Origin of the sequence: Paenibacillus mangrovi, from assembly GCF_022898935.1 — a bacterium.
In the GTDB taxonomy this organism is placed as follows: Bacteria; Bacillota; Bacilli; order Paenibacillales; family Paenibacillaceae; genus Paenibacillus_AQ; species Paenibacillus_AQ mangrovi.
In genome coordinates this window covers 747089-788203 of record NZ_JALIRP010000002.1, presented here as the reverse complement: position 1 = coordinate 788203, position 41115 = coordinate 747089, and the positions used below count along the sequence as shown (strand labels likewise).

General features: G+C 49.4%; 35 protein-coding genes, 10 tRNA genes and 2 rRNA genes (1 of these 47 running past the window's edge). 40 read left to right on the top strand and 7 right to left on the bottom strand.

The features are described 5' to 3' along the window. The 14 genes from MUG84_RS08205 to MUG84_RS08140 all read left to right on the top strand — a co-directional run. Positions 1–225 (top strand): 23S ribosomal RNA (locus tag MUG84_RS08205); the annotation flags it as partial. Between the two features lie 216 nt (positions 226–441). Further along, positions 442–558 (top strand): 5S ribosomal RNA (gene rrf / locus MUG84_RS08200). A gap of 8 nt (positions 559–566) precedes the next feature. Further along, positions 567–642, top strand: a tRNA-Asn gene (locus MUG84_RS08195). Positions 643–646: 4 nt separating this feature from the next. After that, positions 647–721, top strand: a tRNA-Glu gene (locus MUG84_RS08190). 143 nt (positions 722–864) lie between these two features. Then, positions 865–940, top strand: a tRNA-Val gene (locus MUG84_RS08185). Positions 941–1027: 87 nt separating this feature from the next. Then, a tRNA-Met gene (locus MUG84_RS08180) sits at positions 1028–1101 on the top strand. Between the two features lie 71 nt (positions 1102–1172). After that, positions 1173–1249, top strand: a tRNA-Asp gene (locus MUG84_RS08175). 142 nt (positions 1250–1391) lie between these two features. After that, positions 1392–1467: transfer RNA gene (locus MUG84_RS08170), tRNA-Lys, on the top strand. Between the two features lie 14 nt (positions 1468–1481). After that, positions 1482–1556: transfer RNA gene (locus MUG84_RS08165), tRNA-Gly, on the top strand. A gap of 6 nt (positions 1557–1562) precedes the next feature. Beyond that, a tRNA-Arg gene (locus MUG84_RS08160) sits at positions 1563–1636 on the top strand. A gap of 12 nt (positions 1637–1648) precedes the next feature. After that, positions 1649–1728: transfer RNA gene (locus MUG84_RS08155), tRNA-Leu, on the top strand. Between the two features lie 12 nt (positions 1729–1740). Continuing rightward, positions 1741–1814: transfer RNA gene (locus tag MUG84_RS08150), tRNA-Pro, on the top strand. A 99-nt stretch (positions 1815–1913) separates the two neighbouring features. After that, positions 1914–2579, top strand: coding sequence for a BofC C-terminal domain-containing protein (locus MUG84_RS08145; RefSeq protein ID WP_244723190.1), 666 nt, complete (start codon positions 1914–1916; stop codon positions 2577–2579). Positions 2580–2919: 340 nt separating this feature from the next. After that, entirely contained in the window at positions 2920–3996 is a 1077-nt protein-coding gene (locus MUG84_RS08140; protein ID WP_244723186.1) for a Gfo/Idh/MocA family protein, read from the top strand. Between the two features lie 91 nt (positions 3997–4087). Here the strand turns inward: MUG84_RS08140 and MUG84_RS08135 are convergent, their stop codons facing one another. Then, the gene (locus MUG84_RS08135; RefSeq protein WP_244723403.1) at positions 4088–5158 is read right to left on the bottom strand and encodes a branched-chain amino acid aminotransferase; all 1071 of its coding nucleotides are present in this window, start codon (positions 5156–5158) and stop codon (positions 4088–4090) included. A gap of 115 nt (positions 5159–5273) precedes the next feature. Here MUG84_RS08135 and MUG84_RS08130 point away from each other — a divergent pair, with 115 nt between their 5' ends. From MUG84_RS08130 to yajC, 8 genes are all read left to right on the top strand, one after another. Continuing rightward, positions 5274–6170, top strand: coding sequence for a LysR family transcriptional regulator (locus tag MUG84_RS08130; protein ID WP_244723182.1), 897 nt, complete (start codon positions 5274–5276; stop codon positions 6168–6170). Positions 6171–6300: 130 nt separating this feature from the next. Next, positions 6301–6804 (top strand): crossover junction endodeoxyribonuclease RuvC, encoded by a 504-nt coding sequence (gene ruvC, locus MUG84_RS08125; RefSeq protein ID WP_244723178.1) that lies wholly within the window; start codon positions 6301–6303, stop codon positions 6802–6804. Next, positions 6801–7415, top strand: coding sequence for a Holliday junction branch migration protein RuvA (gene ruvA / locus MUG84_RS08120; RefSeq protein WP_244723166.1), 615 nt, complete (start codon positions 6801–6803; stop codon positions 7413–7415). Before ruvC ends, ruvA begins: the two co-directional genes overlap by 4 nt. Positions 7416–7452: 37 nt before the next feature. Beyond that, a complete protein-coding gene (gene ruvB, locus MUG84_RS08115) occupies positions 7453–8457 on the top strand; it encodes a Holliday junction branch migration DNA helicase RuvB (protein WP_244723163.1) in 1005 nt (334 codons plus the stop codon). Positions 8458–8639: 182 nt separating this feature from the next. Further along, positions 8640–10730 (top strand): SpoIID/LytB domain-containing protein, encoded by a 2091-nt coding sequence (locus tag MUG84_RS08110; protein ID WP_244723401.1) that lies wholly within the window; start codon positions 8640–8642, stop codon positions 10728–10730. A gap of 6 nt (positions 10731–10736) precedes the next feature. Beyond that, the gene (gene queA / locus MUG84_RS08105) at positions 10737–11765 is read left to right on the top strand and encodes a tRNA preQ1(34) S-adenosylmethionine ribosyltransferase-isomerase QueA (RefSeq protein ID WP_244723160.1); all 1029 of its coding nucleotides are present in this window, start codon (positions 10737–10739) and stop codon (positions 11763–11765) included. A 36-nt stretch (positions 11766–11801) separates the two neighbouring features. Further along, the gene (gene tgt / locus MUG84_RS08100) at positions 11802–12941 is read left to right on the top strand and encodes a tRNA guanosine(34) transglycosylase Tgt (protein ID WP_244723157.1); all 1140 of its coding nucleotides are present in this window, start codon (positions 11802–11804) and stop codon (positions 12939–12941) included. Between the two features lie 67 nt (positions 12942–13008). Beyond that, the gene (yajC, locus tag MUG84_RS08095) at positions 13009–13332 is read left to right on the top strand and encodes a preprotein translocase subunit YajC (RefSeq protein WP_244723155.1); all 324 of its coding nucleotides are present in this window, start codon (positions 13009–13011) and stop codon (positions 13330–13332) included. 116 nt (positions 13333–13448) lie between these two features. Here yajC and MUG84_RS08090 read toward each other — a convergent pair whose 3' ends face one another. Together MUG84_RS08090 and MUG84_RS08085 are read right to left on the bottom strand one after the other, a co-directional pair. After that, complete coding sequence (locus MUG84_RS08090) at positions 13449–14291, bottom strand: phosphatase PAP2 family protein (RefSeq protein ID WP_244723153.1); 843 nt, start codon at positions 14289–14291, stop codon at positions 13449–13451. Between the two features lie 66 nt (positions 14292–14357). After that, positions 14358–14753, bottom strand: coding sequence for a TIGR04086 family membrane protein (locus MUG84_RS08085; RefSeq protein ID WP_244723151.1), 396 nt, complete (start codon positions 14751–14753; stop codon positions 14358–14360). A gap of 177 nt (positions 14754–14930) precedes the next feature. Between MUG84_RS08085 and MUG84_RS08080 the strand changes: the two genes are divergently transcribed. Continuing rightward, positions 14931–15743 (top strand): DUF421 domain-containing protein, encoded by an 813-nt coding sequence (locus MUG84_RS08080; protein WP_244723149.1) that lies wholly within the window; start codon positions 14931–14933, stop codon positions 15741–15743. A gap of 11 nt (positions 15744–15754) precedes the next feature. Here MUG84_RS08080 and spoVB read toward each other — a convergent pair whose 3' ends face one another. Then, positions 15755–17371, bottom strand: a complete 1617-nt coding sequence (gene spoVB, locus MUG84_RS08075) for a stage V sporulation protein B (RefSeq protein WP_280521210.1) — start codon at positions 17369–17371, stop codon at positions 15755–15757. Positions 17372–17593: 222 nt separating this feature from the next. Here spoVB and MUG84_RS08070 point away from each other — a divergent pair, with 222 nt between their 5' ends. The 6 genes from MUG84_RS08070 (at position 17594) to MUG84_RS08045 (ending at position 24207) form a co-directional block, all read left to right on the top strand. Next, on the top strand, positions 17594–17836 hold the full coding sequence (locus MUG84_RS08070; RefSeq protein WP_244723397.1) for a post-transcriptional regulator: 243 nt from the start codon (positions 17594–17596) through the stop codon (positions 17834–17836). A gap of 142 nt (positions 17837–17978) precedes the next feature. Further along, entirely contained in the window at positions 17979–19253 is a 1275-nt protein-coding gene (gene secD, locus MUG84_RS08065; RefSeq protein ID WP_244723146.1) for a protein translocase subunit SecD, read from the top strand. Then, positions 19243–20148: a protein translocase subunit SecF gene (gene secF, locus MUG84_RS08060; protein ID WP_244723144.1), complete on the top strand. Its 906-nt coding sequence runs from the start codon at positions 19243–19245 to the stop codon at positions 20146–20148. The genes secD and secF overlap by 11 nt, the downstream gene beginning before the upstream one ends. Before the next feature lie 88 nt (positions 20149–20236). Beyond that, positions 20237–21193, top strand: coding sequence for a cation diffusion facilitator family transporter (locus tag MUG84_RS08055; protein WP_244723142.1), 957 nt, complete (start codon positions 20237–20239; stop codon positions 21191–21193). Positions 21194–21244: 51 nt separating this feature from the next. After that, positions 21245–23647 (top strand): single-stranded-DNA-specific exonuclease RecJ, encoded by a 2403-nt coding sequence (recJ, locus tag MUG84_RS08050; protein WP_244723139.1) that lies wholly within the window; start codon positions 21245–21247, stop codon positions 23645–23647. Between the two features lie 41 nt (positions 23648–23688). After that, on the top strand, positions 23689–24207 hold the full coding sequence (locus tag MUG84_RS08045) for an adenine phosphoribosyltransferase (protein WP_244723137.1): 519 nt from the start codon (positions 23689–23691) through the stop codon (positions 24205–24207). Between the two features lie 199 nt (positions 24208–24406). Here the strand turns inward: MUG84_RS08045 and uraA are convergent, their stop codons facing one another. After that, on the bottom strand, positions 24407–25702 hold the full coding sequence (uraA, locus tag MUG84_RS08040; RefSeq protein ID WP_244723135.1) for a uracil permease: 1296 nt from the start codon (positions 25700–25702) through the stop codon (positions 24407–24409). 280 nt (positions 25703–25982) lie between these two features. On the opposite strand from uraA, the gene MUG84_RS08035 reads away from it, so the two are divergent. The 11 genes from MUG84_RS08035 (at position 25983) to MUG84_RS07985 (ending at position 38722) form a co-directional block, all read left to right on the top strand. Further along, complete coding sequence (locus MUG84_RS08035) at positions 25983–28157, top strand: RelA/SpoT family protein (protein WP_244723133.1); 2175 nt, start codon at positions 25983–25985, stop codon at positions 28155–28157. Positions 28158–28198: 41 nt separating this feature from the next. Next, positions 28199–28648, top strand: a complete 450-nt coding sequence (gene dtd, locus MUG84_RS08030; protein ID WP_244723131.1) for a D-aminoacyl-tRNA deacylase — start codon at positions 28199–28201, stop codon at positions 28646–28648. A gap of 64 nt (positions 28649–28712) precedes the next feature. Further along, on the top strand, positions 28713–28871 hold the full coding sequence (locus MUG84_RS08025; RefSeq protein WP_244723115.1) for a hypothetical protein: 159 nt from the start codon (positions 28713–28715) through the stop codon (positions 28869–28871). Positions 28872–28976: 105 nt separating this feature from the next. Continuing rightward, positions 28977–29456, top strand: a complete 480-nt coding sequence (locus MUG84_RS08020) for a hypothetical protein (RefSeq protein ID WP_244723112.1) — start codon at positions 28977–28979, stop codon at positions 29454–29456. Between the two features lie 596 nt (positions 29457–30052). Continuing rightward, a complete protein-coding gene (gene hisS / locus MUG84_RS08015) occupies positions 30053–31315 on the top strand; it encodes a histidine--tRNA ligase (RefSeq protein ID WP_244723109.1) in 1263 nt (420 codons plus the stop codon). Between the two features lie 26 nt (positions 31316–31341). Continuing rightward, a complete protein-coding gene (gene aspS, locus MUG84_RS08010) occupies positions 31342–33126 on the top strand; it encodes an aspartate--tRNA ligase (RefSeq protein ID WP_244723106.1) in 1785 nt (594 codons plus the stop codon). 24 nt (positions 33127–33150) lie between these two features. Further along, on the top strand, positions 33151–33906 hold the full coding sequence (locus MUG84_RS08005; protein WP_244723103.1) for a tRNA threonylcarbamoyladenosine dehydratase: 756 nt from the start codon (positions 33151–33153) through the stop codon (positions 33904–33906). 151 nt (positions 33907–34057) lie between these two features. After that, positions 34058–35356, top strand: coding sequence for an NCS2 family permease (locus MUG84_RS08000; RefSeq protein WP_244723099.1), 1299 nt, complete (start codon positions 34058–34060; stop codon positions 35354–35356). Between the two features lie 63 nt (positions 35357–35419). After that, the gene (locus MUG84_RS07995; RefSeq protein ID WP_244723096.1) at positions 35420–36379 is read left to right on the top strand and encodes a 3'-5' exoribonuclease YhaM family protein; all 960 of its coding nucleotides are present in this window, start codon (positions 35420–35422) and stop codon (positions 36377–36379) included. 32 nt (positions 36380–36411) lie between these two features. After that, positions 36412–36816 (top strand): hypothetical protein, encoded by a 405-nt coding sequence (locus tag MUG84_RS07990; RefSeq protein WP_244723093.1) that lies wholly within the window; start codon positions 36412–36414, stop codon positions 36814–36816. Between the two features lie 370 nt (positions 36817–37186). Beyond that, entirely contained in the window at positions 37187–38722 is a 1536-nt protein-coding gene (locus tag MUG84_RS07985) for an ABC-F family ATP-binding cassette domain-containing protein (RefSeq protein WP_244723090.1), read from the top strand. 119 nt (positions 38723–38841) lie between these two features. Here the strand turns inward: MUG84_RS07985 and MUG84_RS07980 are convergent, their stop codons facing one another. Both MUG84_RS07980 and MUG84_RS07975 read right to left on the bottom strand, forming a co-directional pair. Further along, positions 38842–39681, bottom strand: coding sequence for an energy-coupling factor transporter transmembrane component T family protein (locus MUG84_RS07980; RefSeq protein ID WP_244723086.1), 840 nt, complete (start codon positions 39679–39681; stop codon positions 38842–38844). Further along, positions 39662–41115 carry the 3' portion of an ABC transporter ATP-binding protein gene (locus MUG84_RS07975; RefSeq protein ID WP_244723083.1) on the bottom strand. The gene runs 340 nt beyond the window's last position, so only the last 1454 of its 1794 coding nucleotides appear in the window; its start codon lies off the right edge, out of view; its stop codon occupies positions 39662–39664. The genes MUG84_RS07980 and MUG84_RS07975 overlap by 20 nt, the downstream gene beginning before the upstream one ends.

Here is a 41115-nt window from a genome sequence, read left to right as displayed (position 1 = left end):
CGGGATGGACGTACCGCTGGTGCACCAGTTGTTCCGCCAGGAGCATGGCTGGGTAGCTACGTACGGAAGGGATAAGCGCTGAAAGCATCTAAGCGTGAAGCCCCCCTCAAGATGAGATTTCCCAATTAGTAAGACCCCTTGAAGACGACGAGGTAGATAGGTTGGAGGTGGAAGTGCAGCAATGCATGGAGCTGACCAATACTAATCGGTCGAGGGCTTATCCTAGAATAACCCCAAAAAGTGACGTGAAGCTTTGTAGCAACACCGATTACTTTTCGGGGACCCCAAGAGAACGGGGCTAAAATGCAAATCGTTTCGTATCTAGTTTTCAGGGAGTCAATAAAGATTTTCGAAGCTCTAGTAGCTTTGGAATGAAAAAGTGGCTTTCAGCATTTGGCGATGCTGAATCCTGAATATAAGCATTTTGCAAAGAATGCTCCGTTTGGTGGCGATGGCGGAGGGGTTCCACGCGTACCCATCCCGAACACGACCGTTAAGCCCTCCAGCGCCGATGGTACTTGGACCGAAGGGTCCTGGGAGAGTAGGACGCCGCCAAGCATACATATTCCCTGATAGCTCAGTTGGTAGAGCACTCGACTGTTAATCGAGTTGTCACAGGTTCGAGTCCTGTTCGGGGAGCCATTATGGCCCGTTGGTCAAGGGGTTAAGACACCTCCCTTTCACGGAGGTAACAGGGGTTCGAATCCCCTACGGGTCACCATTAAGTTTTTAGCTTCGATTGGGGATGAGAACCCAAAAGGGTTCGTCGGAGCATGAACTTCGGTAGCACTGCTTCGCAGTCTCGAACGAAGTGAGAGTATCCCCTACGGGTCACCATTATTACTTGGGTTTATTTAGTCCCATGGAGGCTTAGCTCAGCTGGGAGAGCATCTGCCTTACAAGCAGAGGGTCGGGGGTTCGATCCCCTCAGCCTCCACCATTTTACCCCAAAAAGTGAAGATAAAGCTTTGTAGCTTATTCCGATTACTTTCCGGGGACCCCATATAATTGAATAGCTTTTTACTGACGCGGGGTGGAGCAGCCCGGTAGCTCGTCGGGCTCATAACCCGAAGGCCGCAGGTTCAAATCCTGCCCCCGCAATTTATCCCCAAAAAGTGAGGAAATGCTTCGTAGCATATTCCGAATACTTTCCGGGGACCCCATAAGGCCGTGGAACCGTGGTGTAGAGGCCTAACATGCCTGCCTGTCACGCAGGAGATCGCGGGTTCGAATCCCGTCGGTTCCGCCATTTATATTAGCTTCAGGGATGAGAATCCGGTTATCGGGTTCGTCGGAGCATCAGCTTCGTTAGCACTGCTTCGCAGTCTCGAACGAAGTGAGAGTATCCCGTCGGTTCCGCCATTATTTCAATTAAGTATTATACTAATTGAGAGCCATTAGCTCAGTTGGTAGAGCACCTGACTTTTAATCAGGGTGTCGAAGGTTCGAGTCCTTCATGGCTCACCAGTTTCATTTTATATGCGGACGTGGCTCAGCGGTAGAGCATCGCCTTGCCAAGGCGAGGGTCGCGGGTTCGATTCCCGTCGTCCGCTCCAATATTTGCGCCCTTAGCTCAGCTGGATAGAGCGTTTGACTACGAATCAAAAGGTCAGGAGTTCGAATCTCTTAGGGCGCGTTTTATTCTCAAGCCGGTGTGGCGGAATTGGCAGACGCGCGCGACTCAAAATCGTGAGGGAAACCGTGGGGGTTCGAGTCCCTTCACCGGCATACATATTTCTACGGGATGTAGCTCAGCTTGGTAGAGCACCTGGTTTGGGACCAGGGGGTCGCATGTTCAAATCGTGTCATCCCGATTCAAAAACCATCGAATCACTTCGATGGTTTTTTTGCTGTATAAATATGTAATCCGCAGGTCACAATAAAAGAAAAGACAGGGATAGAAGGGGATTATTGTGAATGCAACTCGGATTAAAAAAAAGCTGCAAAAGCAGTGGCGGTGGTGGAAACGTCGGTCGTTAGCGCTCGGTTTATCTTCACTGGTGATCGTAATGGTATGGGGTAGCATGTATCTGCCGGATAAGGTCCAAAGCCTGATGAGCACCAAGCCTCCAGTGGCCATTGAAACGCTTCAGTTTTACCAACAAAACGAAGCGATGGACGGCACGTTAGAGGACGTGAACTTTAGGAAAGAACTGAACAAGACCAAGGTGAATGAGGTCATTGTCCGTCACAGTTATGTTTGCGGAGAAGAGGAACGGGCTCTCGGCAAATTAAATACGGATGAAATCTACAACCTGCTTAATGAACATCCATCCTGGAAAGGACAATTCTCCGGACAGGGTAAGGTCGTTTTAAATGAAACGATTTTGGACCTTTCCCCGACCTGCAAACAGCGGGCATATATGAGCCTGGACAAGGACGGCAACCTGTCTTTGTTCGATGGACCTCCGGAACAGGATAAAGTCATCAAGACGTTTTTCCAATTGGACATTAGCTCTATGGAATCCTCTTTGCCTGAAGACGCGCTGAGACATTTGTACGATGGCATCCGCATTCAGGATATGGACGAATATAATAGCGTGTTGTCCACATTCAGCGATTACGCTCGTGAAGGATAAGCAGAATGTAAAAGTCTTCTCGATAAGGCTGCCCTCAGCCCAAGAAGAAATAATAGTAAAACTGGTTACAGCGACTTTTTCAGGGTACTCCCAAGAAAGGGTCGCTTTTTTAAGATTATCAGAATGTATAAGAATAAAAAATGACCGGATTGTTCATGTTTCTATCATATTATTCATTTTAAATTCCGCCGATATCCTTTACGATAGAACCGTATTAAAAAATAGCGTATGCGGACTGGTTAAGGCTGAAAGTATTTTTCAGGGGGCGGCATCTTTTCTCTGTAAGGATTTACGCCCGGATGGACCAGGTGCCGCTTAGTCAAAAGGGAGAAGAAATGACATGAGCTTAAAAACACATTCTGTAGTTATTGTAGGCTATGGCGGTATGGGCAGCTATCATGGCAAGCTGATTTTGGACAATACCCGTCTTAAAGTTACGGGGACTTATGATGTACTAGCTTCACGCCGGGAAGCATCGAAGGAAGACGGGTACCCTGCATATGAGAGCTACGAGGCCGTATTAGAAGATCCTAGTGTAGATGTTGTCCTGATCGCTACACCTAACGATGTTCATAAAGAACTGGTGATTTCGGCTATGCAGCATGGCAAGCATGTCATATGCGAGAAGCCGGTTACGATGAATGTAAAGGACTTTGAAGAAATGATGACGGTTGCAAAAGAAACAGGCCGCGTTCTCATGGTCCATCAAAACCGTCGCTGGGATGAGGATTTTCGGATTATTAAAGAAATGTATGATAAGAAGACGATCGGGGATCTGTTCCAGATTGAATCCAGAGTGCACGGTGCCAATGGTATTCCGGGGGACTGGCGTCACCTTGAAGCTTATGGTGGTGGTATGCTGCTGGATTGGGGCGTTCATCTTCTCGACCAATTCGTCGTTATGATTGACAGTAAAATTACAAGTGTGACCAGCCGCCTCAGTTTTATTTTGGGAGACGAAGTGGATGACGGATTTGATGCCGTTCTTGAATTTGAAAATGGTGTGACTGCCATAGTTGAAGTTGGAACCACCAATTTTATCACTCTTCCGCGCTGGTATGTAAAAGGTACTGAAGGAACAGCTGTAATTGAGGATTGGTCGCTTACTGGTCGTTCTGTCATGCAAAACCGTGAGGTCGGTAAAATTGAACCGAAGCCGATCAAAGCAGGTGTTGGATTAACGAAAACCATGGCTCCGCCATCTGAAGAGGCGACAGTGACAGAAGCTCTGCCGAAGGCATTCGAGCATGAGAGCAGCTTTTACGATAACTTTGCCAATGTTGTGGAGGGCACCGCTGAACCGATCGTTAAAAACAGCGAAGTGCTTCGCGTTCTGAATCTGATTGAGAATGTATTCAAGGCAGCCCGTACCCGCGAAGTGGTCAAAGACTTTGATATATACGAGCCTAAAAACTAGATATTAAGAAAGTTATGCAAAAACGAAGGGGTATCCCATAGGTCTTTCAGGACCTTTTGGGATACCCCGTTTTCATGCAGTGATTGTTATATTAAAACGTAACTGTCCAGTTCCGTGTATCCGGCAGGCTTCCGGACTGCAAACCTGTGATGGTGTCATACAGCTTTTGCGACAATTCGCCAATCTTGCCGTTATTGACATCCATGGTATGCTCGTTCCAATGGAGCTCGCCCACTGGTGAAATAACCGCTGCCGTACCGGTACCGAATACCTCTTCCAACCGGCCGTCTTTGTATGCATCGTAAATTTCCTCAATGGAGAGCTTGCGCTCTTCCACAGGAACTCCCCAGTCCTGAAGCAAGGAAATAACGGAGCTGCGTGTTACACCCTCCAGGATGCTGCCATTAATGGCTGGCGTAATCACGGTGCCGCCGATTTTGAAGAAGATGTTCATGCTGCCGACTTCCTCGATATATTTCTTTTCGATCGCGTCGAGCCAAAGAACTTGAGAGTATCCTTCTAATTTGGCATTCTCTTGAGCCTTGATGCTTGCCGCATAGTTGCCTGCAGCTTTGGCGAATCCGATACCGCCACGAACCGCACGGGTGTAGGAGCTTTCTACATTGATTTTAACAGGCTCCAGACCGCTGGAGTAGTAAGGACCAACTGGCGAAAGAATGACGAGCAGCTGGTAAGTATAAGACGAGCGCACGCCAAGGCATGCTTCTGTAGCAATAATAAACGGACGGACATACAACGAGTTGCCTTTTTCCGTTGGAATCCAGCTTTTATCAATTTCGATCAGTTTTTTGATCGCTTCGATAACGAAGTCCCCATCAATTTCAGGAATGCCCAGACGGTCGTTGGAACGGTTCAGGCGCTTCATGTTCTGGTCGGGTCTGAAGAGCAGCACCTTGCCGGTTTCCGTCAAATAGGCTTTCATGCCTTCAAATACAGCTTGACCATAATGGAATACCATCGCCGCAGGGTCCAGAACAATTGGTGCGTAAGGGACGATTCTAGGATCATACCAGCCTTTGTCCTTATGGTAATCCATAATGAACATATGGTCTGTAAAATACTTGCCGAAGCTAAGATTGCGGCTGTCCGGCTTTTCGGCCGGCTGTGTGGTTAACTGAACTTTGATTTCCTCGTTCATGATCTCGCGCTCCCATCGTACGTATATAATATGTCTACTATAGTTAACAAAAAATGATTGGTCAATTCAATGTTATCAATTAAAATAATAGTTATCAACTATAATGGGGGATGAGGCCATGGACTTTCGTTTGCTTGAATATTTTCTGGCTGTCTGTGAGGAACTTCATTTTACCAAAGCCGCCGTTAAGCTTGGCATCAGTCAGCCCACACTTAGCCAGCAAATCCGGTTGTTAGAGGAAAGAGTGGGAACGCCGCTGTTCCACCGTATTGGCAAACGCAATGATCTTACGGAAGCCGGTCAGACGTTAAAGGAGCATGCGTTAAATATTTTCCATGAGCTTGAGCAGGCCCAAATCGAGATCAATGAGCTAAAAGGATTAGCACGCGGCAAACTGAGAATCGGATGCTCCGGCAATCATCTGCTGACCCAGACCTTGATTTCTTTTCACCAAAAGGTACCTGGAATCTCCATATCGGTACATGAGCTCGCCACCGAAGAAACTAAGAACGGTCTGCTTGATAACAAGCTCGATCTTGGCGTTGTTTTTTTGCCGCTGCACGATGAGCAGTTGATCAGTATGGAGCTGTACACGGAGGAGCTTTGTCTTGCTGTTTCCAATACGCACATGCTCGCATGGAATGAGTCCGTTATGCTGGAAGAGCTCGTTCAGGAACCGCTTGTACTGTTTCCGGAAAAGTTTCTGGTACGCCAAATGATCGACAGCTACAGCAAAGAGGCAGGTTTAAGTCTGCAGCCTATTATTGAACTCTCCACCATGGATTCCATGCTGCAGCTTGTACGGCTGGGCGTTGGAGGTACGATCCTGCCGAAGTCCTATTTAAATATAATGGTTCATTCCGATATTCAAATCATTCCGATCGTGGGCCCGGTTCCCCAGAAAAAAGTGGGTATCGTCTACCGCAAGCAGAAGTTTATGAACGCCTCCATGATTGCTTTTATCCGCGAACTCACCCGTACTTTCAATCCTTCTGAATTGGTCAGAGAAACATAATCATAGAATTCACGTCCATATATATGCGTCTACTCTTTTCCTCGGAGTCATAGACTTGATAGGAAGTTTTACATTATAATGAAGAGAACGAATACATATGTTCGCTTTATGGTAAGGGAGAGAGTTTATTTTGCGTATTTTAGGAATTGACCCGGGGATTGCGATTGTTGGCTTTGGTTTCATCGATAAGGCCGGCAGCAAGGTGACTCCCGTGCAATACGGCTGTATTCAGACGGAAGCCCATACGCCCGATGAGGAGCGGCTGCTGCATGTGTATGAAGCCATGCTTCAGCTGATTGATAAATATAAACCGGACAGCGTTGCTTTTGAGAAGCTGTTCTTTAACCGGAACGTAACGACCGCGATGTCTGTCAGTCAGGCGCGTGGTGTCTTGATTTTGGCGGCTACCCAGCGCGGCTTGCCGATTGCTGAATATACGCCGATGCAGGTCAAGCAGGCCGTTGTAGGCTACGGCAAAGCTGAGAAGAAGCAGGTACAGGAAATGGTACGGATGTTTTTGAGGCTGCAGGCTGTGCCTAAGCCCGATGATGTGGCGGATGCCCTGGCCGTGGCGATATGCCATGCCCATTCGTATACGTTAAATTCCAGAATAAATGAGGTATTGCGAAAATGATCGATTTTTTAAGAGGACCTGTTGTCCATCTGGAGAACGAGTATATTGTAGTTGACGTTCAAGGGGTAGGATACCGCGTATTCTGCCCTAATCCTTTTGTATTTGCCAAAACGGAAGGTCCTGTGACCGTATATACCCATCATCATGTCCGTGAAGACGCGATCCTGCTGTTCGGCTTTCCAACCCGTGAGGAACAGAGGCTGTTCCGTAAGCTGATCGATGTATCCGGCATCGGGCCCAAGGTGGCCTTGGGCATTCTCGCAGGAGGTACACCCGATCATGTGGTAACGGCAATATATCAGGAGAATCTTACGTTCCTGACCAAGCTGCCAGGCATCGGTAAAAAGACGGCGCAGCGCATGGTCCTTGATCTCAAGGATAAGCTGGACGGCTTTGGAACTGCTTCGCTGGCTACAGGATTGTTCGCCGTACCGGAGCCGCAGGAAGGGGACGGATCGGCGTGGTCAGAGGCGCGTGAAGGCCTCAAAGCATTAGGATATACCGATACGGAGCTAGATCGTGTATGGCTTAAAATCAAGGATGATACGGCATTTGGAGATTCGGTGGATGTATTGATGAAGAAGGCGCTTAAGCTGCTTTATGCAGGTTAGTAGAGCCAGAAGTAACGGCAGAAAGAGGGCGACACAAATGGATGACCGGATTATTTCAGCTAATCTAATGATGGATGACCAGGCGGTGGAGCTCAGTCTTCGCCCCCGGTATTTAAATGAATATATCGGACAAAACCAGGTCAAGGAAAATCTTAAGATCTATATTGAGGCTGCTAAGATGCGCAGTGAAGCGCTGGATCATGTGCTTCTGTACGGGCCTCCGGGACTTGGAAAAACCACCTTGGCTAACATTATAGCGAATGAGCTTGGCGTGAATCTGCGCACTACCTCCGGTCCGGCGATCGAGCGGCCCGGAGATCTTGCGGCGCTGCTTACCAACCTCCAGGAAGGCGATGTGCTGTTTATCGACGAGATCCATCGTCTGCATCGGACGGTGGAAGAAGTGTTGTACCCGGCCATGGAGGATTTTGCGCTGGATATTATGATTGGCAAAGGTCCCAGTGCACGATCTGTGCGTCTGGACTTGCCTCCGTTTACGCTGATCGGAGCAACTACGCGTGCGGGTCTCTTATCCGCTCCACTCCGCGACCGTTTCGGAGTCGTCAGTCGGCTTGAATTTTACAATGTGGACGAACTGAGCTATATCGTTTCACGCGGTGCCGATATTTTCGGTATTGAAATTGTAGGGGACGCGGCTGAGGAAATCGCTTTACGTTCCAGGGGGACTCCACGGATTGCCAACCGCCTATTGAAAAGGGTACGGGATTATGCCCAGGTAAGAGGGGACGGCATGATTACGCCAAAAATCGCAGAAGAGTCGCTGAAGATGCTTCAAGTGGACCCGCGGGGATTGGACCAGATTGACTATAAGATGCTCACCTCGATGATTACGAGCTTTAAAGGTGGGCCGGTCGGACTCGATACGATTGCAGCTACCATTGGGGAAGAAAGTCAAACGATCGAGGATGTATACGAGCCTTACCTCCTCCAGATCGGTTTTTTGCAGCGGACTCCGCGCGGCAGAATCGTGACGCCTGCAGCCTACCAGCATTTGGGGCTGCCGATGCCGGAAATCCGTTAACAGTAGGGAATTAGTACTTGTAAAGAAGCGGAAGTAGCGAAGGGGACGGAATCGATCTGAAGATCGATCCGTAACCGTAGCGGCCACCTCGCTCATTATCAAGGACTTTTCAGTACTAAGCTATTTTTAAAGGATACTTTAGACTTCATGGGATGCGAGGAGGAAAATAGCGAGTGGGAAATATGTCAGTACCAAAGGTTGTAACATGGTGTGGTAAAGGGCTGCTGACCGTTTTGATGGTGGCTGGATGCCTCCAGATGCCTGGGAAGGCGGCTGCCCAGCCGGTTGATCATATACGCGTCGGGATGTTTATGGACTTAGGCAGTACTTATAAATCGACGACAGCAGCTGTAACTTTGTCTTCCGGGCAGGGCTTGAATGTCGGCTTCAATACAGCAGCCGGGCATTCATCCCTGATTACGCTCGGGGCCGGAGAAGAGGCCAGATTCAGCGTGGACAGCTACCGGGTTAAGGTGCTGGAAACAACGGATCTATCCGCCGCTACCAATGCTTATAAAAAATTGGCGGCTACGGCGGACAAGCCTATTTTATTTGCGGCACCTACCTCAGGAGGACAGATATATCAGCTGTATACGGGGTATTATGCAAACGAGCAGACTGCTTCCACAGCAGCTTCGCGGGTTGCGAAGACGGTCTCAGCATTTTTGAACGGACAGACGCCTGCAGTAAAAGGTTCGAAGCATCTGACCGCAGGCTCCTATGCCAGCGAAGCACAGGCGGCTTCAGCAGCAAGCAGCATCGAAGCTGCGGGCTTCGATTCGATGGTTGCTTTGGAGCAAACTCCTGACGGGAACAGCCGCTATGCAGTCTATGTTGGCGAAGCGGCTAATGATAGTGAGCTTGCAGCGCTCCGCAGCTCTGTCAGCGCCAAACTGCCGCAGTTGTCCTTAGCGGAAGCAGATTCCAGTCTTCCGGCCTACATCATAAGACAGGATGTAAGTACGGGACAGGCTGTGAAACACTATCAGCTTAGCGGCCAAGATGCTAAGGGCTGGGTTGAGAGCGGATCGGACATTAAGGTGACAGAAAGATCAGGCCGCTCTTACCGGGGGGCGATGGAGATCAGCTCTCTGAACGGGCAGCTGGCGCTCGTTAATGAGCTGCCTTTTGAGCAGTATTTATATGCGGTTGTCGGCGGTGAGGTGCCATCCTCTTGGCCTGCGGAAGCACTGAAAGCCCAAGCCGTGGCCGCACGCAGCTATGCGGAGTTTCAAACCGGCCAGAGCAGCAAATTCAAGATTGCCGATGTGGTGGATACCACGCTGAGCCAGGCCTATTACGGGGTGTCCTCTGAGTCCCCAAGTGTGGTTCAGGCCGTTGACGCGACTCAAAGCGAGGTCATCCTCAAAGACGGCAAGGTCGTTGAAGCGGTATTCTCCTCGAATGCAGGTGGAGCTTCCGCTGATCCGTCGGAAGTATGGAACAGCGGCGGAGACACGTTTGCAAGCGTTCCAAGCGAAGGCGACGCTGCTGCGGTCAAAGGTCAGAAAATGTGGTATCATGTTCTGCTGCCTTCCGGTGTGACCGGATATGTCCGGGAAGACAATGTGAAGGAAACCGGAACATATACCGGGGCTGGTCTAACCAAGGTTACAGTGACCGCGAAAGATACGAACGTAAGACCACTGCCTCAGATTCAGTCGGATGTAAGTCCGGTTGGCAAGATGAATCCAGGGGAAACCGCTGTTGTATTGGAGAAAGTTCAGGAATCTAGCACATACTCCTGGATTCGCGGGCCTTATTCTTCTGCTGATCTGGTTAAGAGCCTTCAGGGCAAAACGGCAACGCCGGCTCCTTCCTCGATCAAGACGCTGGAAGTGACCAAGCGCGGACCTTCGGGACGCGCAACGGAGATTAAGGCCAACGGCCAAATTCTCGATGTGAAATATCCGGATTTATACCGATCGGCAATGAACGGACTTCCGAGCACATTGTTTGATATTGTACAGACTGGGAGCTATACTGTACTGAGTGCAAATGGTACGACATCCAAAATTACCGGTTCATCCAGCACGACCGTCCTTTCGGCTTCCGGCCAGAGCACCGTTCAGGGAAGTGGAACAGTTGTCATGAATGGAGAGCAAAACGCCCGCAGCATCGATACAGGTGATGGCTTCATGTTTATCGGCCGCGGCAACGGTCATGGACTTGGACTCTCGCAGTGGGGAGCAAAAGGGATGGCGGATGCAGGGTATGGTTACCAGGATATTTTGAAACACTATTATCAGGACGTTACTATTACTAAGGAATGACGCAATATGAATGTAGAATTGTATGATTTTGATCTACCAGAGGAATTGATAGCCCAAACACCGCTGCTTGAGCGTACAGCATCGCGATTACTTACGCTGAACAAGCAGGATGGAGCGATTGCCCATCATACCTTCAAGGATATTGTCGATCAGATGCAGCCGGGAGATACGCTTGTTCTTAACGATACACGGGTTATCCCCGCGAGACTGTTCGGGACCAAAGAAGATACGGGAGCCAAGGCAGAGGTGCTGCTCCTCAAAAACCTGGGTGAAGACCGCTGGGAGGCGCTCGTTAAGCCGGGCAAAAAACTGAAAACGGGCAGCGTCATTGTCTTCGGAGACGAATTGAAAGCGGTCATTGAAGAGGAAGGCGAGATGGGAGAGCGGGTGCTCCGATTCTCCTACAAGGGAATCTTTCAGGAGATTCTAGATCGGCTCGGTCAGATGCCTCTGCCTCCTTATATTAAAGAGAAGCTCGATGACAGGGAACGCTACCAAACCGTGTATTCGCGGAATGAAGGCTCTGCAGCCGCTCCAACGGCAGGACTTCATTTTACGAAGGAGCTTCTGGAAGAAATCCGCAGCAAAGACGTGACCATAGCTTATCTGACTCTTCATGTCGGACTCGGCACTTTCCGGCCGATGTCTGTTGAGCGGGTGGAGGATCATGTCATGCATGCAGAATATTATTCGGTTTCCCAGGAAAACGTGGATATTCTGAACGCGGCACGGGAGCGGGGCGGACGCATTATCGCGGTGGGCACGACTTCCTGCCGGACGCTTGAGACGATCGGCAACCGCTTTAAAGGCGGCCAGCTTGAAGCCTGCAGCGGCTGGACGGATATCTTCATTTATCCGGGATATGAATTCACGGTTGTTGATGCCCTCATTACCAACTTTCATTTGCCGAAGTCCACGCTGGTGATGCTGGTCAGCGCGCTGGCAGGTAGGGAGCATATTTTGCATGCGTACGAAGAAGCCATACGGGAAAAATACCGCTTTTTCAGCTTCGGCGACGCGATGTTTATTTATTAAGTCCGGTTTAACGGGATATAAGAGGATGGTATCGAAATGACAGCAGCAGTTTACTACGAACACATTAAAACCTGCAAACAATCCGGAGCGCGCCTTGGACGCGTGCATACGCCTCATGGGGTGATTGAAACACCGACCTTTATGCCGGTAGGAACGCAGGCTACCGTGAAAACGATGAGCCCGGAGGAGCTCAAAGCGATGGATGCGCAAATTATCCTGAGCAATACCTATCATTTATTCCTTCGTCCGGGTCATGATATTGTCCGTGAGGCTGGCGGGCTTCACAAGTTTATGAACTGGGACCGCCCGATTCTGACAGACAGCGGCGGATTTCAAGTCTTTAGCCTGAGCGAAATGCGCAAAATCACCGAAGAAGGCGTGCATTTCCGTTCCCATTTGAATGGGGACAAGCTGTTCCTTTCACCAGAAGTGGCTATGGAAATCCAGAACGCACTGGGATCGGATATCATGATGGCATTTGATGAATGCCCACCCTATCCGGCAGATTACGACTATGTCAAAAAATCGCTGGAACGTACGACTAGATGGGCCGAGCGCTGCCTAAACAGTCATGCTCGTCCACATGACCAAGGGCTTTTTGCAATTGTTCAGGGTGGAATGTATGAAGATCTGCGCAAACAAAGCGCCCGTGATTTGACTTCCATGGATTTCCCGGGGTATGCTATTGGTGGACTCAGCGTTGGAGAGTCCAAGCAGCTGATGTATGAAGTGCTTGATTATACTGTTCCTCTCCTTCCGGACAATAAGCCGCGTTACTTGATGGGCGTCGGATCCCCCGATGCTTTGATCGAAGGCTCAATCCGGGGAGTAGATATGTTTGACTGCGTACTTCCGACACGGATTGCCCGTAACGGAACGACAATGACAAGCCAGGGACGGCTTGTGGTCCGAAACGCTCAATACGCCAGAGATTTTGGCCCCCTTGACCCCGCATGCGATTGCTATACTTGCCGGAACTATTCAAGAGCCTATCTGCGGCATCTAATCAAAGCCGATGAGACTTTCGGCCTGAGGCTGACAACGTACCACAACCTGCATTTCCTCATTAATTTGATGAAGCAAGTGCGGCAGAGCATCATGGAAGACAGGCTGCTTGATTTTCGCGATGAGTTTTTTGAACAATATGGGCTTCATGACAATGATAAAGGTTTTTAGTTAGGGTTTTTCATTAATCCTGAAGCAGCATTAACCGGGGTTAGTCCATGAAAGGGGGGAAAGATAAATGTTTGAATTGGCGGCAGCAGCTCCTGCTCCTAGTTCCGGAGGCAGCATTGTCAGCTTGATATTGCCTCTTGTTTTGATGTTCGCGATCTTTTATTTCCTGCTTATTCGTCCACAGCAAAAGAAACAAAAGACCCGTAACTCGATGCTCGGAGCATTGAAAAAGGGAGACAAGGTTGTGACGATCGGTGGCCTTCACGGAACCATCATGGAAATTACAGACGACATCGTTGTTTTGCGCGTAAATGATGTAACCAAGCTTACATTTGACCGCAATTCCATCAGCCATGCAACAAGCAGCGCAGCTGAAAGTGAATCCAAATAAAGCTTAAGCTGAAACAGCATCAAAAATAACGATGGCTCACCATACTTATATCTAAAAAAGAGGCGGTTCCCCGAGGGGAACTGCCTCTTTTTGCTGAATGACTACCAATCTCCAACCTACATAGAGTCAGACATTTTGCTCTGTTGTTTGAGCATGGAGAATCCCTTTTCTTTCAAGGTAAGTTTGGCGAACAAAATACCAAGGTTTGAAGCCAGAAGCCCGAGCAGGGTGCCGGCAACCATGTCCGTTAACCAGTGGATTCCCAGATAGAAGATACTGAAAATGATAACAATGGCGCTGATCGTCGTTATGATGCCGAGACGGCGATTGCCCGAACGTAGACCCAGAACCATCAAAGTGACCGAAATAGAGGTATGCAGACTCGGAAAACAGTTGTTCAAACCGGATAAAGGCCTGTACTGCTGCTCAAAGTTCGGAAAGACATCCAGCATTAGGAACGAGGCCCCCGAAGGCGGATACGACCAAACTTCGTTGACAGGGAAGAACAGATAGAATGGTATAGCGACCGTGTAGTTTATAATGATGGCAAAGCAGATCGCAATAACAAATACTTTATTTTGATCGGAAATATAAACGCCAATTGAGGCGATCAGCAGTGACTGAAACACGACGACATAGAAAAAAACAGAGATGGGAGTAATGTAGCTGCTGTGGAAGAAGTTCTGTAAATTCTCTACAAAATGTCCCTCGAGACTAAAAACCCAGGGCGTAAAGTCTTTATGATAATTTAAGTTATTCTCTAAATCTAATTCGTATTTATTGGCAAGAAGAATACATACCATGATGAAAAACAATACCAAGAATGTCCGTGAGGTTAGCAGTTCCTTAATAAAAAGGTAAGCAGCCTTAAGCGGATTACGGAGCGTGCCTAGCCAAATCAACAAAATCACTGTAATTGCTGATGCGATGGATATACCCTGCATAGATTGATATAGCAAACAGAAATAGCCTCCTCTTGTAAGAATTGCATGATGTCAGTTTACCACATTTTCATAGAAGAGGCCTTAATAATTATTTCTAACATTTACCCCGAGCATGCCGCCGATAGCCGCAGAAGCGAACACGGTTCCAAGCAGCAGCAAATCTCCCATACGCAAGGAGGTATCCAGTGCGAGAAAGCCGATAACCATAATCAGTAGGCCGTACAGAATACCGGTAAGTCCACCGTTGTACCAGCCCTTTCTTCCCGAACGTTTTCCTGCGACCATTCCTCCAAACAAGGCTGCAATAGCGTGAACGACATAAATGAGGCGGGAAAGACTCTGTTCCTGCATACCGCTCGACCATAGCAAAAGTGAGAGGATTAGCGCGCCAACCATCATCCAGAAGAAGGAATAATACAGCCCGGACAGGATTGGATTTGCGATTCGAAAAGAAAGTACGCGCCGGATCATGTGCATATAAAAGAACCCCCTTAATATTCCATAAGTTATTGTAAATCTATGTCCAAGCTTTTTCAGGTAGTACAAGTTTTCCAATAATTAATCGTTGCGGCATTGCATGGGGTATTTGGAGAGAGGTCAAAATATCAGCATATCGTTTCTGAGAATTAGGCCTTTAAAAGGAGTGTTTGGCATATGGCGGCTCATTTCCTGATCACCGTTTTTCGTACCGTACTGATGTATTTCGCTATTTTATTAACCTTAAGAATTATGGGAAAACGCGAAATCGGGAAGTTGTCCATATTTGATCTGGTCATTTCTGTTATGATTGCTGAAATCGGCGTGTTTGTGCTGGAAGATGTCAAGCGGCCCATTTTAGACGGTATACTTCCGATGGCAACCCTTGTCATTATTCAAGTTTCAATCGCTTATATCAGCCTGAAGAGCAGAAAAGTTCGGCTTCTTTTTGATGGACAGCCCAGTATCTTGGTTTCGAAAGGTAAGCTGCAAAGGTCGGAAATGAAAAAGCAGCGTTATAATCTGGACGATCTGCTGCTACATCTGCGCGGCCAAAATATTCATAATATTGCGGATGTTGAGTTCGCGATTCTTGAAAACTCCGGACATCTGACGGTTATTCCGAAGTCACAGTCTTCACAGCAGTCCAGTGGACAGCAGCCATCCGGAGGGCTATCAGTCAGAGGGAACATGAAGTTTTCAGGCAACCAGGGAGCTAGGCAGCAGGGGCAGCAGAGCTCTGGTTCGTCGATATCAACACATTCCAAATCCAATAAGAAAATACTGGTCCCTGCCGGAAAATTCAGCTATGGGGTGCTGCCCGTCCCGCTGATTATGGATGGAAAGGTTCAGGATGACAATTTGCAAAAGCTTAAGAAAAATCGGTTTTGGCTGAAAAATCAAATTCAGGAGCATGGTGTTAAAGAATTTAAAGATGTTTTTCTATGTTCCATCGACCATAAAGGCAAGGTGTACGTGGACCGAAAATAATGAGCAACCTGTCAGGCTGCCGGATTCTTCGGTTCATCGGAGGCTCCAAACCATTTGCCGATGACGGGCATTCTTTTCAAATCACGGTGAGAAACGAGTCGCGCAGCGAAAACAGTAACCAGGAAGCCTGCAACGCCGACGAACAGGGCTGCAAAAAACTGCACCCAGCTTACATGATTAAATGGCAGATGACGGAAAGCATAGGTGGTTACAGCTGCCATGATCACCATCGTGCAAAGGAGCTTCAGCATGTCGAGCAGCTTGAAACGGTAGGCGAGCAGTGTGCTTACGCTGTAACCGTGCAGGAAAGTGACAATGATGCTGTTGATTATAATCGCTATGATGGCACCATAGATGCCGTACTCAGGCTGCGATGACAAGTACCAGATCAGGAAAAGCTTGATGACGGCCCCAATCAGCGTATTGAACAGAGCTCTTCCGGGACGGTCCAGCGCCTGAAGCGTTGCCTGAAGCGGAGCCTGTACATACAGAAACAATGCAAAAGGAGCAAGCATACGCAGCATCCCCGAGATTTCTGTATTGTTGTACAATAGTTGACAAAGGGGCTCAGCCAGGACATACATAATGACGGCGAATGGCGCTCCTGTTACGAGGGCAAGACGGATCGTCTGATTCAGCCGCTTGTGAATCGTCAGCCGGTCCTTGCGCGCTGCGGCTTCGGATAATGATGGGACCAGGGAAACCGCAAGCGAAGAAGTCAGTGCGCCGGGCAGAAGCAGCAAAGGAATGATCATACCCTGGAGCGCGCCGTATTGTGCAGTGGCAACGGAGGTTACAATGCCAGCGATCGCCAAGCTTTGTGCGGTAATGATTGATTCAAACAGATAGGAAAATGAACCGACGAGCTTGCCGGCCGTAACCGGAATGGTGATGCCCATCAAACGCTGAAACAATCCACGGCTCGCTCTTTCGTGGCGGGTTGTCTTCTCAGTCGGCGCAGAGCGAAGTTGATCTTTGCGGAATTGCCACAAAATCGCCAACAAACCGACAAACTCTCCTGCCATAACCCCCAGCATGGCTCCAGCTGCAGCAAAAGCAATCCCTTTAGGCAAAAGTAAATACGAGAACCATAATGTACATACGATTCTGGCCACCGTCTCAATGATGGAGGAAGAAGCGGAGGGAATCATATTTTGTTTACCTTGGAAGTACCCTCTGTATACGGATGAGACGGCTACAATGACCAGCATCGGGCTCATGCTGATAAAAGTGTAATACACCCGTGAGTCCGTCAAAATGCTCCTGGTAACCCAAGGAGCGAGCCAGAGTGAGAGTGCCATGAACAGCAGTCCCAAACCGAAGGTCAGCGTCAGACTGACTCGAAGGACGTAACTTGAGTTTTGCGGCTTGTTTTCCGTCTCCGCCTCGGATACCAGCTTAGCTACAGCAAGTGGAATTCCGCCGGTAATCAGAGTAACGAGTACCAGGAAAAAGGGATAACCCAGCTGGTAAATCCCGACACCTTCGGCTCCGATGATCCGTGGAAGAGCAATCCTCGGGATAAAGCCTAAGATCCGGTTGATGACCCCGGCCGCAAGCAATATCATCGTACCTTGAATAAACGTCTGCTTCTTTGATGTCTGCTTATTAGGTGTTAGCTTGTTCAAATGTCCACTCCCTCTTCCGTGTCGAAGCTATGTTGCGGCAGTATCTGTGACAGACCTTTTGTTAATATGGATATGCTCTACTCGTCCATTCATACCACGACTTTTTACACAAGAAGTGATGAAGAAAAGAAGGAATGAAGGCTCCGAGGGTCGAATGTAGAATTTATGCAAACACTATAGACATCATGCTGAGAGGAGGCTACGCAAGTGAGCCCGGAGAATATGAGCGAAAGCGAGATGGACGCTGCCATTGAGGCTTTGTGCCGCAGCAAGGCGGAGGAATTCAGACTTATCGGATATGAATATGTCACGAGTAAAGACATTTGGAACTGCGTTAGCAGCAAATACGAGAAGGAAGGAATTCCTCCGCTGTACAGGCTGGTAAATGATATTCTCTCTCTAAAGGCGTTGACGTTTATGAACTATATGACACTATCTGCATATAAAGGTTCCTCTTTCGATTAAGGGAGAGGAACCTTTTCTGGTCAGCCTGTTGAGGGGGAAAAGATCGTTAAAATAAAAAAGCGACACATATTGATAAATTGACTGCATTTTAACGCATCGCTATAATAGGACTATTGAGATCGAAAGGGGAACTAGGAACGGCATGAAGAAAAGAATCGCTACTTTCATAATCGTAGTGCTCGTTGCGGTGGGGATCATGGCCTGGTCCACTCCGGGGCTGCTGAAGAGTGTCCGGCTGGGCCTTGACCTTAAGGGAGGCTTCGAGATTCTATATGAAGCGACTCCGCTGGAAAAAGGACAAGCGGTTACGCAGGAATCCCTCACGCGTACGGCTCAAAGTCTGGAGAAGCGCGCCAATGCGCTGGGTACCAGCGAACCTGAGGTAACGACTGAAGGCACAAATCGGATTCGCGTCAAAATCGCGGGTGTGACAAACGAAGCTGAAGTCAGAGAGAAAATGAAGGAACCAGCGTCGCTGACTTTCCGAAGTGCGTATGGATGTAAAGCTCCGGCCGAAAACGCACAACCTAAAGATAAATATTGTAAAGTGGAGCTCGTTGGCAGTGATTTTGTCGAGAACGGGGCTTCCGTCGGATATGACCAACTGAACCGTCCTGTCATCGATATCAAGGTGAAGGATAAGAAGAAGTTTGCTGAAGTAACAAAGCGGCTCGTTGGACAGAACCTGGCTATTTTCCTTGATGATACCATGCTGTCTGATCCAACTGTTCAATCAGAGTTAACGGATGGCAAAGCGCAGATCACCGGTAACTACACCTTAGATGAAGCTAAGCAACTCAGCGACACCATCAACCTCGGTGCCCTGCCGCTCAAGCTAACGGAGAAATACTCTCAAAGCGTAGGCGCGACACTCGGTAAACAATCACTGGAGAAAACGCTACAAGCCGGTATTATCGCATCCATCGTTATTTTGATCTTTATGATTGCGATGTATCGTCTGCCAGGCGTCATTGCAAGCTTTGGTCTGATTGTGCATACTTGGCTCCTCATTTTAGTATTCGTGTGGGCGAATTTCACGCTTACGCTTCCGGGTATAGCGGCATTTATTCTCGGTGTCGGTATGGCCGTCGATGCGAACATTATTACAAATGAACGGATACGCGAAGAAATCCGCAATGGCAGAAGCGTGATGTCTGCGGTTAAAGCGGGTAACAAATCTTCCTTACGTACGATTCTCGATTCGAATATTACAACCATAATCGTAGGTACTGTTATGTACGCTTTTGGTCAAGGCTCTGTAAAAGGGTTCGCGCTCATATTGATCATCGAAATCGTACTCAGTATCCTGACCAACGTGTATTTCACCCACTACCTGCTTAGCCTTCTGGTCAAGGCTGGGCTGCTTAAAAAAACGAAGCAGTTCGGGGTAAAGGAGAGTGAAATCAATGCACTTTAAAAAAGAATTTAACTTCGTGAAGATGAGCAAAACTGCATTCATATTCTCAATCGTGCTGACGATTGCGGGTATTATCTCTCTTGCCGCCTTCGGTTTGAACTACAGCGTTGATTTCCGTGCTGGCTCGAACGTAGACGTGAAGCTATCCAAGAATGTAACGATAGCTGAAGTACAACCACTGCTTGATGAGATGGGAATCGGTAAAGATGCAAGCATCACGCCTGGGGACAAGCGCATGAACATCCGTTTCACGACAGAATTGTCCTCTAATCAGGCTGATCAGCTCAAAACAGAGATTCAAAAGCTGGACAAAACAGCTTCATTTGAAATCAATACTGTGGATCCGGAAATGGCGAAAGAGCTCGGTCGGAATGCGATTTATTCTGTGCTCTTATCCTGTATCGGGATCATCATATACGTAAGTATCCGGTTCGAATGGCGCTTCGCGGTGGCAGCGATCATCGCGCTGCTGCATGACGCATTTATCGTCGTGGCGATCTTCTCGATCTTCCGTCTGGAGGTCAGCCAGACCTTCATTGTTGCGGTTCTAACCATTATCGGTTACTCGATTAACGATACGATCGTTATCTTCGACCGTATCCGTGAAAACATGCGTTTTGGGAAACAGAAGACACGCGAGGATTTGACGAATCTGCTCAACCACAGTGTCAACCAAATGCTGATGCGTTCCTTGTACACGGCGTTTACGGTATTCATCGCCGCTTTCTTCCTGTTCCTATTCGCGGGAGAATCGATCAAAATGTTCTCGCTGGCTATGTGCATCGGCTTGGTCTTCGGGGCATATTCTTCGATCTTCATCGCCAGCCCGCTCTGGCTGTTCTTAAAGTTCAAGCAAAAACCAAAAGGGAAAGCGGTCAAGCCTTCCAAAGCATAAGGTAAGCAGTACAGGTGAAAGCCGCGTCTATGCGACGCGGCTTTTAATCTGATATCGGCATGTTGAGACTGCCGGAGAGGAGGCAAACATGAGTATACTACGTTCACATTCTTCCGATACCGTTACCTGGACAGGAATGATCGGTGATTTGTCGCTCGCTGTGTTTAAAGGTACAGTTGGTTATTTATCGGGCAGCAAGGCTTTGCTGGGCGATGCCTTGTACTCCGCCTCCGGTGCTGTGACTTCGCTAAACCGTCTCATTCCGCGCCGATCGTCCCTGAAGGGAAAGGGCGGAGGTAAGCAGCAGAGCCGTACACACCGGACGGAGCCGGTCTTCGCGATATTGTTTGCGGTACTGGTGCTCATGGGGGCACTCCAAATTGCAGTTGCTTCCATTCGAGCGATGGCATCAGGCAATATTCATGTGCCAAGTAAATTTACGCTGATTGCCGTTATCGTATCCTTGGCGGTAAAGGAAGCCGTTTTCCAGTTTCAGTTCCGCTATTCGAAAAAAAAGGGAGACGGCCAGCACACGATTTATGCTGAAGAACACCGCTTCAGCCTATATACGTCACTGACCGTATGTGTTGGCGTATTTCTATCCTTGGCAGGAGATACCCTTGGCTGGAAAACCATGATGTATATGGATCCGGTCTCAGCTCTGGTTGTTGCTTGTCTGGTGATTCGGAAAGGTTATTTTCTTATGATGAATTCCGTATACGGCTCTTTGGTTCAGGAAGCTGAGCAGGAGGATGCGCTCAATTTCATCGAGACCGTTCAACGGGTACACGGCATCATTACAGTTGATGATCTGAAGGCTAGGGAGCAGGGGCATTATATTACGGTTGATCTCAAGATCAGCGTGAATCCCCGCATTACCGTGCTCGAAGCGAATGAGATTGCCGAACGGGCAAAAAAACTGCTGATGAACCGATTTGTGCACATCAGTGATGTTAATATTCAAGTCGTTCCTTATGATCCCGGTTATCCGTATAAATCCAATCATCAGCTTACGGATAATGAAATGCCGACACTGCTTCAATAGTCATCCTTGGGATGTCATAAATGATAGGCAGGGAAAGAAAGGTGAAGACGATTGTTTGAATCAAAATATTCATGGCAGGCTCCAGAAGGAAACGAGGAGACAGTCCGAAGCTTGGCGGGAGAGCTTTCTGTATCTCCTTTAACTGCTTCGCTGCTTGCCTCACGAGGGATCGGTAGCAGGGAAGAAGCGGGAAGGTTCCTGAATGGAAATCTGGAAGCACTGCATGACCCATATTTGCTGCTCGGCATGGACAAGGCGGTACCCCGTATCCTACAGGCAATTGAACAAAGCGAGCATATCCTGATCTACGGGGACTACGATGCGGATGGCGTTTCCAGCACTTCATTGATGATTTATTTTATGCGCCACTTGGGAGCTTCCTATGATATCTACATTCCGCATCGCTCCAATGAAGGTTACGGATTGCACAACCATGCGCTTGATTGGGCCCATCAGCAAGGAGTCAGCCTGATTATAACCGTAGACACAGGCATAAGCGCAGTTGAACAGATTGCATATGCCAATTCATTGGGGATGGACGTTATTGTTACAGATCACCATGAACCACCCGAGGTACTTCCTAACGCTTATGCACTGATCAATCCGAAGCAGCCGGGATGTCCTTATCCTTTTAAAGGCTTGGCCGGGGTTGGCGTGGCTTATAAATTAGCGCAGGCGGTATTAAAGGAGCCTCCGGTAGAATGGACGGAAATCGTTGCGATCGGAACCATTGCAGATTTGATGCCGCTCACCGGAGAGAACCGCATTCTGGTCAGCCGCGGCCTCGAGTGCATGCGTCATACGTCGTTTCCCGGGATTCAGGCGCTTATGGAAGTAAGTGGATTCAACATGGGGGCGGTGACTTCCGTCAATGTAGCCTTTGGAATGGCCCCGAGAATCAATGCCAGCGGACGACTGGATCATGCAGGCTCAGCTGTGGCGCTGATGACGACGGGGGATATGGAAGAGGCGCAGCAGTTATCCCACGCACTTGATGAGCTGAACAAGGAGCGGCAGCAGGTTGTAGAAACGATCGTTGAAGAAGCACTGATTCAGCTTCAGGACAAAATGATTAACGGAAGCGTGCCAGATGTCATCGTGCTGGCAGGGGAGGGCTGGAACGTAGGGGTCGTAGGGATTGTAGCGTCCAAAATCCTTGAACGTTATTATCGTCCGGTTATTATTCTTGGCATTGATCCGGAAACAGGCATGTGTAAGGGCTCGGCAAGATCCATTCCGGGTCTTGATATTTACGAGGCATTGACCTCCTGCAAGGAGCTTATGGATCATTACGGCGGACACCCGTCGGCAGCAGGCATGAGTTTGAGCCGAGATCAACTTCCGGCATTCGAGGAAGCTCTAAACCTTTTTGCCGCACAGGTCATGTCGGAGGAAGACTACATTCCTGTCATCGCAACGGACGGGGAATGGAAGCTGTCCGATGTACCCCTTTCCGTAATTGACGAGATGGATATGCTGGCGCCGTTTGGTATGGCGAATCCGGTACCCAAGCTTGTTTTTCGAGGTACACGGCTGGTAGAGCTGCGGAAGATGGGGAAGGAAGGCAAGCATTTGAAGCTAGTGTTCCGGCAGGGCGAGACGCGAATGGAAGCTGTTGCATTTGGCCGGGGTGATCTAGCGGATTTGCTTGAAGAAGGTATGACGCTGGATATCCTCGGGGAAGTATCGATCAATGAGTGGAATGGGTCGAGAAAGCCGCAGCTTATGCTGCAGGATATGAAGATTACCGGCACGCAGGTGTTTGATTTGCGAGATGCCAAAGAGCCTTGGAAAGAGGTTCAGCGGATTTACGACATCATCTCACCGCATATGCGGCTGGATCATCGGCAGATTGCAGCTGTGTTTAATCCGCTTCTTGAAAGTTCTCCAAAAATACAATTGAATGATTGTAGCCTTTGGGTATATGATAATAAAGCTGGAATTTCGGCATTTAACAATGCGGCGAACACTTATGGCGCGGATCATATTACTACTTTGTTTATGGTTCATGTCCCAGACTCTGTGGATCAGCTGGACGCACTGCTCGCTTCGTTTAAAAATCTCTCCAATTTGTTCCTTCTTCATTCGGGACGGAATAAAGAGGAACAGCTGACGATTCCGAGCCGCGACCAATTTAAATTACTGTATGTTTTACTGATGCGTATGGCTTTAGAGCCCATCAGGGAGCAGGAGGCACTAGCAAGACTCAGTCAGCAATCCTCTTCTACCCTTCGTATGGTCACAATGATGATGGATGTATTTGAAGAGCTTGCGTTCGTAGAACGCCGTGACGGAAATATTGTGGTAATTCCGAAGCCGCCGAAACGCGAGCTCAGCAGCTCCATGCATTTTACGAAATTGGGCAGCCTTGCCGAAATGGAACAGCATTTGGTGTATGAAGGCACTTCACAGTGCACCCGCTGGATGATATCCCGTTTGGAAGGCGCCAGCTAAACGCATGACCGTTTTTGTATCATATTTAGGAGGAGATTATTTTGGATTATAAACAGTACATTCGGGTGATACCTGATTTCCCGCAGCCGGGTATCAGCTTTAAAGATATTACAACATTGCTTCAGGACGGGGAGAATTATAAGAAAGCGATCAACGAACTAAAAGAGATGGTATCCGCTCTGAACATTGATGTGATCGCTGGTCCTGAGGCACGTGGATTTGTGGTAGGAGCTCCTCTGGCCTATGCCCTGGGCGTTGGTTTTGTGCCGATCCGTAAAAGCGGAAAGCTTCCTTACGAAACGATCGAAGTCGGGTATGATCTGGAGTACGGCAAAGACCGTCTTGCTATGCATACAGATGCCATCAAAAAAGGACAGAATGTCCTGATTGCAGATGATCTGTTGGCAACTGGAGGTACAATTTCGTCTTCTGTCGATCTGGTTAAGCAGCTTGGTGGTAATGTGGTAGGTGCAGCTTTTCTAATTGAACTGACTGCATTGAATGGCCGTGCGAAACTTCCAGGTGTTGAAGTGTTTTCTTTGATGACATACGAAGACTAATATCAATTGGATATAAATATGGGATTTGTTTCCCGGGAAATAAAATACCTTTGGGTCGATTCAGACCTGAAGGTATTTTTTGTATGGATTAAAAAATAGGAAAACCCCACGTAAGTGTTGGGGTTTTCCTGGATTTTTGAAAAAAAAGAGCCGACAAGCGCTCCCTGACAGGGGCTTGACCGGCTCTTTTTGCATGTTATTAGTCAGGAATCTTTTCGACGAGCTCATCGTCTTTTTCATTGGAGAGTCCGAGCACTTCAATCAGTTTGAAGAACAGGCTTAGCACGATCCCGACAACGGTAGCCAGCGCCATGCCTTTGAAATGAACGTCGCCGATATCCAGCTGTACGCCGCTGATGCCCACGACCAAGACGAGAGTTGCCAGCAGCATATTGGTTGGTTTTGAGAAATCCACCTTCTGCTCTACGAAGATCCGAAGTCCCGAAGCCGCGATGACGCCGAACAGCAGCAGCGACACACCGCCCATAACGGGAACTGGAATATTCGCAATGATAGCCGAGAATGTACCGGAGAAGGAAAGCAGGATCGCGATGACCGCCGCTCCACCGATGACGTACACCGAGTAGACTTTGGTTAACGCCATTACGCCGATATTTTCACCATAGGTCGTGTTTGGCGTCGAACCCACAAAACCGGAAATAATAGTCGAAATGCCGTTGCCCATTAGGGAGCGGTTCAGACCCGGATCCTTGGACAAATCCTTACCGACAATGTTGCTAGTTACAAGCAAATGGCCGATATGCTCGACGATAACGACGAGCGATACCGGAACAATGGTAAGAATCGCCGCCATATCAAATTTAGGGGTTGTAAGGGTTGGTGCAGAGAAGAAATGAGCATTTGCGATAGCTCCCTTATCGATCATGCCCGGCATAAAGTAGGCGAGCACATACCCAGTCACGATACCGATCAGGATGTGGATGATTTTCGGGAAACCACGGAAGAGAACGGCTCCGATCACGGTTACGCCAAGCGTTGTCATCGAAAGAATGACGGCATTGGGATCCACGGAAGCGCCATCCGGTGGAATTATACCGGCCATACTGGCTGCAGTAGGTACGAGTTCGAGACCAATGGTAGCGACGATGGCGCCCATGGCTGCGGGAGGGAATACGACGTCAATCCACTTGGTTCCGGCAAATTGTACGATAAGCCCGACGGCGACAAAAATGATACCAGTTACGATAAAGGCTCCGAGTGCCAGTGGGTAATTGTCCGTGGTTCCGGCCAGAACAGCTTGTACCGGAGCAATAAATGCAAAGCTTGAGCCGAGGTATGCAGGGATTTTACCGCGGCAGATGAGAATGTAGAGCAAAGTTCCGATTCCGTTCATCAGCAAAATCATGCCGGGGTCTACATGGAACAGGTTAGGCACCAATACCGTACTTCCGAACATGGCAAACAGGTGCTGGAGGCTGAGGAGGAATCCCTGACCCATGGGAAGCTTTTCATTAACTTGAATTTCGCGTTGCAAGAAGCTCACTCCCAAATCAAAAGTTTTCGTATCTCGTATTGCATTCAATCTAGATTAGCTATAAATTCGACATTTTTCAATCATTTTTTTTAATAAAAACAGAAGGAATGCAAAAAATGAAGTTTGTTGCCGTCAATGCTTCCTGTTCCTGGCAAGAAATATTGACGTAGAGCCTTTATAGCGTCATAATTATATAAAATCTGATTTGACCAGGGAACCTGCTAAAGAAGGAATGTCAGCGGGTTCTATTTCATATAGAAGGGAAACGGAAACGACTAGAATGGGCATAGAGCGATTACTTGAAAAGGCAGGAGCTTATTTAAAAGAGCCAGATTTGGACCGCATCCGGGAAGCCTATCATTTCGCGGATCAAGCCCACTACGGCCAGGTCCGCAAATCCGGCGAACCCTATATTCTGCATCCGCTAGCGGTTGCAGATATTGTCGTGAACCTGATGATGGATACGACCTCCATCGTCGCTGCGCTGCTGCATGACGTCGTCGAGGATACAACCGTATCGCTGGAGGAGATCCGTGAGAAATTCGGAAACGCCTGCGCGATGCTGGTTGACGGGCTGACGAAGCTGGAGCGCATCCAATTCCGTTCCAAGGAAGAGCAGCAGAATGAAAACTATCGCAAGATGTTCATTGCTATGGCTCAGGACATCCGGGTGATCGTGATCAAGCTGGCCGACCGGCTCCACAATATGCGTACACTGAAATACCAGTCAGAGGAAAGCCAGCGGCGAATTGCCTATGAAACACTGGAAATTTTCTGCCCGATTGCAGATCGGCTTGGTATTTCCGCCATTAAGAGCGAAATGGAAGATCTTTCGCTTCGATACTTGAATCCACAGCAGTATTACCGTATCGCCAATTTGATTCATAAAAAACGCGCTGAACGCGAGCAGTTTGTCGAAACCGTCATTTCCCGCATCCGCGAAAAGCTGGATGAGATGGGCATTGAAGGTGATTTATCGGGCAGACCGAAGCATATTTACAGCGTTTTTAATAAAATGACGACGAAAAATAAGCAGTTCAATGAGATTTATGATCTGATTGCCATTCGAATTATAGTGGACAATATCAAGGACTGCTATGCTACACTGGGCATTATCCATACGCTTTGGAAACCGATGCCTGGTCGGTTCAAAGACTATATTGCCATGCCGAAGGCGAATATGTACCAATCCCTCCATACGACGGTGGTTGGACCGAATGGGGAACCGACGGAAGTGCAGATCCGTACCACAGAAATGCACCGTACAGCAGAGTACGGGATCGCGGCTCACTGGGCGTATAAGGAAGGCACGGCACCAGGGGGCAATTTTGAAAACAAAATGACCTTTTTCCGTGAGATTCTGGAGCTTCAGCATGAAGCGAAGGATGCGTCGGAATTCGTAGAATCGCTCAAAATGGACTTTTTCTCCGATCTCGTATTTGTCTTTACGCCGAAGGGGGAAGTGGTTGAGCTTCCATCCGGCTCAGTGCCGCTGGATTTTGCGTACCGCATTCATACCGAGGTCGGCAACCGGACGATTGGCGCTAAGGTGAACGGACGTATCGTGCCGCTCGACCATCGCTTGAAGACCGGAGACATCGTAGAGATTCTGACATCCAAGCACTCTTACGGACCAAGTGGAGACTGGCTGAAGATTGCCCAATCCTCCCATGCGCGAAGTAAGATCAAGCAGTGGTTCAAGAAGGAAAAACGCGAAGAGAACGTGGAGAAAGGCCGCGACATGATCGAGCGCGAGCTGAAGAGCCGCGGGCTTGATCCTTCCGAGTGGACTACGGACGATAAGCTGCTGGAAGTAGCCAAGAAATTTGCCTTTAACGATGTGGATGATATGCTCTCAGGCATCGGCTTTGGAGGCATTACGGCTGCACAAATCTGCACACGTCTGACCGAGCGTCTCCGCAAAGAGCAGGAGGAAGCAAGCCTGCTCGAGCTGACCACGGAGAAAAAGGAAATTAAAGTCGCAGCCGAAAGAAAGCGCCCCACCAACGGCGTTCGCGTCAAAGGTATCGACAATCTGCTTGTCCGCTTTGCCCGCTGCTGCAATCCTGTGCCGGGGGATGATATCATAGGATACGTTACCCGCGGACGCGGCGTGTCCGTTCACCGGGCTGACTGCCCGAATATTCCGGCCTCAGGCGACGGCGAAGAAGCCGCACGCGTGATCGAAGTGGAATGGGAAACCGAAATCGAGGCCAACTACAGCGTCGATATCGAGATTACGGGACATGACCGCAACGGTCTGCTAAATGAGGTTCTTCAGGCTGTATCTGAGAGCAAAACGAATATTTCCGCCGTCACTGGGCGTTCGGATAAAAATAAAATGGCATTAATTCACATGACGATCCTGATCCGGAACACGGATCATTTGCATTCGGTTGTGGAACGAATCAAGCGGGTGCAGGATGTATATACGGTGCACCGTATCATACAGTAACATGTGATTTTTGAGTGGAAAAAGGAGCGTAGTACATCAGCATGAGAGTTGTCGTTCAACGCTGCAAGGAAGCGCAGGTAACCGTTAACGGGGACATCACAGGCCAGATCAGCCAGGGGCTGATGGTTCTTGTAGGTGTGACCCATGAAGACACCGAAAAGGATGCGCAGTATTTGGCCGACAAGGTTGCCGGCTTGCGTATTTTCGAGGATAACGAAGGCAAAATGAATTACAGCGTAACGGATGTGGGCGGCGGCGTTCTGTCCGTATCGCAGTTTACATTGTATGGTGATTGCCGCAAAGGGAAGCGTCCGAACTTTATGGCTGCAGCCAAACCTGATGCGGCGCTTGCCCTTTATGAATACTTCAACCTAGAACTGGCTGCAAAGGGGCTTGAGGTGGCAACGGGACGTTTTGGTGAAATGATGGATGTATCGTTTACCAATTGGGGACCGGTCACACTGATTATCGACAGCAAAACGACGGCATAGAAAAGCGGAAGCGCGGGAATGCTGATAGTAGGACATCAGCTTTCATCTAAAGGAGCCGTCATTTATGCGTCAATCCTCTCATGCGTTTGCATTGAAGCTTATGCCGCTTATGCCGCTTGAATCCGTCAGAGAGGCTGTAAAGTTAGAGCGGGCAGGTGAAATACCTTTTCCCTTGTGGAACGGTTACAGCAAAGGAAAAGGAGCCCCTTATTCAATGCGGTAATCAAGCTGACGGAGATTATGAATGAAGAGCAGGTTTCCCATTAGGGGAACCTTCTTTTTTTTGCCGGATTCCGGGGCAAGAATCCCAGTCGAGGAGGCTATAATTATGACAAAGCAGATTCAAGCTTATTTCAAGACCGAGGATGACGCGGAGACGGCGAAAACCAAATTAATCGGGACAGATACCGATCATTTGGAGGTCAGCCGCTTAGGTACAGCGCTGGACGGTGACAGACGTATCCTGCTACCGATTGCTCCGGTAAATATTGCCGGGAATATGAACACAGGCGGTGCGGTTGGTGCCGGCGGTGCGCCTGGTATAGCTTATGCAGCTTTGGTTATTCCGGTCGTTGATGGTGAGAACGACATATACCGTCAAAGCGAAGACACTTCGCCTGAGGAACGTTCACTGCGCCGTGATCTGAATGAGGATGAGCCGCTGTTCGGCATTGCCGATGCGAATGCTGGCCTGGACGATACCCGTGATCTGAAATACGTTCTATCCTGCAATGTAAAGGACGAGATTTACTCCGAGGTAGTGAACAAGCTGCGCGAGAGTGGCGGTTATGTCGAGATATTTGATTAAACCCCATAATAAAGCGCTTTCTTGATTGTAATGTAACTGTAATATTAGTTTCATAATCCTTTAATATAGCCTGTTTATAATAACAGCATGACCCCCTTTTTTAATATAAAACCTTTTGGACCTACAATACGGATTGTAGGTTTTTCTTTTGTTTCGCACTTGACTTTAGTGCAGCGGTTTATTAAAATCTAAAAATAATCTAAATTTGATTCAATGACGGGACCAAGTAGTCCGTGCCCCACCATTTAGAGAGGAATCCCCTAGGCTGGAAGGATTCTATGGATGACCGGATGAATGACTTCCCCGAGAACAGGCGGCGAAAGCAGCGAAAGGCTCCTTTATCGGAGAGAGCTGTTAGTAGACGTACTGCGCGGAACGGGCGTTAATCGTATGAAGCGGATGCAATAGTGTTTGATGAGCGTCCGGAATGTGGGTGGCACCACGGGTGATTGATTAAGTACAATCCCTCGTCCCTGTTTGCTTATTAGAGCAGCAGGGCGAGGGATTTTTTGTTTTCTCCTGATTTGCAATCCTATGCTTTGATGAGTGATGCTTTTTTGGAATAAAAAGAGAATATTTTGAATGGGGGTAGAACCATGGCTTACCAAAAACCGACAGGTACTCAGGATTTTTTACCGGGTGTGGTAGAAAAGTGGCAGTTTGTCGAGGAAAAAGCCAGAGACTTGTGCCGGCGTTTCAATTACCGGGAAATCCGCACACCGTTGTTTGAACAAACGGAGCTGTTTGAACGGGGCGTTGGCGAAACGACGGATATCGTCGAAAAGGAAATGTATTCGTTTAAGGACAAGGGTGACCGCAGCATGACGCTCCGTCCGGAAGGGACCGCAGGGGTTGTTCGTTCTTATGTGGAGAACAAGCTTTACGGGGAACCTGATGTAAGCAAGCTGTATTATATCGGGCCGATGTTCCGTTACGAACGTCCGCAGGCGGGACGCTACCGCCAGTTTCACCAGTTTGGCGTCGAAGCCTTCGGAGCTGTTGATCCGGCAATCGATGCAGAGGTTGTATCCCTGGGATATCAATTCTGCAAGGAGCTTGGGCTGCAGGGTGTGAAGGTGGAGATCAACTCTGTCGGCAATCCGGCCAGCCGTGCGGCATACCGCGAGAAGCTGCTGGAATTCCTCACGCCGATGAAGGACAGCCTGTGCAAAGACTGCCAGTCCCGTATGGAGCGCAACCCGATGCGCGTGCTGGATTGCAAGGTAGACCAGGATAAATTTACGGGTGCGCCTTCGATTTTGGACAGCCTGGACGAGGAATGCACGACTCACTTCGAACAGGTGAAACAATACCTGACGGATATGGACGTGGACTTTGTCGTGAATCACCGGCTTGTGCGCGGTCTCGATTATTACACGCACACGGCGTTCGAATATAAAGCGCAAGGCATTGGCGCAATCGATACGATCGGCGGCGGTGGCCGTTATAACGGTCTGGTCAGTGAAATCGGCGGACCAGACCAGCCGGGAATCGGGCTTGGACTGGGTCTTGAACGCATTCTGCTCATTCTGGACAAACAGGAAATCGACCTGAATGCGGTCAAACCGCTGGACGTGTATTTTGTAGCTTTGGGCGAAGCCGCTGACCGGGAGATTACGAAACAGCTGTATCTCGTACGCAAAGAGGGCTTGTCGGCTGAACGCGATTATTTGGGAAGAAAAATGAAAGCCCAGATGAAATCCGCGGACCGCTTTCATGCCAAAGTAACGGCCATTCTGGGCGACGACGAACTGGAGCGGGGAGAAATTGCCCTGAAATTGATGACAACAGGCGAGCAGCAAACCGTTAAGCTGAGCGAGCTCTCACTGAAATTAAGGGAATTTGCCGAAAAGGCTTAAATCATAATAAAGGGGTATGAGAAAACATGCTTAGGACTCATCAATGCGGAAGCCTGACCACAGGACATATTGGAGAAACCGTAACACTGAACGGCTGGGTACAAACCCGCCGCGACCTCGGGGGCGTACTCTTTATCGATCTGCGTGACCGCAGCGGTATCGTGCAAATCGTATTTAACCCTGCTTACTCCGGCGAAGCACTGGCTATTGCCGATAAAGTGCGCAGCGAATATGTGCTGTCGGTATCCGGTAAAGTCGTAAAACGCGATGCGGAAACGATTAACCCTAACCTCCCCACAGGCGAAATTGAAGTTCATATTACCGAAATCGAAGTACTGAACGCAGCCAAAACGCCTCCGTTCTTCATCGAAGACGGCGTTGAAGTGGACGAACAGCTGCGTTTGAAATACAGATATCTGGACCTGCGCCGTCCGGAAATGCAAAAAACGCTGATGCTGCGCTCGAAAGCATCCAAAGTATTCCGTGATTTTCTGGATGAGAACGGATTTATCGATGTTGAGACTCCGATTCTGACCAAGAGCTCGCCAGAAGGCGCCCGCGATTACCTGGTGCCTAGCCGCGTGCACTCCGGCGAATTCTTCGCCCTGCCGCAATCGCCGCAACTTTACAAGCAGCTTCTGATGGTAAGCGGTCTGGAACGCTACTACCAAATCGCTCGCTGCTTCCGTGACGAGGACCTGCGTGCAGACCGTCAGCCTGAGTTTACGCAAGTCGACATTGAGACATCCTTCCTTGACCGTGACACGTTGCTGAACATGATGGAGCAGCTGATGGTGAAATTGTTCAGGGAAACGATCGGCGTAGAGCTGACGACTCCGTTCCAGCGCATTACGTACGACGAAGCGATGGGCAAATACGGCTCCGACAAACCGGACCTTCGTTTTGGCCTTGAATTGGTTGAAATGAACGATATCGTAGCAAATAGTGGCGTTAAGGTATTCGCGTCCGTCATCGAAAAAGGCGGCGAAGTGAAGTGCTTGAACGCTAAAGGCTGCGGTACTTGGAGCCGTAAGGATATCGACGATCTCGGACCATATGCTGCCCGTTACGGTGCCAAAGGCCTCGCATGGATTCAAGTGAAAGACGGCGAATTCAAAGGGCCGATCGTGAAGTTCTTCACTGAACAGGAAATCGAAGCCGTAAGAGAGCGCACGGGAGCCGAAGACGGCGACTTGCTGTTGTTCTCCGCGGACAACAAGAAGGTTGTAGCCGATGTTCTGGGCGCACTCCGTCTGAAAATCGGACGCGATCTCGGCCTGATCGACGACAACGTGTTTAAATTCGCTTGGGTTACAGACTTCCCGCTGCTCAGCTACGATGAGGAAGCCAAACGTTATGTAGCGGAACACCATCCATTCACCCGTCCAAACGACGAGGATCTGGAGCTGTTCGACACCGATCCGCTTAAAGTGCGCGCACAAGCATATGACATTGTACTGAACGGCTACGAAGTGGGCGGCGGTTCGATGCGTATTTACAAACGCGATATTCAAGAGAAAATGTTTAACGCTCTTGGCATGTCTCCGGAACTCGCGCGCGAGAAATTCGGCTACCTGCTGGATGCCTTCGAATACGGCACGCCTCCGCATGGCGGAATTGCCTTTGGACTTGACCGCCTTGTGATGCTTTTGGCCGGACGCAGCAATCTGCGCGAGACGATTGCATTCCCGAAAACGGCAAGCGCCACAGACCTGCTGATGGACGCACCGTCTCCGGTAGATCCATCGCAGCTTGACCAGCTCCATATTAAACTGGCGAAAAAACCAGAAGATAAAAAAGTGAATGCCTAAAATAAAGGGAGGCCTCCATACATTATGCTCAACCAGTTTTCCCGTACGGAACTTGCGATAGGACCGGAAGGTCTGGAAGCTATGAAGAACAGCACGGTGGCTGTGCTCGGTATCGGCGGAGTGGGCTCTATTGCAGCGGAGGCCCTCGCCCGTACGGGTGTCGGTAAGCTGATCTTGATTGACAAGGATGTAGTGGATATTACGAACATTAACCGTCAAATCCATGCTCTGACCACAACGGTCGGCCAAAAGAAAGCCGATCTGATGGTCGAGCGGATCAAGTTGATCAATCCTGAATGCGAAGCGATCGCCCTGAACATGTTCTATACCGAAGAAACCTATGAGGAGCTCTTCAAATTCGATTTGGATTATGTGCTGGATGCGTCCGATACCGTTTCTTACAAGATTCATCTGATCAAAGAATGCCTCAAACGCAAAATCCCGATTATCTCCAGCATGGGTGCTGCGAACAAGATGGACCCAAGCCGCTTCCAGGTGGCCGATATCTCCAAAACGTCGGTTGACCCGATTGCCCGGGTTATTCGTACCAAGCTTCGCAAGGACGGCATCAAAAAAGGAGTAAAGGTCGTATTTTCCACCGAGGAGCCGATGAAGCCGCGTGTGGACGTTACGGAGAAAATCGTACCCGAAAACGCTCCGGCCATCCGCAAAGCGAAGCAGCCTCCAGCGAGCAACGCTTTCGTTCCTCCGGTTGCCGGTCTGATCATGGTCAGCGTGGCTGTGAAGGATCTGCTGAAAAAAGCAGGAATCGAGTTATAAAGAACAGCACTGCCCGGAGTCAAAGTGTGGTACAATCATATGGCGTGAATGGCCGTATATAACGGCGGTCACGCCTTTTTGTTTCGGATTCGGTTATGCTTGAAGCGTTTGCTCTACTTTTTGGGTGGTATAAGGAAAGAGGATGATTTCTTTGAAGTCAGGTTTTTGGCAGAAAAGTCTCGGTCTCAGACCAGGAGATAACTGGAAAAAAGAGCTCGTTGCTGGAGCGGTTTCTTATTTTTCCGTTGTGTATATCGTAATGGTTAACGCGAACATCCTGCATGATGCGGGAATGCCGCTGAAAGCTGCGATGATTGGCACCATTTTGACTTCGATCGTTGGCTGTTTGCTGATGGCCTTTGGCGGCAAATCGCCGATTGTGGTCGTGCCGGGTATGGGGATTAACGCATTCTTCACCTACACACTGGTGCATTCCATGAAGCTGAGCTGGGAAGAAGCTTTGATGGTCGTTTCCGTCACCGGCGTACTGTTTACGATTGTGACGTTTACGTCTTTGTACCGCATTATCAGTGAGGCCATACCTCAAAATCTGCAGCACGGGATTACCGTCGGGATCGGCTTGTTCCTGACCTTCATCGGGCTGCAAAAAAGCGGAATCGTTATTGCGCATCAGACGACCTTTGTCACGATCGGCCATTTTAGCGATCCAGCGGTCATCGTAGCCTGCATAACACTGCTGCTTGCACTGGTTCTGTTTATCCGCGGTGTCCAGGGTGGTCTTCTTATCAGTATCCTTACGGGTACGGGACTTGCATATCTGCTTGGAGCCGTCAAACCGGCGCAGCAGATAGAATCCGGCCCTATTTTCAAGCAGTACGGTACGTTATTCGGCCATTTATCATGGTCGGGCATCGGCAGCCTGGTGTTCTGGATCGCCGTATTTCTGCTGCTTCTGATCGTCGTATTTGAAAATATCGGCCTAATTGCTGCACAAACCAGCATGATTGACCGTCCTGAAAACTTTAAGGGAAGTCTTCGGGCTTTATCGGTGACGAATATTTTTGCCGGTATTTTCGGCAGCAGTCCGGTCGTGGCTGCGGCGGAGACAACTGCGGGCATTGCCGCAGGGGGACGAACCGGTCTAACTTCCCTAGTGTCTGCGGTATTATTCGGGGCGACGTTCTTTTTCATTCCGCTACTCGCTTATATCCCGGACTGTGCCATCGCTCCTATCTTGATCGTGATCGGCGGGTTGATGGTTCAGAACGTAAAAGAAATGGATTTTGGCGATTTGACGGAAGCATTTCCGGCATTTCTAATCATGGTCATGATTCCTTTCACATACAGTATTGTGGATGGCATGGCTTTCGGATTTATCGCTTACCCGATTGTTAAACTGGCCAAGGGGAAAGCCAGAGAGGTATCCCCGGTGCTGTATTGCATCGCTGCCTTGTTTGTTGCCAATTTTGTGCTGCATGCACTTTTGTAGGACAGGAATTTATATAGATAAACGTTTCTTGGAGTGTTATCAACTTTTGGGAGGAGGAATGACATGACACTCATACAATCATTTACTGAAGGACAGGAAGTTACAGGATATTATCTATTGAAATCTGTAATGGTGAAACAGACGAATTCCACCCCATCCAAGGACTATCTGGATATCATTCTTTCAGATACCAGCGGGGAAATATCCGCCAAGTTTTGGGACGCTTCATCGGTGGACAAGGAAGCCTTCTTTGCGCCGATGCTGGTCAAGGTACGTGGAGTGGTACAGCTGTACCGTGAACGCCTGCAGTTCAAGATCAATAAAATCCGTCCGGCAACCGATGAAGACGGCTTTCATATTACGGATTTTGTGCGCGCGGCTCCTGTTCCGCCCAATGATCTCGTGTATTCGATTAAAACTGCCGCTTCTAGTATTCAGGATATTGAGCTGCAGGTCATTATTGAACACTGCTTTGAGAAAGTGGGCGACAAGCTGATGCATTACCCGGCAGCTAAAGCAATGCATCATGCCTTTTACGGGGGCCTGGCTTACCATACGGTGCGGATGCTGGAGCTGGCCGAGTTCGTTTGCAGACAGCGTCCATTCCTGAACAGGGACCTTCTGGTTGCGGGCATCATCCTGCATGATATCGCCAAGACGGAAGAGCTGACAGCGGAGCTTGGCATCGTCAGTGAGTACAGCTTTACAGGGAAGCTGATCGGACATATACCGCTTGCCGCCGGCTGGGTCACCGAAGCTGCAATTACGAATGGCATGGATGTAAACTCGGAAAAGATCGTGCTATTGCAGCATTTGATATTGGCGCATCATAATTTGCCGGAATGGGGCAGCACCGTTCAGCCGCAAATTCCTGAAGCGCTCGCGCTGCACCTGATCGACCAGATGGATGCCAAGCTGCAAGCAGCAGAGGATGCGATTTCCATGATGCCTGCCACTGAGGATTGGACCACACCGGTCCGGGCACTGGAAAACAAGGCATTTTACCGGGCCAAAGGGGAATAGGCGAAAATAACCGCATAGGAGCGAACATAACAGTGATAGAGAAGCAGAACGGCGCTCCGCAAAAGACTTTCCGTTTCACAAGGCGCGGCAGCAGGTATGCTGATAGAGCTGGTTTGGAATCGAATGCCGGTTTCCCGCAACTGGAGGATCAGCTTCAGCTCGCGGCCGCATGGATGAGGGAGATGGAACAAAACGTACAGCCTCCTAACTCGTTCAATTGGACCGGATGGGGCCCGGGGGTTCGGGTGAGGCATAAGCAGCATCCGGAATACGGAACAGGTATAATCCGGATGATCATATCCGGCGGTTTGTCCGCTTACTGCAGCTTTGATCAGTTTTCGTTATCGGCAGCAGACTGGACGCCTTCCGGGTATTACCGTATCAGTCAGCTTGAGCGCGTGCCAGATGTTGACAACAATGAACGGACTCCTTTATAATTCTTGGCGTAGCAATCTACAAAATTTGACGATATGAGGTGGAAGGGAATGGAAATTCTATCGACTGTTCTAAAAAGAGAATTGGCTTAAGACGGGAGAAGTCTGCCCTTTTTTAACAAGCCATCTCGAGAACAGTTGATATGATGATCCGAATCCTTTCTTACTCTGCCATAGCATAAACGGGTAAGGTGTATTCGCCTTACCCGTTTTTTTTAGATATCAGACCGTATATCCATCGAGGAGTCGCTTCCTGATATCGCAAAATGCAAGACGTAAGATTAATTCACCACCGTTATAATTTCATAGCTGCTGTTTCTCCGGATGGCTTTCGCTTTGTATTCAAACTGAAACCAGAAGGAGAGAAACAACCATGAGTATTTTAAACGTAACCAACTTAACGCATATGTACGGCGACCAGATCACGTTCAAGCATATGAATTTCCGCTTGCTGCCAGGGGAGCATGCCGGCCTCGTCGGGGTCAATGGCGCAGGTAAATCAACTTTGTTCCGTCTACTGACCGGCAGTCTGCTGCCAGATGAGGGTAACATCGAATGGGCAACACACGTGCAGGTCGGATTTCTCGAGCAGCAAATCGACCTGCAGGCAGGAACCACCATCAGGCAGTATCTGGAGCGGGCGTTCCGGTATTTGTTTGAAATGGAGCAGGAAATGAACAACATTGCGGAACGATTCGCGGAGGCCGGCGATCAGCTGAACGCGCTGTTGCGGAAATACGGGGAGCTTCAGGCTGCTTTGGAGCATCATGAGTTTTATCAGATTTCCTCCAAAGTAGAAGATATCGCATCGGGTCTAGGTATCACAGATATCGGACTTGAAAGGGACGTAAGCCTGCTGAGCGGCGGGCAAAAAACAAAGCTGCTGCTTGCAAAGCTGCTGCTGGAGGAGCCACAGGTGCTCCTGCTCGATGAGCCAACGAACTATCTGGACACAGTTCATATCGATTGGCTTACCGGCTATCTTAAACGTTACAAACATGCCTATATCGTCGTTTCCCATGACGAGCATTTTCTGAATGAAATTACGTCGGTCATTTTCCATCTGGCCCATCAGAATATCAAGCGTTATGCCGGCAACTATCGCCAGTTTCAAAAAGAGCTCGCGCTTGGTCAGCTTCAGCAGCAGGCGACTTATGAGAAACAAAGCAAGGAGATTGAAAAGCTGGAAGCTTTTATTGATAAAAACCGGATACGAAAAGCCAAACAAGCTAAAAGCCGTGAGAAAATGCTCAGCCGGATCGTGCGGGTCGATAAGCCGACGGATGGCCCGCCACCTCGGTATACGTTTTCGACTCCAGGCTCTGCGGCAGGGGCTGCAGTCTTCGAAACGAAGCAGCTGAAGGTCGGATACGACAGTCCGCTGTTCAAACCGGTATCCCTCAAGGTACGCAGGGGCGATAAAATCGCGATTGTCGGTGAAAACGGCGCAGGCAAATCCACGCTGGTGAACACCCTGTTGGGTCATATCAAGCCGCTTGGCGGGGAACTGATCGCTCCGGAGCAAGTCAAAGCCGCATACTACTGGCAGGAGGACACTGCACCCGAAGAAACGCCGATAGAAAAAGTTTGGGCACTGCGGCCGGATTTGACGCAAAAGGACATCCGCAAAGTGCTCGCCATGTCCGGCCTTACGGCAGAGCATATCCGTAAGCCGATCCGTACGCTCAGCGGCGGCGAGCAGGCCAAGGTGCGGTTGTCGGAGCTGATGCTGACGCCAAGCCACCTGCTGGTTCTGGACGAACCGACCAACCACCTCGACGCTCGGGCCAAGGAAGCGTTGAAAAAGGGACTGATAGAGTTCCAGGGCACCATTCTGCTAGTTTCCCATGAACCCGCCTTTTATGAGGATTGGGTGACCGAGGTATGGACGGTGGGGGATTGGCGGTAAGAAATAATGAAAGAGCATCGGAACGGATTTCATGAGAAGGGGGTTTCCCATCGTCATCTTTGATGACTATTGGGAACCCCCTCTTCTTGTCCGGGATCAATCAGAATGATGCAAAAATCTTAGAGTTCTCCATTATACCAGCGAAGCGACCCGAGGAAATGCGACAGGCCGAAGCTGAATGCGACAATCGCCAGCATGAGTGCCATAAATAAACCGTCTCTCCAAGTGATCTGTACCCGGGTATAAAAATCGCGATCGCTTTTGCCTGTAAATCCTCTCGAAATCATGGCTACGGCTGCGCGTTCAGATTTGTGGATCGCTCCAGCCAGCAGCGGAATGCTGTAACGTTTAAACGCATATAGCAATGAACGCGGAGTACGGCGAATTCTCCCGGCTCCTCTTACGCGATGGGCTCTTTGCATAATGGCAAGCTCTTCACGGAACAACGGCAGAAAGCGAAACCCTGCCAGGATGCCGTATGCCAGCTTAGGAGGCAGCTTGCATTGCTGCATCAGGCTTAGCATGAGCCGGACCGGATCGGTTGTCAAAATAAAAAGGAGAGACAATGCCGAGAACAGCAGGGTACGCAAACAGAGCGCGAGCGCAATCTGAAACGATTGATTTGTCATTTTAAAAGGCCCCATCGACAAGATCAGCACCGAATCCGGCTGAATCGCTTCCCGTGGGAATAACGCTGCGGTCCAGAAATATCCTAGCGCCAAAATTAAAAACGGAGCAAATAGCAGCAGCCATCTATTCCAGGCGATATTTCCGAACAGCCATGTCATAAGCAGCGTGAGCAGCAGCGCAGAAGCGATCGTAACAGGATCGAAGGCAAGAGAGAGCAAAACGACACACAAAACGACTGTCATTGCTTTAATGGACGGGTTCAGCCTGCCAAGGGCAAGAAATAGGTGCCGCCGGGAAGGTTTGGATTTACTATTTTGCAGAGCCAGCATCGCCTTTTGCCTCCTGAAGTCGTATCAGCAATTGGGAAGCCATCGGCGGAACCAGTCCCTGCTCGGAGAGGAACGGCTCCGGCATAGACCAGAGCGTACGCGGAGATCCTTCGAACTGGATGCAGCCATGATTCAGTACGATCACACGGTCGGCATATTCCTGCACAAATTCCATATCATGCGTGATCACCACGACGGCAAGTCCTAGATCTGCGCGGGCACGCAGGCTTGTCATCAGCTCATTCGCGGCATAAGCGTCCTGCCCGAATGTCGGCTCGTCGCAGAGCAGAATCTGCTGCTCGTCAGTCAGCATCGCGGCGACTCCAAGCCGCCGTTTTTGGCCTTGGCTGAGCGCAAACGGACTACATGCTTCGTGTCCTTCCAGGCGGTATTGTTTCAACAGCTCGCCGACCCGCTGCCTGATTTCTTCTTCGCTGCGTTTTTGCAGACGCATAGAAAAAGCCAATTCATCGTATACCGTATCGGCTACGAATTGATGTTCGGGATGTTGGAAGATGCAGCCGATCCGGCTCCGCAGCAGAGTCTCCTTCCACCGGCCCAACGGCTGGCCATGGAGCACAACCTCGCCCGATGAAGGCTCAAGCAGTCCGGACAAGAGGGAAATTAGCGTTGATTTTCCCGCCCCGTTCCGGCCTGTAATAGCCATCAGCTCGCCGGCCCGAATCGCGAGATTTACATTTTGAAGCACTATATTGTGCCTTCGGGCAAAAGTCAGGCGATTTGCCCGAAGGAGCACATCATCCTTAGAGGCGAAGCCTTCATTCTTGCGAATTTCGCACGGTTTATCTTTATTCACGGTTGCTGTGGGTTGTTTTTTTCGTAATGGGGCTTCAAGCAGACGAATCGCTTTGTCCCGCGTATGGGCAGGATAAGCTGTCCATGTTGCAATCAGCCCTCGGGCAGACAGGGGGAGCAGGCTCTGATCCTCTGCGATCTCTTCTCCGAGCCGCCCTGTTTCTTCGCTTAGCTTTCGATGAAGCAGGGCAGCCCGAGGCTGCCAAATTCCCGCAAGATCGGCTGCAGGTGCCTGATGCGCGAAAAACGGCAGGGGATGCCCCTCATACTGGACCGTTCCTTCCTTGTTCATCACGACCAGATGGTCGATATACTCCATCCAGGGATCGAGCTGATGTTCAATCAGCAGGATCGTCATCGGCAGCAGCTTGCGGATGGCGTCAATACTTTCTGCAAGCTGCTTGGCCGTCACGGGGTCCAAATTGGAGGTTGGCTCATCGAGAATAAGCACCTTTGGCCGCAAAGCAAGTGCTGCGGCAATGGCGATACGCTGTTTTTGTCCACCGGATAACTGATGGATCGGATGATCCAGGCAGCCGTCCATGTGGACGATCTTCAGCGCATCATGGATTCTTGCCCCGATGTTCTCGCGAGGGCAGCCAATGTTTTCAAGGCAGA

Coding starts and splice junctions, on each gene's coding strand:
- MUG84_RS08140 (WP_244723186.1), top strand. CDS start 2,920: ATGAGCTTAAAAACACATTCTGTAGTTATTGTAGGCTATGGCGGTATG.
- MUG84_RS08130 (WP_244723182.1), top strand. CDS start 5,274: ATGGACTTTCGTTTGCTTGAATATTTTCTGGCTGTCTGTGAGGAACTT.
- ruvA (WP_244723166.1), top strand. CDS start 6,801: ATGATCGATTTTTTAAGAGGACCTGTTGTCCATCTGGAGAACGAGTAT.
- ruvB (WP_244723163.1), top strand. CDS start 7,453: ATGGATGACCGGATTATTTCAGCTAATCTAATGATGGATGACCAGGCG.
- MUG84_RS08110 (WP_244723401.1), top strand. CDS start 8,640: ATGTCAGTACCAAAGGTTGTAACATGGTGTGGTAAAGGGCTGCTGACC.
- queA (WP_244723160.1), top strand. CDS start 10,737: ATGAATGTAGAATTGTATGATTTTGATCTACCAGAGGAATTGATAGCC.
- tgt (WP_244723157.1), top strand. CDS start 11,802: ATGACAGCAGCAGTTTACTACGAACACATTAAAACCTGCAAACAATCC.
- yajC (WP_244723155.1), top strand. CDS start 13,009: ATGTTTGAATTGGCGGCAGCAGCTCCTGCTCCTAGTTCCGGAGGCAGC.
- MUG84_RS08085 (WP_244723151.1), bottom strand. CDS start 14,753: ATGCACATGATCCGGCGCGTACTTTCTTTTCGAATCGCAAATCCAATC.
- MUG84_RS08080 (WP_244723149.1), top strand. CDS start 14,931: ATGGCGGCTCATTTCCTGATCACCGTTTTTCGTACCGTACTGATGTAT.
- MUG84_RS08070 (WP_244723397.1), top strand. CDS start 17,594: ATGAGCGAAAGCGAGATGGACGCTGCCATTGAGGCTTTGTGCCGCAGC.
- secD (WP_244723146.1), top strand. CDS start 17,979: ATGAAGAAAAGAATCGCTACTTTCATAATCGTAGTGCTCGTTGCGGTG.
- secF (WP_244723144.1), top strand. CDS start 19,243: ATGCACTTTAAAAAAGAATTTAACTTCGTGAAGATGAGCAAAACTGCA.
- MUG84_RS08055 (WP_244723142.1), top strand. CDS start 20,237: ATGAGTATACTACGTTCACATTCTTCCGATACCGTTACCTGGACAGGA.
- MUG84_RS08035 (WP_244723133.1), top strand. CDS start 25,983: ATGGGCATAGAGCGATTACTTGAAAAGGCAGGAGCTTATTTAAAAGAG.
- dtd (WP_244723131.1), top strand. CDS start 28,199: ATGAGAGTTGTCGTTCAACGCTGCAAGGAAGCGCAGGTAACCGTTAAC.
- MUG84_RS08025 (WP_244723115.1), top strand. CDS start 28,713: ATGCGTCAATCCTCTCATGCGTTTGCATTGAAGCTTATGCCGCTTATG.
- MUG84_RS08020 (WP_244723112.1), top strand. CDS start 28,977: ATGACAAAGCAGATTCAAGCTTATTTCAAGACCGAGGATGACGCGGAG.
- hisS (WP_244723109.1), top strand. CDS start 30,053: ATGGCTTACCAAAAACCGACAGGTACTCAGGATTTTTTACCGGGTGTG.
- aspS (WP_244723106.1), top strand. CDS start 31,342: ATGCTTAGGACTCATCAATGCGGAAGCCTGACCACAGGACATATTGGA.
- MUG84_RS08005 (WP_244723103.1), top strand. CDS start 33,151: ATGCTCAACCAGTTTTCCCGTACGGAACTTGCGATAGGACCGGAAGGT.
- MUG84_RS07995 (WP_244723096.1), top strand. CDS start 35,420: ATGACACTCATACAATCATTTACTGAAGGACAGGAAGTTACAGGATAT.
- MUG84_RS07985 (WP_244723090.1), top strand. CDS start 37,187: ATGAGTATTTTAAACGTAACCAACTTAACGCATATGTACGGCGACCAG.
- MUG84_RS07980 (WP_244723086.1), bottom strand. CDS start 39,681: ATGCTGGCTCTGCAAAATAGTAAATCCAAACCTTCCCGGCGGCACCTA.